The organism is Paenibacillus baimaensis, assembly GCF_025567575.1.
On sequence record NZ_JAOQIO010000025.1, the window covers coordinates 1 to 57671 of the forward strand.

The 57671-nt window shown below is 45.3% G+C and carries 45 protein-coding genes and 8 pseudogenes (1 of these 53 running past the window's edge); 13 read left to right on the plus strand and 40 right to left on the minus strand.

The genetic code is table 11. The annotated features are described in order from the left end of the window. Positions 1-553: 553 nt before the first annotated feature. From OB236_RS10335 to OB236_RS10355, 5 genes and pseudogenes are all read right to left on the minus strand, one after another. Positions 554-1840, minus strand: a complete 1287-nt coding sequence (locus OB236_RS10335; protein WP_262683926.1) for an IS110 family RNA-guided transposase — start codon at positions 1838-1840, stop codon at positions 554-556. Positions 1841-2046: 206 nt separating this feature from the next. Beyond that, the gene (locus tag OB236_RS10340; protein ID WP_262683927.1) at positions 2047-2352 is read right to left on the minus strand and encodes a GyrI-like domain-containing protein; all 306 of its coding nucleotides are present in this window, start codon (positions 2350-2352) and stop codon (positions 2047-2049) included. Between the two features lie 504 nt (positions 2353-2856). Further along, positions 2857-3054, minus strand: a pseudogene (locus tag OB236_RS10345) (transposase); the annotation flags it as partial. Positions 3055-3248: 194 nt separating this feature from the next. Further along, the gene (locus OB236_RS10350) at positions 3249-5012 is read right to left on the minus strand and encodes a cache domain-containing sensor histidine kinase (protein ID WP_262683928.1); all 1764 of its coding nucleotides are present in this window, start codon (positions 5010-5012) and stop codon (positions 3249-3251) included. Continuing rightward, the gene (locus OB236_RS10355) at positions 5009-5737 is read right to left on the minus strand and encodes a response regulator transcription factor (protein WP_262683930.1); all 729 of its coding nucleotides are present in this window, start codon (positions 5735-5737) and stop codon (positions 5009-5011) included. The genes OB236_RS10350 and OB236_RS10355 overlap by 4 nt, the downstream gene beginning before the upstream one ends. A 231-nt stretch (positions 5738-5968) precedes the next feature. On the opposite strand from OB236_RS10355, the gene OB236_RS10360 reads away from it, so the two are divergent. The 4 genes from OB236_RS10360 to OB236_RS10375 are packed head-to-tail and all read left to right on the plus strand — an operon-like array spanning position 5969 to position 10735. Continuing rightward, entirely contained in the window at positions 5969-6877 is a 909-nt protein-coding gene (locus OB236_RS10360; RefSeq protein ID WP_262683931.1) for an ABC transporter permease, read from the plus strand. Beyond that, positions 6871-7737 (plus strand): carbohydrate ABC transporter permease, encoded by an 867-nt coding sequence (locus tag OB236_RS10365; protein WP_262683932.1) that lies wholly within the window; start codon positions 6871-6873, stop codon positions 7735-7737. Before OB236_RS10360 ends, OB236_RS10365 begins: the two co-directional genes overlap by 7 nt. A 31-nt stretch (positions 7738-7768) precedes the next feature. Then, entirely contained in the window at positions 7769-9319 is a 1551-nt protein-coding gene (locus OB236_RS10370) for an extracellular solute-binding protein (RefSeq protein WP_262683933.1), read from the plus strand. A gap of 33 nt (positions 9320-9352) precedes the next feature. Next, a complete protein-coding gene (locus OB236_RS10375) occupies positions 9353-10735 on the plus strand; it encodes an FAD-dependent oxidoreductase (protein ID WP_262683934.1) in 1383 nt (460 codons plus the stop codon). Between the two features lie 187 nt (positions 10736-10922). Here the strand turns inward: OB236_RS10375 and OB236_RS10380 are convergent, their stop codons facing one another. Then, a complete protein-coding gene (locus OB236_RS10380; RefSeq protein WP_262683935.1) occupies positions 10923-11267 on the minus strand; it encodes an IS110 family transposase in 345 nt (114 codons plus the stop codon). 335 nt (positions 11268-11602) lie between these two features. Between OB236_RS10380 and OB236_RS10385 the strand changes: the two genes are divergently transcribed. Together OB236_RS10385 and OB236_RS10390 are read left to right on the plus strand one after the other, a co-directional pair. Continuing rightward, positions 11603-12343, plus strand: a complete 741-nt coding sequence (locus tag OB236_RS10385; protein ID WP_262683936.1) for a thermonuclease family protein — start codon at positions 11603-11605, stop codon at positions 12341-12343. Positions 12344-12373: 30 nt separating this feature from the next. Next, the gene (locus OB236_RS10390) at positions 12374-12886 is read left to right on the plus strand and encodes a Ku protein (protein ID WP_262683937.1); all 513 of its coding nucleotides are present in this window, start codon (positions 12374-12376) and stop codon (positions 12884-12886) included. Positions 12887-13665: 779 nt separating this feature from the next. Here the strand turns inward: OB236_RS10390 and OB236_RS10395 are convergent. The 8 genes and pseudogenes from OB236_RS10395 to OB236_RS10430 form a co-directional block, all read right to left on the minus strand. Continuing rightward, on the minus strand, positions 13666-14031 hold the full coding sequence (locus OB236_RS10395; RefSeq protein ID WP_262683978.1) for a hypothetical protein: 366 nt from the start codon (positions 14029-14031) through the stop codon (positions 13666-13668). 353 nt (positions 14032-14384) lie between these two features. Then, a complete protein-coding gene (locus tag OB236_RS10400) occupies positions 14385-15176 on the minus strand; it encodes a hypothetical protein (protein ID WP_262683938.1) in 792 nt (263 codons plus the stop codon). 349 nt (positions 15177-15525) lie between these two features. After that, the gene (locus OB236_RS10405) at positions 15526-15720 is read right to left on the minus strand and encodes a hypothetical protein (RefSeq protein WP_262683939.1); all 195 of its coding nucleotides are present in this window, start codon (positions 15718-15720) and stop codon (positions 15526-15528) included. 267 nt (positions 15721-15987) lie between these two features. Further along, a pseudogene (locus OB236_RS10410) lies at positions 15988-16216 on the minus strand (transposase); the annotation flags it as partial. A gap of 26 nt (positions 16217-16242) precedes the next feature. Beyond that, complete coding sequence (locus OB236_RS10415; protein WP_262683940.1) at positions 16243-16410, minus strand: DUF3482 domain-containing protein; 168 nt, start codon at positions 16408-16410, stop codon at positions 16243-16245. 362 nt (positions 16411-16772) lie between these two features. Beyond that, entirely contained in the window at positions 16773-17636 is an 864-nt protein-coding gene (gene sigJ, locus OB236_RS10420) for an RNA polymerase sigma factor SigJ (RefSeq protein ID WP_262683941.1), read from the minus strand. Next, on the minus strand, positions 17614-18915 hold the full coding sequence (locus OB236_RS10425; RefSeq protein ID WP_262683942.1) for a phytoene desaturase family protein: 1302 nt from the start codon (positions 18913-18915) through the stop codon (positions 17614-17616). The genes sigJ and OB236_RS10425 overlap by 23 nt, the downstream gene beginning before the upstream one ends. A 394-nt stretch (positions 18916-19309) precedes the next feature. Beyond that, positions 19310-19461 (minus strand): annotated as a pseudogene (locus tag OB236_RS10430) (DDE-type integrase/transposase/recombinase); the annotation flags it as partial. A 9-nt stretch (positions 19462-19470) separates the two neighbouring features. Between OB236_RS10430 and OB236_RS10435 the strand changes: the two are divergent. Next, positions 19471-19810: pseudogene (locus tag OB236_RS10435) on the plus strand (transposase); the annotation flags it as partial. Between the two features lie 105 nt (positions 19811-19915). Here the strand turns inward: OB236_RS10435 and OB236_RS10440 are convergent. From OB236_RS10440 to OB236_RS10455, 4 genes and pseudogenes are all read right to left on the minus strand, one after another. Further along, positions 19916-20446, minus strand: coding sequence for a hypothetical protein (locus OB236_RS10440; protein ID WP_262683943.1), 531 nt, complete (start codon positions 20444-20446; stop codon positions 19916-19918). 262 nt (positions 20447-20708) lie between these two features. After that, positions 20709-21092, minus strand: a pseudogene (rsgA, locus tag OB236_RS10445) (GTPase RsgA); the annotation flags it as partial. 30 nt (positions 21093-21122) lie between these two features. Further along, complete coding sequence (locus OB236_RS10450; protein WP_262683944.1) at positions 21123-23399, minus strand: excinuclease ABC subunit UvrA; 2277 nt, start codon at positions 23397-23399, stop codon at positions 21123-21125. Positions 23400-23667: 268 nt separating this feature from the next. Beyond that, complete coding sequence (locus OB236_RS10455; RefSeq protein WP_262683945.1) at positions 23668-24222, minus strand: dihydrofolate reductase family protein; 555 nt, start codon at positions 24220-24222, stop codon at positions 23668-23670. Positions 24223-24681: 459 nt separating this feature from the next. Here OB236_RS10455 and OB236_RS10460 point away from each other — a divergent pair, with 459 nt between their 5' ends. Next, positions 24682-25587: a helix-turn-helix transcriptional regulator gene (locus OB236_RS10460; protein WP_262683946.1), complete on the plus strand. Its 906-nt coding sequence runs from the start codon at positions 24682-24684 to the stop codon at positions 25585-25587. 88 nt (positions 25588-25675) lie between these two features. On the opposite strand, the pseudogene OB236_RS10465 reads toward OB236_RS10460, so the two are convergent. From OB236_RS10465 to OB236_RS10485, 4 genes and pseudogenes are all read right to left on the minus strand, one after another. Further along, a pseudogene (locus OB236_RS10465) lies at positions 25676-26778 on the minus strand (transposase); the annotation flags it as partial. A 347-nt stretch (positions 26779-27125) separates the two neighbouring features. Beyond that, positions 27126-27335 carry a tyrosine-type recombinase/integrase gene (locus tag OB236_RS39785; protein ID WP_317259331.1) on the minus strand — a complete coding sequence of 70 codons (210 nt, stop codon included), beginning with the start codon at positions 27333-27335 and terminating at the stop codon, positions 27126-27128. Between the two features lie 352 nt (positions 27336-27687). Beyond that, positions 27688-29028 carry a sensor histidine kinase gene (locus OB236_RS10480; protein ID WP_262683949.1) on the minus strand — a complete coding sequence of 447 codons (1341 nt, stop codon included), beginning with the start codon at positions 29026-29028 and terminating at the stop codon, positions 27688-27690. Beyond that, complete coding sequence (locus OB236_RS10485; RefSeq protein WP_262683950.1) at positions 29025-29711, minus strand: response regulator transcription factor; 687 nt, start codon at positions 29709-29711, stop codon at positions 29025-29027. Before OB236_RS10485 ends, OB236_RS10480 begins: the two co-directional genes overlap by 4 nt. A 203-nt stretch (positions 29712-29914) precedes the next feature. On the opposite strand from OB236_RS10485, the gene OB236_RS10490 reads away from it, so the two are divergent. The 5 genes and pseudogenes from OB236_RS10490 (at position 29915) to OB236_RS10510 (ending at position 33559) form a co-directional block, all read left to right on the plus strand. Then, entirely contained in the window at positions 29915-30364 is a 450-nt protein-coding gene (locus tag OB236_RS10490) for a DUF6220 domain-containing protein (protein ID WP_262683951.1), read from the plus strand. Positions 30365-30599: 235 nt separating this feature from the next. Then, positions 30600-31004 carry a DUF6223 family protein gene (locus OB236_RS10495; protein WP_262683952.1) on the plus strand — a complete coding sequence of 135 codons (405 nt, stop codon included), beginning with the start codon at positions 30600-30602 and terminating at the stop codon, positions 31002-31004. 291 nt (positions 31005-31295) lie between these two features. After that, positions 31296-31457: pseudogene (locus tag OB236_RS10500) on the plus strand (IS4 family transposase); the annotation flags it as partial. Between the two features lie 185 nt (positions 31458-31642). Then, on the plus strand, positions 31643-31906 hold the full coding sequence (locus tag OB236_RS10505; RefSeq protein WP_262683953.1) for a site-specific integrase: 264 nt from the start codon (positions 31643-31645) through the stop codon (positions 31904-31906). A 639-nt stretch (positions 31907-32545) separates the two neighbouring features. Continuing rightward, positions 32546-33559 (plus strand): copper amine oxidase N-terminal domain-containing protein, encoded by a 1014-nt coding sequence (locus tag OB236_RS10510; protein ID WP_262683981.1) that lies wholly within the window; start codon positions 32546-32548, stop codon positions 33557-33559. 146 nt (positions 33560-33705) lie between these two features. Here the strand turns inward: OB236_RS10510 and OB236_RS10515 are convergent, their stop codons facing one another. The 18 genes and pseudogenes from OB236_RS10515 to OB236_RS10605 all read right to left on the minus strand — a co-directional run. Then, positions 33706-34176 (minus strand): EutP/PduV family microcompartment system protein, encoded by a 471-nt coding sequence (locus OB236_RS10515; RefSeq protein WP_262683954.1) that lies wholly within the window; start codon positions 34174-34176, stop codon positions 33706-33708. Between the two features lie 498 nt (positions 34177-34674). Continuing rightward, positions 34675-35952: pseudogene (locus OB236_RS10520) on the minus strand (IS110 family RNA-guided transposase). A 357-nt stretch (positions 35953-36309) separates the two neighbouring features. Continuing rightward, a complete protein-coding gene (locus OB236_RS10525) occupies positions 36310-36735 on the minus strand; it encodes a DoxX family protein (RefSeq protein WP_091177081.1) in 426 nt (141 codons plus the stop codon). Continuing rightward, the gene (locus tag OB236_RS10530) at positions 36732-37160 is read right to left on the minus strand and encodes an SRPBCC family protein (protein WP_240419545.1); all 429 of its coding nucleotides are present in this window, start codon (positions 37158-37160) and stop codon (positions 36732-36734) included. Before OB236_RS10530 ends, OB236_RS10525 begins: the two co-directional genes overlap by 4 nt. 62 nt (positions 37161-37222) lie before the next feature. Then, positions 37223-38179: a sigma-70 family RNA polymerase sigma factor gene (locus tag OB236_RS10535; RefSeq protein ID WP_262683955.1), complete on the minus strand. Its 957-nt coding sequence runs from the start codon at positions 38177-38179 to the stop codon at positions 37223-37225. Positions 38180-38818: 639 nt separating this feature from the next. Further along, complete coding sequence (locus tag OB236_RS10545) at positions 38819-39049, minus strand: hypothetical protein (RefSeq protein WP_262683956.1); 231 nt, start codon at positions 39047-39049, stop codon at positions 38819-38821. Between the two features lie 759 nt (positions 39050-39808). Continuing rightward, entirely contained in the window at positions 39809-40717 is a 909-nt protein-coding gene (locus tag OB236_RS10550; RefSeq protein WP_262683957.1) for a sugar phosphate isomerase/epimerase family protein, read from the minus strand. Next, a complete protein-coding gene (locus OB236_RS10555) occupies positions 40707-41555 on the minus strand; it encodes a M55 family metallopeptidase (protein WP_262683958.1) in 849 nt (282 codons plus the stop codon). The genes OB236_RS10550 and OB236_RS10555 overlap by 11 nt, the downstream gene beginning before the upstream one ends. After that, positions 41552-42184 carry a fumarylacetoacetate hydrolase family protein gene (locus OB236_RS10560; protein ID WP_262683959.1) on the minus strand — a complete coding sequence of 211 codons (633 nt, stop codon included), beginning with the start codon at positions 42182-42184 and terminating at the stop codon, positions 41552-41554. Before OB236_RS10560 ends, OB236_RS10555 begins: the two co-directional genes overlap by 4 nt. A gap of 35 nt (positions 42185-42219) precedes the next feature. Beyond that, on the minus strand, positions 42220-43752 hold the full coding sequence (locus tag OB236_RS10565; protein WP_262683960.1) for a glycoside hydrolase family 10 protein: 1533 nt from the start codon (positions 43750-43752) through the stop codon (positions 42220-42222). A gap of 335 nt (positions 43753-44087) precedes the next feature. Further along, positions 44088-45635 carry an extracellular solute-binding protein gene (locus OB236_RS10570; protein ID WP_262683961.1) on the minus strand — a complete coding sequence of 516 codons (1548 nt, stop codon included), beginning with the start codon at positions 45633-45635 and terminating at the stop codon, positions 44088-44090. A gap of 141 nt (positions 45636-45776) precedes the next feature. Continuing rightward, positions 45777-47534 (minus strand): sensor histidine kinase, encoded by a 1758-nt coding sequence (locus tag OB236_RS10575; protein WP_262683962.1) that lies wholly within the window; start codon positions 47532-47534, stop codon positions 45777-45779. A 17-nt stretch (positions 47535-47551) separates the two neighbouring features. Continuing rightward, entirely contained in the window at positions 47552-49132 is a 1581-nt protein-coding gene (locus OB236_RS10580; protein WP_262683963.1) for a response regulator, read from the minus strand. A gap of 6 nt (positions 49133-49138) precedes the next feature. Further along, a complete protein-coding gene (locus OB236_RS10585; RefSeq protein WP_262683964.1) occupies positions 49139-50002 on the minus strand; it encodes a carbohydrate ABC transporter permease in 864 nt (287 codons plus the stop codon). A 12-nt stretch (positions 50003-50014) separates the two neighbouring features. Beyond that, entirely contained in the window at positions 50015-50965 is a 951-nt protein-coding gene (locus tag OB236_RS10590) for an ABC transporter permease (protein WP_262683965.1), read from the minus strand. Between the two features lie 289 nt (positions 50966-51254). After that, entirely contained in the window at positions 51255-54503 is a 3249-nt protein-coding gene (locus OB236_RS10595; protein ID WP_262683966.1) for a right-handed parallel beta-helix repeat-containing protein, read from the minus strand. A gap of 82 nt (positions 54504-54585) precedes the next feature. After that, positions 54586-56124 (minus strand): glycoside hydrolase family 10 protein, encoded by a 1539-nt coding sequence (locus OB236_RS10600; protein WP_262683967.1) that lies wholly within the window; start codon positions 56122-56124, stop codon positions 54586-54588. 530 nt (positions 56125-56654) lie between these two features. Then, on the minus strand, positions 56655-57671 hold the 3' portion of the coding sequence (locus OB236_RS10605; protein ID WP_262683968.1) for an IS110 family RNA-guided transposase. The gene runs 216 nt beyond the window's last position; the window shows 1017 of its 1233 coding nt (coding positions 217-1233); the start codon falls outside the window, past its right edge; the stop codon is at positions 56655-56657.

Here is a 57671-nt window from a genome sequence, read left to right on the forward strand (position 1 = left end):
TAATTCACTCTCAAGTTGAACAATGTTCTTCTCAAATTTTGGTTGGATGACTAGAAATTTCATACGAACCCCCATATATTCCAAATTAACACATTATTAATATTTCAACAGACTTAAGAAAATTCCTTTGTTTATTCAACTAATCTCCCTCTATGGAGAATCGCTTTCCTCTTAAATACGCTTGTTTTCTTAGATTTTGAACGTTTTTCTTCCGCGAAAGACAATCAGCACATGGAACAAAGTTGTAGAAAGTCTAAAATATGGGGTGAGGAAAGCGCAAAAATACACCCACCCAGACCACTCGTTTTAAAAAGTGGAGATTCTGGAAATATATGATCGCACCTTTGGATCTCCACATGGCTCATGGCGGTCAACCCTCCCATGTCTCACAGAGTCTTCGCTCCCACATTCCTTCATTCAACCTGTCCATGAGGTGGAGGTCGGATATGCTGCCCGACAGGATCTTCGTCCGTATGTTAGTTCTGTTCCGACTCGTCCGTGCTTCAATTGTCTGTTCCTTTTAATTTGTTCGACTTCTATGAAAACATTGAATCTAAGCTGCTAATGACACTTCCGTGAATCGGGGGATATCCTGTAACATCTTTTCTTCACAAAACCTATGCCCCTTTTTAAGGACACCAAAGAGAACTCGAATCAGCTTATTGCATAGCGCAATGAGCGACTGCATTTTTTTCAAGGGATTATCTGGCCGTTTGGTGTAGTACTGATGTAATGCCTTGAATGCTCGGTTCTTAGCCACCAGTGGCATTATGACGCGAAATAGCAGTGCTCGTAGCCGCTTACGACCGCGCTTGGTGATCTTTGTCTGTCCCTTGTGTTTACCGGACGTGTTTTCTTTTAAGTTCAAACCCGCTAGCTTTATGATTTGATTAGGATGCCGGTAACGCTCAATGTTGCCAACTTCAGCCAGGAATCCAGCTATGCTGTCCCGACCAATACCTTTAATGGCCATTATTTGCTTTACATGAGGGATTTGCTCTAAGAGCTCATCCAGCTTTTCTTCAAGCTCTTCAAACTTACTTTCAAGCAACTCGTACTGTGTTAACAGCAGCTTAAGTTCGAGCTTTGCTAATTCTGTACCTTCTCGGATGCCAACAGAACGGCTTGCAGCTGCTTTCAAACACCTCATACGTTCCATGCCGAGACCTCGCTTAGCCACCTCTCTAAGATGCTTTAACAAAGCCTCCTCTGACTGAGTAGCCAACTCATGTGGCAACAAACAAAGGCTAAGCATTTGGCGTGCAGACTTGCATTCCCAATCTTTAAACACTGTGAGGAACTCTGGAAAGTACCGATCCAACCAATTATGAACCCGGCCTTGCACCACTCGCAGATCAGTCGACAGATGATCGCGAATTTTCATCGCTTCCCTTAGTTCGGCATATTTGCCGTGGAGAAGATTAGGAATGGCGTATCTCCCATCTTTGACAAGCTGTGCGATGACTTTGGCATCTTTAATGTCGTTCTTGGTCGGTGAATTGTCGTCTAATTCTTTGCTTTTCTTCACGTGTAGCGGATTAACCACGCCACATAATACTTGTTGTTCTCCCAGGTAATACGCGAGGTTCAACCAGTAATGGCCGGTGGGTTCCATGCCAACAATGGCGTCCACGAACCCTTGCTCCGTCGCAATATTCCGGAACCATCTCACAAACAATTCAAAGCCTTCTCGGTTATTCTCAAACGTAATCGGCCTCCCGAGCTCGACTCCGCGGTAGTCTTGGGCCCTTGCCACATGTTTGAATTTTGCGATGTCGACTCCGATAATTAAAGTAGAAGAAGTAATTTGATTAATTCTTTCATTTTGAGTAGAATGCATGTTGTAGTCTCCTTGACTTTGTTTTTGGATCCGACGCTGGCCAGCATCTGGGATCCATATACATCATACCAAGGAGTCTTTTTATTTCTCAAACCTCGTATTTCTTCATAATAGGAATGCTGCCCTTTACTTCAATAAACAAAAAAGGATCTGCCGCCAAGCAAATCCTAAACTATAATTCTGCGTTAGTTGAACAAGTATCTAGCTTATTGCACAGGTAACCAAATTTCCATCTCATATTCAGCAGTTTCTTCTTTTCGGAACATACTAGTTTTTACGATTTCAATTTCAGGCATTCCTACTTTTATTTTATACCCTTCCTTGTCAAATACCTTCCATAGCTCCCCATAGGTATTCGGAATTTCATTAGAAGGACCAATATGTTTGAATACAACATATTTTTGTTTGGGAAAAGTAAGAAAAGTCATTCCTTTTTCAACTGTATCGTAATCAACAGCCTCAATCTCAATTCCACAAGTATAAAAGTAATGGTTACTTCTTGGGGGAGGCAAACTCCTACAACTTTATCTGCATTGTTTTCAGAAATAAACTTATACGATTTTGCCCATAATCCTGGAATTGGATAATCTATATCATCACTCCATTTTCCTGACGCACTATAACCTACTATATAAGTTGAACTAAAGGGATTCATTTCCAAACCGTCGAATTAAAGATATACAACCTGAAAGTGACGGTGAAACAATGGAAAAGACACCAGCATGGATTGAAATAGAAGTCTTGATGAAAAAAGAGAAGGATCGGCTATGTTCGAGCGGTACCAAGCCATGTTTTCACCGTTTTTTCGCTGACATGTTGATTTAATTTTTATATGGATAACCAAGTCTATCAGCACGTGTTGAGATAGTGTCTTGTCAAGTGGTGTAAAAGGGGAAAACGCCAAAGTATAGAAAAGATATGAAAAAACAACATAGTATTCCACTGTGGCAAAGGCTATATTCGCTTGGGCATTGGCGCATATAGCCTTTGGTTGTCAGGGGTCTATCTGGTGTTAAAATGTCAAACCCAAGTATATGGCGAGTTCCGTCATTGTTTACTGCTATTGCCACAACAAATGCCATGTTATGAGCTCGGCCGCCCTCACGTACCTTGGGAAATGTCGCGTCCAACCAAATGTACGGATACTCTCCGATTAGTGGACGGTTACGAAAAGCTTCAACGTCTTCATCAAGTTCATTACAGAGACGTGACACTGCACAATGCAAATTCATTCTTCCTTTGTGTTAGGATATCGTCAACCATTAGGGAGATCAACCGAAACACATTTCACTTGAGTAATTCCGTTTAACCCTGCGACTTGAGTCCCGCTCCGATTCCATATTGTGTTCTAACCAGAATATCGACTATAGGCCGCTGTAGTTATTCCTTTAAATAATGTGAACTGGTTTCATACAGGAATTGTCAGTGTGATCGAAGTTCCTTCCCCGACCGCAGATTCGATGATCACTTCGGACCGATCGCCGTAATGCAGCTTCAGACGCTCCATCACATTTGCCAGGCCGATTCCGGACATTCTGCCGGAAGGCTTCGCGGTATCGGTTTCGTCTACCACGGTCATTTTGCCCATAATCGCAGCGATTTTCTCCGCAGTTATTCCATCTCCGTTATCGGCCACTGTAATTCTAAGACCGTTCAAGCGGCGCTCCGTCCGTACGGTAATGAGCCCTTCTCCCCTGCGCGCCAAGCCGTGAAAGATCGAATTTTCCACCAAGGGCTGCAGTATCATTTTGGGAACCAGATGCGCCTCATGCGCTTCGGGTACCTCATCCTCAAAAACAATGCCCGAGCCGTACCGCATCTGCTGTATTTGCATATACGCCTTCAATGTGCCTAGCTCATGCTGCAGCGGGACAAAATCGTTCTTACGGTCGATGCTGTAGCTCAGGATAAGTATGAGCGAGCGGACGGTTTCCTCGATTTGCTCCCCTTTGTTCTGTCTGGACAGGCTGGAGATGCACGTTAAGGTGTTATATAGAAAATGCGGCCGAATTTGGTTCAGCAGAAACCGAAGTTCGATGTCCTTCTTCTTCTGCTCGGTTTTTTCAATATCCTCTACAAGGAGCTGGATTCGCTTCAGCATCGTCTGAAAGCTGTATGCCAGATGGCCGATCTCATCGTTCCGTACAGCCAAGTCGGAATTGGAAGTCAGCCGTCCGTCCTTGATCCGGTCCATCTGCTTTGCCAGCTTGCGAATCGGCAGTGTCACGTGACGGCTGATGACGAGTACGCAGGCAAAGAGAAGAAAGTACCACAGCAGGCCAAGCTTCAGAATACGCGAGGTAAGTCCCTGCACACTCTGCTGAAAAATTTCCTCTTTCGTCAAAGAAACGAAATACCAGCCAAGCCGGTTGCGGTTACTCTTCGTCGCCATGATCGTACCTTTCGGACTCTGTACATCATGGATTCCGTTTGGCATCTCAATCAGGTGCTGCAGCAGCTCTGATGAGGGCGGCTGATCGGGGGCGAAGGGCGGGGAGTCGACGGTCAACAGCATGTCCCCGTCATAAGCAACCACGTCGTTGTACGTATTGAACAGCACATAGCTTTGATTCTGGTCGTACAGGAAGCGGCCCAGCTCCTGGGTCAGCTGAAGCTTGTTAATCTCCGCCGCAATCGTCAACTTGTCGTTGCCCAGCGCATCCTTCATGGATAAGACGAACGAAATCGTTTGCCCCGTGGAGAGCGGCGAATAGTAGGGGCGGCTCCAGGAAATGACGCCTGGATTTTCTCGCGCAATTTTGAACAGCTGCATAATTTCCGGATGTCCGACGACGTCAAACAGTACGGGACTGCTGGAATAAATACGGCCATCCTGAGTGGACACGAAAATATGATTGATGAGGCCCTGGTTATTCTGCATGTAATTACGCAGCGCCTCTTCAATCTCGGGTGCATCCGAGGGCTTGGAGAAGACGGGATGCTGCGAAACGCTGAGCAGAATATTGCGGATATTTTGCAGGTACAGGTCCAAATATTGACCGGTTCGCTCGATATATAAGTTTTGGTCGTTCGATTTTTGCGCGATCAGCGCGTCCTTGGAACTGCTCGTTACCGTGTACAGCAGTCCGAAGAGCACCAGCACGGTAGGGATCGTCAGCAGAAACATCAACTTGGCAAAAATGCCGAAGCGAATTTGCGGTATAAGGTTCATGAGCTGCGGAACTCCCTTGGCGATTTACCGAAATGCTTGCAAAATATTTCCGTGAAGTAGCGGTAGTTAGGAATTCCGATCCGCTCGGAGACCTCATAAACTTTTAGCGTGCTGTTTTTGAGCAGCTCCGCCGCCTGCTCCAGCTTGATCCGTTTGACGTAGTCCTGAAAATATTCCCCGGTTTCCCTTCGAAACAGCGCGCCAAAGTAATTGACGCTGAGGCCCGACTGAGCAGCGGCGTCAGTCAAGTTGATTGTTTCTGTCATATGCTGCGCAACATATTCAATGGCCAAGCTGACCTCCAGACGGTAAGTTTTTTCCGGCTTGGTAGACTGGGTGGCGGGGGGAGCGATGGATTTGCGCGCCTTGTGCAGAGCATCCAACAGCTCCTGGTCGCGGTACACTCCCTTGACCAAATAATCCGTAGCGCCGAGCAGCAGCGCCTCACGGACGTAGTCGAATTCTCTATGGCAGGTCAGTAAAATAACCGGAAGCGCCAGATTGCGCTCCTGCAGCGTTCTCATTAAGCTGATGCCGTCCATGACCGGCATCATAATATCGGTGATCAGGATGTCGGGAGCGCTGCTTTCGATCAGCTCAAGTGCCTCCAGACCATGTCTTGCCTCGCCAGCAAGTCGGTATCCGTGCTCTGCCCACGGAAAGAATCGCATGCTCTCGCGAATCGGTATTTCATCGTCGACGATCAGTACTTTCGGATCAGCCATGTTGATCCTCCCCTCGCAATCAGGTTGCTTACTTTCAGTATAACAGGATTATCTGTTGCCCGAATATCCGAAAATCAGCGATATTGTCAGGAAATCAACGATCTATGACGACAGGCGCGGAGATCATTGATTATCTGACAATATCGTCGTCTCACTGTATATTCAGCTTGTGACGGTTGCGTATAAAATACGAAATAACGGCACACAAAAAAATGCTTGGGGGGAACCTGAATGACGAAAGAATTGCGCGGGGTGTGGAGGTATCGCACATTGTATTTGATGCTTCTGCCGGGACTCGTATATTATGCGATTTACCGCTACGGGCCGATGTGGGGCTCGGTCATCGCTTTTAAAGATTTCAACATTATGGACGGAATCTGGGAAAGCCCGTGGGCCGATCCGTGGTATAAGCACTTTGCTTATTTTTACAACTCGCCTTATTTCGAGCAAATTTTGATCAATACTTTTCTGATCAGCGTTTACAAGATCATCTGGGGCGTGCCGCCGGGGATTATACTGGCACTGCTGCTTTATGAGGTGCGAAACGCCCGATTCAAAAAGTGGATTCAGACAATCAGTTACCTACCCCATTTTTTATCATGGGTCATTATTTATGGCATCGTCTTCGCCTTCCTGTCGGAAACGAGCGGAATTGTCAGTAGGTGGATCAAGGAATATATCGGCCATTCGATCCCGTTCCTGCAATCGACGGACTGGTTCCGTACGATTCTGGTCAGCTCGGAGGTATGGCAAACCGCCGGCTGGAGCGCGATCATTTACCTCGCTGCACTCACAGGAGTCGATCCGACGCTGTATGAGGCGGCGCGCTGCGACGGTGCAGGACGGCTTCGCATGCTGTGGCACATTTCACTGCCAGGAATCCGCAATGTTATCGTCCTGCTACTGATTCTGAAGCTGGGACATATTCTCGACGCCGGATTTGACCAAATTTATATCATGTACAATGTGCATGTATACGCAGTGGCCGACATTATCGACACTTGGGTGTTCCGGGTCGGCTTGGAGCAGCTTAATTTTAGCTTAGGTGCCGCTGTTGGGTTGTTTAAATCGCTCATCGGTCTTGCGCTTGTCATTTCCGCCAACCGGATCGCCAGAAAGTGGGGTGAAGGCGTATGGTAATGTCCACGAAAGAGAAGGTGTTTCTGTGGTTTAACTATTTGCTGTTGTCGTTGTTTGCACTGAGTATCGTCTTCCCGCTGCTGTACGTGGTCTCGGTTTCCGTAACTCCTTACAGCGAGCTGGTCAAGCATGGCGGGTTCGTCGTCATTCCGAGTGAGGTGACATTCGACGCTTACCGGATCTTTTTATCCGATTCGCTTATTCCAAGCGCTTACAAGGTGACGGTTTTCATTACGGTGGTCGGTACAGCGGTTAATCTGGTGCTGACCTCATTCATGGCGTATCCGCTCAGTAAAAAGTTCCTGCCGGGGCGCAACATGCTGTTGTTCCTTGTCGTCTTCACCTTTTTGTTCAACGGAGGCATCATTCCGACTTACTTGATCGTGAAAAGCACCGGACTCATTAACTCGCTCTGGTCGATGATTATTCCGCTTGCCGTAACTTCGTATAATTTGTTAATTATGAAAACCTTTTTTGAAAATTTACCTGAAAGCTTGTACGAGGCAGCGCGAATAGACGGGGCGGGCGAGCTACGGATTTTCGTCCAGCTGGTGCTTCCACTATCGATGCCGATTATGGCGACGATCGGATTATTTTATGCCGTTAACCATTGGAATGAGTTTTTCCAGGCGATCATGTACATCAACGATAACTCGAAAAAACCGCTGCAGGTTGTGCTAAGAGGGATATTATCCAGCGCGATGAATCCCGACCAGCAGGCGGCGCTTGAGCAGACACTGCCGAGCGAGTCGCTGCAGATGGCGGCCGTCATCCTGACGGCGCTGCCGATCCTCGTCGTTTACCCTTTCGTCCAAAAATATTTTACACAAGGCGCTCTTCTTGGATCTGTTAAGGGTTAACATAATTCATATATGAAAAGGTGGTAGTCGTATGAAAAAGGGTATGGTCAGATCGCTTTCCATTTTGACATTAGTATCGGTTGCAATAACCGGATGTTCCTCCGGCGCTCCAGCCGCAAACAAGGCTGCGGAGCCTGCGAAGAAAGCAGACGCACCGGCTGCGGGAGCTGCCGCTCCTGCTTCCAAAGGACCGGTGAAGGTAAGCGTGTTCGTATCCGGCTCCGGGGTTCCGACACCGGATAAGGATCCAATCCTGCAAGAGCTGAATAAGGTTCTGAATATGGATTTGGAATTTAACGTTGCAACCAGCGATTATACACAGCAGCTCAATGTCAAGGTCGCCGGCGGCACACCGCCCGATATTTTCGAAGTAGCCAAAATCCAGCTGGAGGAGCTGTCCAAGCAAGGGCTGTTACTCGATCTGGCTCCATATATCGACAAAATGCCTAATGTGAAGAAGACGTTCACCGCAGAAGATTTGACGAAGGGTAAAGTGAACGGCAAGCAGTATTCCCTGCTCAAACGTGGTCTTCAGCAGCAGAACGCGCTTTGGGTGCGCAAGGACTGGCTCGACAAGCTGGGCCTGAAGGAGCCTAAGACGCTCGACGAACTCAAGGAGATGCTGGTGGCATTTACGGAGAAGGATCCGGACGGCAACGGCAAGAAGGATACCTTCGGTCTTACCGGTACGGGCGATTTCACGTCACTTAATGCGTTCAGCCCTATCTTTGCCGCATTTGGAGTGCCCGTTCCCGGCAACTTCACGATCGATAACGGCAAGGTGAATTATTCGACGACCGATCCCCGGACAACAGAGGCGATTAAATATATTGTCGAGCTGATTAAACTAGGCGTTGTTGATCCCGAGCTGATGGCCAATAAAGGGCTGAAAGACCAGCAAAAAGCATTCCAAGGCCAGGCTGGCGCCATTTACCGTGCATGGGGAGAGCTTGCGAAGGACAACTATGTGGCCGACTACAAAAAGATCAATCCGAACGCGGATTGGCAGCCGGTTGGCGCTTTGACCGGACCGGGCGGTACATTTAGCGGATTTTATGACCAAGGCAACGTATTTGGACGCATCGCTCTTCCGAAGAGCTTGGAGAAGAAGCCTGAAGTACTGAACAAAGTATTGGAGTATCTGGACTATATTACTGAGCCGGGTAAAGGCCAAACCTTGGTTAACTACGGGATAGAGGGCAAGCATTACGAAATGGTGAACGGCCAAATGAAGCTGCTGCCGGCAATTTCAGAAACCGCTTATGCGTTCCAGGTGCAGCTAACCGGACGTACGGAGGGTCCGTATTTGAAAACGAAATTCCCGAATCAGGCGAAATATATCGATTTTGCATACAATCTGCCTGTGCTGAAGACTTACAACGGCTTGATTCCGAATCCGCCCGGTGTTGTCGTAGATGACAAGAACCGTTTTGAGCAGGAAGAGGTCATCAAGTTTATGTATGGAAAGCGTCCGATTGCCGAGTACGTTCAGTTCGTGGACACGATGAACAAGACGTATCAGCTGCCGCTTTACCTGCAAGAAGCCGACAAAGCGCTTAAGGCCTTGGGTTATTTGAAGTAATCATCGTTCACTGATATGAAGGAGGGGACTTACATGCTCATCTTGGAAAAAGCAAGGGAAATTCCGGTATTCCACGAGGCGGATGTGTGCGTGCTCGGAGGCAGCTGTACAGGGGTGTTCGCCGCTGTACGGGCGGCCCGGCTCGGCGCCAAGGTAGTCATCATCGAGAAGCAAAATGCGTTCGGTGGTGTTGCAACGTCGGGTCTTGTTAACGTTTGGCATACGATCTACGATACGGTGTTCCAACGCCAAATTATCGCAGGCATGACGACCGAGACGATCGAGCGTTTGCACCGCAGAGATGCGGTCGACGAGGAGCAGCGCAGCCATTCAGTCGGCTACGTGCTGAACACGGAGGAGCTGAAGATCGAGCTGGATGAGCTAATCTTGGAGGCTGGAGTGAAGACGTATCTGCACACGATGTTCGTTGCACCTCATGTGGTGGACGAGGAACTGAAAGGTGTCATTGTCGAGAACAAGTCAGGGCGCGGCGCTATTATGGCGAAATATTTCATCGATGCGACGGGTGATGGCGACTTATGTGCAAGGCTGGGTGTCGAGCACCGATTGTCCTCCTACTTCCAGCCGTCGACGATGTGCGCGAAGATTGGCGGATGGGGATCGCACGGTGATATCCAGAACGCGGTTACAGGCTCGGATCAGCTGAAGGGAATCGATCTGCAAAAGGCGCGGCTTCAGTTTAAGGATGAATTCCAGCTACCTGAGGGCTTTGGCTGGGGACGTCATGTGCCAGGCAGCAGAGATGTATATATGTATGCCGGCACACGCGTCTACCATAAAAACAGTGCTGATGGCGAAGATCTGACCTACAGTGAGATTGAAGGACGTCGGCAGGTGCGTTCGATCATGGACTTGGTCCGCAAGTACGGGCCGGACAACAACCTGTCATTGGTATCGCTGCCCTCGTATATCGGAACGCGGGAAACGCGCCACATCAACTGCGCCTACCGTCTGACGGGTGAGGATGTGCTGTATGGGCGCCGGTTCGACGATGCGATCGCCAACGGTAGCTATCGTGTCGATGTGCATCACCAGGAGAAGCCGGGTCTTACGTTCAAGTATTTGGACGGTGAGCAGGTGTACATTCGTCCGGGTTATCCGCATGAAGTCAGCCGCTGGAGAGAGCCAATGGAGAAGGATCCGACGTTCTACCAAATTCCGTACCGCAGCTTGCTACCGGAAGGACCGTACAGAAATGTGATCGTAGCAGGCAGAATGCTGGATGCCGATGAGGAAGCGTTCGGCGGCGTGCGCGTCATGGTTAACATGAACCAAACCGGCGAAGCCGCCGGAGTGGCCGCTTATCTGGCACTTTCGCAAAGCAAGAACTTCCACGAGCTGGATACCGCAGAAATCCGCTCCACGCTGGTACAGGGCGGCTCGCTCATTATTTGATGCACAGACCAATCGTATAGGCAAACTTGACCTGATTCAAATCTTTGAATTTTCGTACCTTATTTCTCAATCGTTGTGATTATTTACTCCCTATAAAGAAAAAAGTCCCGATGAAGTCTATGCTCATCGGGACTCAGCGGTTCCACACATTTTTTACTGGTTCCACAGTTTTTTAACCGGTTCCAGACTACAATTCAGCTAGATGCTTAGCATCTTCCGCGTCCATTTTTACTTTTCTCAGCTTTGATTTTCTTGCTCGCTGGGGGATCAAAGGATTCAAAATAATGATCTTATACGCTTGCTTTTGAAGAGCAGCTACAAGCCCTAAATGATAATGTCCTGTCGATTCCAATACAATAGCTGGCCTTCTCTCCGTTAAGGACTCTACTTCCTCAAGCCTTGAAATGAGGCTCTGAATACCATCAAAGGTATGCAAGAAACGAAACGACTTTCCCAAGGATTTGTTGCGTTCAAGGAAAATAAAGCCTTCACTTTCTCCTTTTGATACATCAATACCAACAACAGGATTCATAATGCCCTCCTCAAATAAATATGACCGATACCCACTAACCATTGCACTGTCATAGCTTCGCGTGTTATACGAGATCAATGTCTCAACCAGCCCAATCATGGTTTGTGCAATAGCAGGTGAACAGTTTGTGTAACGGGCTATGAGCCCACCTATTTTATCGTTCTCACAGGCTAATGCTAATTTTAACGCAAAAAATGAGGTTAGCCAGATTTAGCTGGTTAACCTCATAATACGAAGTATTTACAGACTCTAATATTCTTCAGATTATCCCGCTGAGGAAATTTAGTCGTTACATATAATCTTCACCTGCAACAAATAAAGAAACCATGAATTCTGTGGCTACTACAACATCACCCTCTGCAACAGTTGCGTCTGCACCTGTAACCATTCAACCGGCATCGCCACTGTCCATGGCCCCCTCAACAGACAAAAAGCTGGTCGATGCGCATGTGACAAGAGTCATTGATGGTGACACATTTGAGGTCAGTATCAATGGTAAGAAAGAGACGGTTCGAATGATTCTGGTCGATACACCCGAGACTAAAAAACCGAATACACCTATTCAACCTTTCGGTGAAGAAGCATCGGCCTTCACTAAAGCAACCCTTGAAGGAAAAGATGTAAAACTTGAACGTGATGTTTCAGAGCGGGATAAGTATAAACGGCTACTTTATTATGTTTATCTGGGTGACAAAATGTTTAATGAGATTCTTCTCGAAAAAGGGCTTGCCCGTGTGGCCACATTCCCCCCTGACGTGAAATATGTAGATCAATTCAGAGCCATTCAAAAAATAGCTCAGGAAGCTAAACTGGGTATCTGGAGCCTTGAAAACTATGCTACTGATAAAGGTTTCGATGATAGCAAATCTAAGAAAGATGCTGCTGATAAGCCCAAAGAATTTGAGACCCACAAGCCTACTTCAGCAGTAGAACCTAAAGAAACTCCTGCTGCTAGCAGTGTTCATTACAACAACTGCACGGAAGTAAAAAAAGCAGGCAAAGCCCCTCTTCACCGCGGTGATCCAGGGTATAGCAGCAAGCTCGACAGAGACAATGACGGAATTGCTTGTGAGTAGCTATCAAATTCTGCTGGAAGGTTGTGTAATATGAATGTACTTAAAGGTCAGAAAGTCGATGTTAAAAATGCTTACTATTTGTTTCTTAAGGCGTTAGAAGCATCTAAAAGATTGGCAATTGCAAAATTGACCCTTCGTTCAAATACTAAATTGTGTGTATTAAAGCCGATTAATGGTAATTGTTTGCAGTTGGCAACGATGCATTACATTAATGAAATACGACCATCTGAAAATGTTCCAAACCTGTCTACCAATATTTCAGTTGATCCAACTCAATTAAAATTAGCCTTACAGATCGTAAAAAATATGACGGGTAGTTCAGACTTAGCCTCTTATACCAATCCTGAGCAAGAGCGACTATCAGCTACCATACAGTCAAAGATTGCCGGCCAACTTATCGTTTCAAATCCAGTTCAAGAAACACATGTTGTGGTTGATCTTCTAGAAGCACTTCAGGAAAGTATAAAATTAAATAAAGGCAAGGGAAAGATTTCATCAAGCAAGGAAGGCAAACGAAGTGCACGTAAAGAAAAGTTAGGATAGGTTCAATATACTACCATAACAAATAGCCAAATGCCAACATTAAAAAGTATCTCTTGGCTATAGCGTTCAGCTCAAAGACTATCAAATTTTTGTGTAAATTCTTTTACTCCCATACTTTCAATTAAAAATTTACATTATCGTTCGACAGTGTAAAACCGGCTAACAGACAATAGCGGGTTTATACATAAGTTAGAAGCTATATTATCCTGAGTAAGCTCATCTCCACCTGCCACTAAATCATTACTTGTTAATACAGAAAGAAGTACTTCTAAAGGATCAATGCTTGTCCATTGACTTGCACCATATGGAGGCTCCTTGGTATGGTCGAGAAGAGCATACAGCACGCTTAGCGCCTATGATGGGGTTGGTAACTTATCTGTCTATATCCATCGAGATTACCGCGGCCGCGGGGATGGCAAGGAGCTCCTACAGTAATTAGAAACCATAGCACATAGCTTCTACAGACTTGTTCTGTTTACTTTTCTATTCAATGCTCTCGGGAAGTGGGAACACCTAAGAACCAAAGAATCCTAGATGAAATCATGTGGATGTGAAGATTATGGAGAAGCTGCTCTAAGATTAATGATCATCAGAAGTGTCTAACTGATACTACCTTATATTTGAGATCCGCATCGTTCATTGACAACCGATTGCGCTATCCTGCCCTTTCGTTGAGTGGCTTTACAACTCCAAGGTCATATTTTAAAAAAGGGCTTCAGTTAGTTTTTGTTCTGTAAGGTGAACTAAGGTTACTCCTAACGCTTCGTTTACATAATGAGTTATTTAGCGGAAAGGTCATCAATCGCTTGAACAGCTAGTTCCAACGCTTTAATTCTTCTTTCTAAAAGCGTTCTTTGGGGACTATTAGCCTTTGACTTAACGTAACTGTTTTCAATTGATGGAAATAAACCAGTAATAACATTGCGAGCTTCTGCTAAATCTTCCTGTGTGTAATGATGGGGTTTTTGATTCCAAACGCTTTCTAGCGTGGCTAAGCCGATATAAATAGCTTTGAGTCGTTTCTTTACTAGGGTAGTATTTGTTCCATTTTGAGTCATCTGGGACAAGGCATTCTCGAGTTTACTGATTGTCGATTGTAATGATTTTATCGATTCCAATTTATCTAACTCTGTTATTTGTTTAATTACAATATCGTCTTTGTTCACCGCTACGAATCCTCCTCTAACCCTACTTTTTTCACTCGCAACACTATACCACATATCGGAATAACCTGCCTGTTAGTTTAGCAAGTTACAGGTCAGTCTACTGCTTGTCGGCAATCGGACAATGTTCTTGTCACGAATCGGGAATCGGATCAAGTTCTTGTCATTGACAAATGACAAGAACTTGATCCGATAACTAAAAAAGCCCTCGGTTTACGCGGACTTCATTCGGACAATGTTCTTGTCAACCGAAAGGTGGTGGTGGTGGAGGAGTATACGATTTCATTTTACCAAGTGCATGTTTTGCTGCCCTAGTTATAAACGGACACTTGTATTTAAAGGGCTCTGTGGTTTTCAGGTTTGAAATAGCATTCAATTAGAGTACCATCACCTGGAGCCACACTATAATTAAATGCCATTTGCGGGAAACTGCATTCAACCGTTTGATTTATTTGATGCCAGTTAGGTACTCTGACTTCGCTAACCCCTTTACCTGCTTGCTGTAGCCATTGTTCGAAAAAGTTGAAGCAGAAGTTCACTGTAATTTTGTCAATTATCCAGTACAGCTGATTTATTCGATTTTGCGTTATGGGTTCTGTTTTAGAATGGTGCAAGAACCTACTTTTTAAGTAAGATATTTTTTCACTGATTATCTGAGCAGCAACTCTACCTTCTTCTATGTCGTCACCCCAAGGGAGTGAATAGAATCTCGTTGATTTTAAAATAGTTGTTCTCCAAAATACATATGCGTATGCGTAAGGGCAAATTGGTGGGAATTCTTTACCTTCAGCTTTCAACAACCCTTGTAGAGCGCTGATGCAGTAGCGATGCTCTTTTAGCATCTTCTTTCTTATATGACGTTCAACAGCTTTAAAAACCGCTTTATTTCGATGGTTCAGTTCTTCTAGTATTTGTTTTGGATCACCCTGCTCTTCATTCGGTTTAGTTGTTTTTCTCCATGAGTGCGAAAATGAAAATACTGTAGGTTGACCTTCAACAGTCAGAAGACTAATTGACGTGTGCTGAGGCAAGAAAAGCCATTGTGACTGCGTATTTGACTTCGTAGAGTGCGATAGCCATGCCGTTACAGTTGGATCCTGAATATCATCAATCGGTTCAATCCACACATTCTTCCATTCCGGACTGAAACAGCTTGTTAATAGATATCCTCAAATGCAAGTGAAAGGATTACTCAGTCCCTTATCACTAATGAGAAAAGGAATGCGTCCACCACATTTCGGACAACAATCGAGAAGTATAGTTTCGTGAAATGGACATCTTTTAATTAATACAAATTGATGAAACCAACTGTGGTACCCATGGGATAAACAATCGTGACACCAATGTAGGTGCTCTGGGAACCATGTATTCCATCGTTCACGAAAATAATTCAGCGGCTCAAATAGGGTAACAACTGATGATTGTTTGCAATCCCCAACTAAATCGGATTCAAACACCTTATTTAGCAAGGCTGCGTTAAATCCGCTTAACTGTATTAACCTCCCTCCTGCTATCTCCGATATTGGGATTTTTAATTCTTTTAACGTCATCATTTCCAAAAAAACGTAGTATATCATTTCTTTCAAGGCGATTTGCAAAAGCCAACTTTTCAAAAATGGACCAAGGCGTTTCATACGCCTTGATCCATTCCTTCCTCCAAACAAAGTTCATACTCAGCCTCCTTGTGCCACTGCCATGTATATTTCAGATTCGACATAGCCAGAGGAACGAATTGCTTCTCGCCATTGGTTTTTGTTTATCCAATCGCCTTGGTCACCGTGTACTCCATTTTTCTTCAGCGCATTTTCGACCGTAAAGGCAAAATATTCCATCGGAATTTCAAAATCGGTTGATAACCCGTACTCCTTTCTAACATCTGTAAAAATCTGATACAGATTCTTGGCTTCCTTTGCAAGCCGTTCCCCTCGGTGGAATGCATCAGGAAAGATTTACTTGAACGTTATGTTCATGCATCGTTTTAGGAGAGCTGTAGGCTTCGCCGCTGTGAGCCATTCCAACTAAAATTCCAGCTAATTGGACACACAGTTTCATAATGGACCTCGTTGATCGCCACTAAACTCATCGTCATCATGAAGATAAAACGTCGGAGGCGTGAACGCCCGCGTTTGCTAAACTTCATCTGCCCGGTCCATTTGCCTGAACTTGCTATAGTTCTCCGTTTAGTGTAACAGGTTATTTCTTCTTATATTCTATAGCTGTCCCTATTCCGACTCCTATCGCAATACCGACCCCAATTCCTAAACTCAGGTTATCAAACAACAGACCGAAAGCTGCTCCCACTGTAAGTCCTAAAGCAATTCCACTTCCCAATGCTTTCTTTGGTCTTTTACCATTATCCATGCCCATCCCCCCTCCATCGATACACTCGACTGGTGTGTACATGTTCTTCTAATACGGAATTGCAAGCTTGTCAAAGTCGTAATTCGTCAGCGACTTGACCATTTCGACGTACCCCTTGTGTTCTGACGATCACTATATTATTGGTGCTTAAAGGTTCAATCTATTTTAATCGCGACTTGTTAGGCAGTCTCATCCAACGTAATTTAGCCTTATATGAAATTCGTGTTCCTCAGACCCGAGATTTGCCGCCGACTTTCTTCAGATTCGACCTCGGGGGCGACACCCTTGTCTTAAGCGAATGGCTACTACTGCCTTCACCATTCGGAACTTGTAACCTCCATAGTTTAGTATAATTGCCCATTCTATAGATGTCTTAGTTTATCTGGATTTGCTACGGAATAAATCGTCTGGATCTGATTATTTTTAAAAGCAAATGAATATACATATTGAATACCTTCACTAAAGTTAATGTGAATCCCCGGCAGCCCATTCACGGATAGGAAAATGTAACTGAATTTTCCCTCGTACATTTTCAGCAGGTTCTGATGTAATTTGATGACTTGATCGATGCCGATAATAGGAATCTGCGCCGCTCTGACTTTGCCTCCCCCATCCGAATAGAACACCACGTTTTCACTTATCAGTTCAAGCAGCTTATTTGTATTTCCTTGCATGAGTGAGTTTACGAAATCCTTGACTTTCTCTTCCGCAACCGAGATCGACGGGGTCGGATCCGGTTCGAAGTGGATGCTTTTCTGGGCGCGATGGAAGATTTGACGGCAATTCGCACTGTTTTTTCCGATCATTTCGGCAATTTCGTCATATGAATAGTGAAAAATCTCGCGGAGAAGAAATACGGCTCTTTCCACCGCGTTAAGCTGTTGAAGGAGCAGAAGATAAGCCGTGGAAATAGATTCTCGTTGCAAATAAGCATCGGAGGGATCGGATTCCAGGACCCCTTGTTCAATCAGGGGCTCCGGTAACCAGGGTCCAACGTACATTTCCCGTTTTTTGGCTGATGAACGTAAAAGGTCAAGACACCGATTCGTTACGATTTTGTATAGATACGCTCTTTCATTTTGAATCGCATTAGCATTGGGCAATTGATCATAGCTCAGAAAGGCTTCTTGTACAATGTCTTCCGCATCCATGACACTTCCCAACATTCGATAAGCTAACGAAAAAAGAGGGGTTTTATAGGCTTTATACAATGTCTCTAAGCTCACGAAAGTATCCTCTCTCCTTACTCTCTTGCGAGAGTATATGTTGTACGGCTCTTTTGGCGCTTGCTGTCGCAGCATCGACCAATAATTCACCATGTGTTACCCATTCTCCTGCCACATATAAACCCGTAATTTCCGGGACAGCGGGCCCTGGGTTCTCTTGACGTTTCGTATGCATAAAATCATAGCTAACCGTAATCTTCGGAAGGTATTGACTGACAATCAATTCATCCTTCCAACCCGGTTGAACCAAATCTAGGGTTTTTTCCAGCACTTGTAATTCCTTATCTGATTCCTCCCCATTTCCTTGATACTTAATAACGGATATGACTTGAGCCCCATCTTCACTTAGATAAGCCGCACGCGACTGGTTGGAGAGAAAGACCGTTTGATCAATTCCATAAACAAATTGTTGTTTCGGTTTTGGCAGACGTCGCAAAGCTACATCTAAACAAGCAGCCGTGATTTCAATCGCTTGTTCTTTCCAAATGTGAAGAGCGGTTGCTTCAGCACGGGGAACCAGTTGGCAAGTGATCGCAGGCGGAGATGTGACGATAATATTTTTCGCCTGTATTTTCGTTCCGTCTTCACAAACGACCTGTTGCACTATTCCGTTGTGATGATCAATAGAAACAACCTTGCTCTTCTTTAAAAATGTTACCCCATGGTCCGTTGCTTTTTTCTCTAATTCATCGACCGTTGCGCCCCAGCCTCGATCCAGATACAACACACCTTTAAGCGAATTTTGAAGTTGTTTTAATACAGGACCAGCAGCTTGTAAATCAGGTGCTACCACATAACTTGCCGTACGCAGTAAAGAGTAGAATAAATTCCGCACCATGAGATCATATAAATTTCCTTCGACCCATTCACGGAGACAGATTTGATCATATCGGTGGGTATCCAGTTTTCCTAATTTCGTGAGCCAGGAGGCAAGCTCCATTTTACCCTTCCAAGTTAAGAGAGGAGTGGTGAACAGGGATTTAAATCCCATAGGCATAGTAAGTAATTTCCCTTTCCATATTCCATACCCATTGATCGAAGGTTGATTTCCTTGCAAACTCAGTCCCAATTCACGGAACGTTGCAAGAGCATCTCCATGATATAAGGCATGCCCGCCTAAATTAAAGTAAGCTCCCTTTTTCTTATTGGAAATGGCTCGACCTCCTAAGCGATCCTGTTTTTCAATCACAATCGTTTGTTTTCCCGCTTTTGCTGCATAGATTGCAGCCGTTAACCCTGCTATTCCTCCACCCACAACTGCTACTTCATATTTTAGCATCGGAATCATCCCTTTCGATTTTGTACCCGTATGACGGGGAAGGGAGGCGGAATGTGACACAATTAAAAAAGAAATTGTTGAAGAAGCGAAAAACAATACCACCCAAATTTGGAATAAAAGAAAATAATCCTTGCTATTCAAGGCTTCTCGGGTATGTGAGTATGGTGCGATCAAAAGAACTTGAACCTAAGAGATAGCGCCAATCTAGGCGCACGTAATAAAAATCCTGTCTTTTATTCGATTTATTCCGGGCGGGGATTTAAAGCGGTTGTGTTGCAAAAATATAAAAACTACGTGTGCCCACGCTATATTGGTTTGACTATGTTGCCAATCCAAATAGTACATGAATCAGTTCAACTGTTGAAAGGACAGACGAATGATGAGTACATTCGGTCTATCCTTTTCTGATCATATGCATGGCCTTGATTCCCATTAATGTCTGATCAGCAGTCCGGAACGATTTGAAACCATGCATGGGACTGGTAATTTCTTTATAAACCGGTGATCTTGCTCTACCATCTTGTTGAGGTACTTGGTTTGTCTGATAAAGGCTGGTTTAAGCTTCTCCAATCTATCCCTGGTATAGGAGAAAAAATTTCTGCAACGATTGTCTCCGAAATCGGTGAGATCGATCGGTTTAATCACCCAAAAAGCTAGTTGCATTCGCTGGAGTAGACCCTAGCGTATATGCGTCTGATAAAAAGAAAACGACAGATGAAATAATCCCACGCAATAAAAGATTAAGAGAATTTTACGATAAGAAACGACACGAAGGCAAACCCTTTAGAGTAGCCGTCATCGCTTGTTTTAACAAACTTTTACATTGTATTATGCGCTACTAAAAAGCAAAACAGATTTCCAAGATGCGGATCTAAAGCTACAACCAACTAAATAAACAATAAATTTCCAAATAAAAATTGGGGAAGTTTATTCGTTTAACGTAATCCTTTTTCGCTTATCATTGATACTCTATGTTCCGTCTCTTGCTTGGCCATCGTCACTACACTGCCATAAATCGTATCAAACCTAACAGGGCATAGCCGAATAAAACCGTGCCAGCACCAATACCTGTAATCGCGCTGTTCGCCACTTGGAGCTTGGGGGATACAAATACGGCAACAATCGAGACGGCAACCATAAGCGCTGCCAGAATCCATAAGCTGGGATCATCAAAAACGTATTTCATGCTAATAAAATGAATGCCGACAATAAAAGCGATCCAGGGGGCGATATAAGCTTTGCGCTTCGATCTGATCAGCACAAAAGCACCAGCGCCAGCCAAAACAAATTCTGCATAAAACGAAATCAAATAATCTCGGAAGGCGGATGCCTCCATCAAAACGGATGGCGCCTCCCAGTTCGTCACGCTTAAATAGACACCCATTAAGCATACTAAAAGCGCAATACCGGATGCTATGCCAATATATAATCGCCAGCTGGGCCTGGGACTTTCTTGTGCCCAGCCGAACCAAATAAAACTAAACATGCCAAATACGGATGCATACATGGCGTAATCCCTAACGTATTCCATTAACCGACCTCCGTTTCGTTAGTTAGTAGTGAAATCCTCTTCTATACATCAAAAAACCGAGCTGATTGCTAAGTTGGCCTGTTTGTTTTATTGATTTATAGTTATCCGTTTGCTCAATCGGCCAATTTCAAAAAAATGTTTTTACAGTAATACAAACACATTCCAAACACTGTGGTCAAATCAATACTGGAGGAGGTCGACTAGCGATCGTTTTTACTGTTTACCGAGTTTCTGCAGAACTACATCCTGTTGTATATCCTCTTTAATTGCACTTCTTCCTGTAATGAAAAAAACAATATGCCACCTTACTGGTGTTGCATAAAATCTGTCGCCGCTCATCTTTCGTCAGCGGAAGTGAGAGGCGACAGGATGATCCGATAAAGACAAAGGTCTTTCCAAGTGCCATATACCCCTTGATAGCAAGGAAGCCATCTTCGGATAACCCTGGTGTTGTAAGCACATCTACGCCTATGGTAACTATGGATACTTCATCGAATCTTGATTGGAGAACATCACACAAATCCGATTTCGTAAGAACAACAATCAGTGTTGCTTCACTGTCCCATTCAATCGACAAATACCGCTCAAGTCTACGCAAATTAAAATCGTTATTGAGTGCCATACAGATAAAGACGGTATCGATGTTTCGGAATAGGGTCTGTTACAACGTACCCCGTCAGGAAGACGCTCCTTGACCGGTTTCTGCCTTGCGCAAATACGCCCCTGTTATGGAATGCTCGGCAGCAGCAAGCTGGACTGGAGTGCCTTCGAATACAATTCGGCCACCCCGGTGGCCACCCTCGGGACCTATGTCAATAATCCAATCCGCGCTCTTAATCACATCCAGGTTGTGCTCGATGACCACCACCGAGTTGCCCCCGTCGACCAAGCGGTTCATAATGTCCATCAGACGAGAGATATCGGACATATGCAGTCCGGTTGTCGGCTCGTCCATTACATAAAGACTGCTTTCCTTGTGAAGTTCCTCGGCCAGTTTGATGCGTTGGCATTCCCCGCCCGACAAGGTGCTCAGAGGCTGCCCCAGCGTTACGTATCCGAGTCCCACATCCTCAAGCGTCTGCATTTGACGGAGCAGTTCCTTCCCGCTGAAGAACGCCGAAGCTTCCCGGACCGTCATAGCGAGGACGTCGCTGATGGATTTTCCGTTCAGTTTATACTGCAGCACTTCATCGCTGAACCGCTTGCCCGCGCATATTTCACATGTCATCCTTATTGGCTCGAGAAAGGCCAAATCCGTGTAGATCATCCCGAGACCCTGACAGTTGGAACAGGCTCCCTTGGAGTTGAAGCTGAACAATGATGGGCTCACCTTGTTGACGGCTGCGAACAGCCGCCGGATCTCATCCATCATCCCCGTATAAGTGGCCGTATTGGAGCGGATGGATGTGCCCACGGCCGACTGGTCGATGACAATTGCTTCCGGATGCGACTGCAGGAATGCTCCGTTAATCAACGTACTTTTACCTGAGCCGGCTACTCCCGTTACCACGGTCAGCACACCGACGGGTATATCGACGGTCACATCCTTCAGATTGTGCAGTCTAGCGCCGGCTACGGTCATCCAACCCTTGGGCACCCTAGTTGAAGTTTTCAAGGGCAGACTTTGCTTCAAGTACCGTCCTGTCAAGGTATCTGCTCGGAGCAAGCCCGCAAAGTCGCCTTCGTAGACGATTTCTCCGCCGTGGGTTCCCGCATGAGGTCCGACATCGATGATGTAATCGGCGATCTCCATGACTTCGCGGTCATGTTCGACGACAAGTACGGTATTCCCTTTGTCTCGGAGCTGGCATAGCATGCCGTTCAGACGATGGACATCCCGCGGATGCAGTCCGACGCTCGGTTCATCGAAAATGTAGATCATGTCGGTAAGACTGCTGCTCAGATGCCGGATCATCTTGATGCGCTGCGACTCCCCGCCCGACAAGGTTGCGGTTTGACGGTTCAGACTCAGATACTCCAGCCCAATAGAGACCAGATGGTTCAACCGGATCAGAATCCCACCAATCATCGGACCGGCAACGGGATCCCGAATGGCTTCAATCATACGTATTAGCTCGCCAATCTCCATCGCTGCGCATTGGGCAATGTTGTATCCGTTAATCCTGCAGCTCAAGGCCACTTGATTAAGCCGGCTTCCCCCGCAAAGGCTACACTCGCTATAGGATAGAAAGCAGTCAATGGTTTCGCGTTTGGCATCTGACATCTCACTGCTGTCCCGTTTTAAATACAGGCGGGTGAGCTTGGGCAGCAGACCTTCATAATCCGATTCAATATCGCCGCCTTTGGTGCGGTATACGATCTTGCTTTCTTTGCCGTGGAGGAGGGTATCCCATTCTGCCGGCGTATAGTCGGCGAGCCGCTTGTCGTTGTCGAACAAGCCGGAATGAGTATACGTATTCAAGTACCAACTTCCTACTTTAAATACGGGGAACAGGATTGCGCCTTCATTCAGCGATTTGGACCTGTCAAGCAGCTTGTCCACATCGAACTGCACCACCTGTCCGACTCCGGAGCATTCCAGGCACATGCCGGCCGGGTCGTTAAATGAGAAAACATGCGAATTGCCGGCAAAAGGTTTACCGATTCTGGAGAACAGCAGCCGGAGCATCGCATAAATATCCGTGATCGTACCGACCGTCGAACGGGAGTTGCCACCGAGCCTTTTCTGATCGATCACTACCGCTGTAGACAAGTTCTCGATGAGATCGGTATCCGGCTGACTAAACCGGGGCAGCCGATTGCGGATGAATGCGGAAAACGTCTCGTTAAGCTGCCGCTGAGCTTCGGCGCTGATGGTGTCGAAGACCAGAGAAGATTTGCCCGAGCCCGAGACACCGGTGAAGATCGTGATTTTTCTCTTCGGGATGCGGACATTCACGTTTTTCAGATTATTCTCGCGTGCTCCTTTAATTACGATATCATAGACGTTCATAGACTCCACCTCCGATTTCTATTTTCTAAGTTTTCACAATATAACTGAAGAATCATGACAAGAGGTGTTATGATTAGACGAATGTTCTCCGTGCAGATAAGTTTGTTCGGCACCTGGAAGGCTAACGATACAGCGAGATTCGCCAGAGCAACCGGGACGAAAACAAAGTTTTAAACTGAACCCAATAAATGAAAAAGCGGCGGTCGAAGACCAGAAAATAAAGTCGTAGACTTGCCGCTGTTTTTTATCATTGGAATGTGAAATATAATTAGTTTCCATCCAAATGATAAATTAGTTGTACGACACCTGAGGAGAACGTTCTTGTATTAACCATTGTTAAATTCAACCTCTGTTTGATATCCACAAACAGCGGTTTCCCTTCTCCCAAAACCACAGGGTGAACAGATAATCTAAATTCATCTACAAGTCCTAAATTGATAAAAGTTGTAATAATACTTGCTCCACCATATAGCCAGATGTCTTTACCAGGCTTATTCTTTAATTCATTTACTTCTTCAAGAATACGATCATTTATGAATATTGCTTTATTATCAGTACCCTTTTGCGTCCTGGAAAACACATATTTCTCTTTACTATGAACCAATTCCCAAAATTCTTTTTCAGAATCCGTATGTTCAATTTCCGGAGTAAATTGTCCCCATAAATCATAGCTTTTTCTTCCATATAAAATGGTATCAATTTGATTTAAAAAATTATTAAACCCCAGCTCAGAGTCCATAATGCACCAATCGACTTCACCATTTTTCCCTTCAATAAATCCATCTAAAGTAACCGCTAAATCTAAAATTATTCTTCGTTTCATGATTTGTTACTCCTTTCGTTAATCTACCGCCCATTATAGACCTCAAATACGTCACCATATGTCATATTAATAAAAGAGAGGATATCTTTTTAACAATACTATCCGTCAGAGCAATTCCCTAAAAGCAATACAAGCATTTCTTCTGCGTGGGTTCTCATCGAATCTGCCCAACCTTATTTTATACGGGAAATCGTCCGATTGTTTGAGCACCTCATCATACGTAAGCCTGCCCATGATCAGCTCGCCGATGTTATCGAAAAACTTCTCATACCACTGTCCTCGTCATCGCCTTCGACTCCAACAGCCAGTCCACCGACACGTCTGAACGGGCAATGTAACCATCCAGACTCACCGCAATTTACAATACTACTTTCGAGTTTTCCATTTCTTGATCGCTCCCTTCTATCCTGTATGTTACAATAGAATTACGACAAAACTTGACGTAATTAGGAGGATGCCATGAACGAGCGGAGATTAATCATGATGCGGATCATCGACTCCCGAAAGAAGTTTACGGCCCGCGAGCTGGCAGAACGCTTTAACGTTTCGGTTCGGACCATCCAGCGCGACCTGGATTACCTGCAGCAAATCGGTTTTCCACTGTACAGCGAACAAGGGGCCCATGGCGGATACCGCGCGTTGGAGAACCGCATCCTGCCGCCGTTGCAGTTAACCCGGAGCGAGGCGCTCGGCTTGTTTCTGTTGCTTGAAATACTGGAAAAGGTGCCCGATTTCCCGTTTGACGCGATTCGCTCCCACCTAGCCGTTCAGTATTACGGAAGCTTGCCTTCCGATGTGCAGACGAACATCGATCAGATGCGCAGCCACATCTCCTTCCGGATGATTCAGCTATATGAACCTGCACCCTGGACGACGGAAATTTTGGAGGCGGCGATCACCAAGCAGGAAATCCGGATCGCCTATAGGTCCGCCAAAAGGGAAAAGGAGCACAAATTGTACCCCTTCGGCATATATTTCGAAAACGACTATTGGTACATGCCTGCTCGTAACGAGGACAAGGTCCTCCTCTTTCGGGTGGATCGGATTCAAAACGTGGAGAGAACTGGCACGGTTGATCTCGAAGTCCCGTCCCTCGCCGAGTGGATGCAGACTCCCGATAATCGTGAGACAGCCGAAGTGTTACTTCGGTTTTCCTCTTTTGGTGCGCGCCTCGCCAAGGACGACCCAATTTTCTATACGGTTACGGACGGTCATTGGAGCGGCCCGGTTCCGCTGGAAGAGTTACCGTTTACGGCCCGGAAACTGATCCGATTCGGCCCCGATGTACAGGTCCTATCCCCACCCCCACTGAGAGATATGGTGCTCCAGCTTCTGCGAGACAGCATGGATCAGTACAAGGAATAGGTAAAAGATGCTGTCCTAAAAGTAACTATTGTTGATGATCGGGACAGATCCATTGGTTGGAAAAGGTAAATATGGGATGAAAAAGGAGCTAAGCGGCTTGTACCTGCTTAGCTCCTTTGTTTTTGGTGTCTACTGCTGCTTTCTTGAGCAGATTATGGGCGAGGGAAAGCCACCCGACTTCGAGACTTACTTTTAGTAAGCATCGAAGCAGAAATCTTTTGAAACCACGGTTATTCTTCATATCACCAAACACAGGCTCTGGCTCGATCATACGCCGAACCGCAAGGGCGTAACCATCTTCGCTCCGGAGCTTTTCACGGGCTTGGTTTTTCAAACGCAAGTAGTTCAGACTGACTTTAACTTCTCGATTACCTTCAGCTTTCGTACACCTGGGTTTCAGGGGACATCCTTCACAGCTTATGCTTCGGTAATGGCGATGCTCGATTTCGAATCCACTTTCGGTTTTCTCCTTGCTCGCTCTTCGAAAAATGAGGGTCTGCCCCGCAGCGCATGTCCATATGTCTTGTTCAGTGTTATACGTCCAGTTATCGATTTTACTATTATCCTTTTGCCATGCTTTACTTTTCTCACGGTGGTAGGTGCTGTATTTGACGATGGCTTCGATTTCGTTTCGCTCTAAATAGTCGTAGTTTTCCTCGCCATGGTATCCTGCATCACCGATAACGTTAGCTGGCAGCTTACCAAGAGCAGACTTTACTTTTTCCAAATGAGGAATAAGACAGCGCGTATCGGTAGGTCGCTGGTGTACACTGTAGCCGAGGATGAATTGATTTTCGGTGACCATCTGCACATTGTAACCTGACTTCAGCTGACCGTTTCGCATGTGATCTTCTTTCATACGCATAAACGTAGCCTCTTTGTCGGTCTTGCTATAGCTGTTTCGGTTACCTAAAATTCCTTGGTGAGTTTCATATCTTTGAAGACGAGGGAGTAAGTCTTTGCGGAGCGCACGCACAACTTTTTTCAGCGACTTGTCCTTTGGTTGTGCTAGCAGTCGTTCTTCTGTTTGACGGCAGTCTCTAATTTTTCACTTGTCATTTCTGACACCTCGCCCCGTTCGCTCAGGTCTTGGCTGGCGTGTGACCGTTCTTCTTGATTCTCGGCTTCTTCAATGGTGGCAAACAGTGTCTGTACTTTCTCCTGGAGTTTGGCCTTGTGCTTCACGACAGCGTTACTTTTAGAACAAAACCTTTCCCTCCCGCGCCTTCGCTTGGGCTTCGTCCTCAACCTTAATACATAGAATACTGTAAAGTCACTCATTATGACGAGTAAAGATAAGGTTAAAATGTTGGCGCGACCTATAGCCATCAAGCTAAGAAATTAATACGCCCCCAAAACGAAAAAAGCTATTCTTTTTGTAAATAAAGGATGGCTTTTTTTCGTTTTGGGGGTATTCGAATTTTGATGGGCATGAGGTAGGGTTCCGCCAACATTTTAACGGATATACGCTAAGCCCTGAATTTCTTCCGGCTTGGCATTTTTTCTTACTCTGTCACCAAGTGCCAACCCTACTACTCTTATTCGTAACTCCTAGAATAACCGGCGATACAATTCTCTGCGCCGCTCACCTCGTAGCTGGCATAAATTTGAGTGGTGGATGCTTTTTCGTGTCCAAGCATCCCCTGGATAAAGTCCAAGGGAGCACCATTATCTAATAACTGGCATGCATAGGTATGGCGAAATTTGTGTAAATCCTTTTGGTTGTGGTTCTGAATTAAATACTTCAAGTCGGGGTTTCACTGTATCTAAACTAAACTAAACTGTATTTTGCCCGAGCGCCACTGTTACAAAAATGGTCCCCAAAAGCTCCAATATGCTTTTCCTCAAATTTAAAAACAACATAGTTGCCTGCCGGAATCGTTAGAACGACCAACCCTTCAGTATGGTCGGAAAGATACATTGAGAGTCGTAAAGATTCCTGTAAAGCGTTGTTTGTCAGCGAATGTCATCCTATCCGCCGAATGACTACAATCGATATGGATATACATTTACAACAACTTCACCGCGGGTAGCCAACGTTTTTAATAAGTATCGGATCGTTGGGTGACAGAGCGCCTCGTCGATTAGATTCACAATTTGCTAGGCACAAGGCAGATACACGGTAAACTGGGTCCCTTGACCAACCTCACTTTGTGCCGTAATGAAGCCTTGATGAGCCTCGACAAATTCTTTTGCAATTGCAAGTCCCAGACCCATGCCACCCGTATGACGGGAACGTGATTCTTCAACGCGATAAAAACGGTCGAACAGGAAGGGGAGTTGCTCCGCCGCGATACCGATTCCGGTGTCCGCAATTGAGACGCACGCAAAACGCAACTCATCATGGGAACTATCCGTAATTCGGATCGAAATCCTTCCACCGGACGAGGTATACCGCATGGCATTGGCCAACAAATTATAGAATACTTGCGTAATCCTGTTAGGATCGACGAACGCATTCAATTTTTGTGCCGGATACGAGCGAACAATATCGATATGTCGTTCTTCTGCTTCCGGCTTTAACATATCGATGATCCGATCCAAAAGGGGAACAAGATCGGTCGGGGATCGGTCCAACTGCAATTTGCCTGCTTCGGCCAGCGTTAACTGGTGGAGATCGTCGACAAGCTTGGACAAACGGATTACTTCATCCTGCACTGGCAATAAGGTTTCCGGAGGAATGTCCCGTCCTCCCTCTTGTATCATTTCCATATGAAATTGAATAATGGAAAGCGGCGTCCTTAACTCATGCGCCACATCGGCAGTCAAATTTTTTCGTACCTCTTCTGCGCGAAACAACTGTTGAGCCATATGATTGAGCGCTTCGGTTACTTTCCCAAATTCATCTCTTGTTGTCACGGGAATTTGAATGTGAAGCTCTCCAACTGCAATTTTTTGTATGGCGTGGATGAGACGTTTCAGGGGCTGCGTTAATTTCTTGGTTAACCATAAGCCAAGAAGCAGTGCCATAATCCCGGTTAAGGCCGGTACCCTTAAACCTTGGGTTAGCATGGAGTCCAGAACATGCTTCTTTAATAGATAATCTTCGGTCGATTCCCACCTATCGACATAGATCGTTCCGACCGTCGTTCCGTTTACCATGACTGTATTCAGTTTCCCTTGCTGTATCAACGACCCAGGATCGCCTGACCCTCTAAAAAACAAGATGCTGCCATCAAGAGACAATAGAGCAATCTCGCGTTGATCCGGATTTCGCTGCTCCAATCCGTCTGAAATCTTCATTTCCTCAATGCCTTCCCATGAATTTTTATGCTCCTTATAGTAGATTTCAAACAATACTGTCGTTTTTTCTTTGAAGTAATCTTCAAAACGGTTCTTTAAGTATCCTTGGGTTGCCCCGTAGTAGCCCACCGTGACAAAAAGAACCAGAACCGCCATCGCGCCAAACAATTTATCCCCGATGCATCCCCGAACGTTCATAACTTTTCACCGAATCGATAACCGAATCCGAACACGGTTTGAATATATTTCGGGATCGCCGGATCGTTCTCGATCTTTTTCCGCAAGTTGCTGATGTGGGAATCGATCGTACGCTCGTAGTTGATGAAATCTTCTTCCATGACCGATTTCATCAGTTGAAGCCGACTGAATACAATACCGGGTTTGGCGGCCAAAGTAATCAGTAATTTGAATTCTGTAGGAGTAAGAACAATTTCCGCGCCATCCTTCATGACATGGCATTTCGATTCGATAATCGTCAAGTCTCCCCTTAGCATCGTCTGAAGTTCTTCGGATTTACCCTGAATGCGGCGTAATACGGAACGTATTCTCGCCGCTAACTCCCTCAAACTGCAAGGCTTTGTCATGTAATCGTCGGCTCCGATTTCCAAACCGATAATTTTATCCATTTCCTCTGTTTTTGCCGTCAACATAATGATTCCATAAGTCCCCATGTTCCGAAGTTCGCGGCAAACTTCAATTCCGCTCATTCCCGGAAGCATCCAGTCTAAAACAACCAAAGCCGGACACTCCGCTTTGGCTACAGTCAGCGCATCCTTGCCCGTCGTGGCGCTCACAATCCGAAACCCTTCATTTTGTAAATATGAAGCCATCGCCTCAAGCATTTTCACTTCATCGTCAACCAGAAGTACAGTTGTTTCCATCTAAATCCCGCTTCTTTCTGCTGTTTTTACTCGTATTATAGCTTTATTTTTAAGTGAAAAATATAATCTCCATGAAAAAAGGATATGTTCTCCACAAGTCCTTAACATTGTCTTGATAAACTATGTTTAAGAATGGAAGGAACGACGGTTACATAATTAGAAAATTCAACCCATTCATTATCAAACGAAAGAGAGCTGAAAAGATGAATAATCAAAGAATAAACCGTAGTGGTGCGGGAGTTGGAGATCTTACTAAGGGTCTAGGGGCCGATTCTCCTCTCGTCCTCAGAGCACGAATCGTCTTTAAACTGCTGGCATGGATATTTGCAGTTTTCATTTTGATCCAAGTGTTTATCTCCGGCCTCGCATTGTTTTGGAATTCAGACCAATGGGCAAGTCATACGGGGTTTTCCAGATTCTTAATTTTCCCCCCGATCCTGATGTTCGTCACTTCTTTCATCGCCCGAATGCCGGTCTCCATTCGTCTGTATAGTGCAGGTTTGATTGGAATGCTCATCCTGATCGTTGTCAGCACCAAATTATCGTCGGAAATGGGATATTTATCGGCACTTCACCCGGTAATCGCTCTGATGTTGTTTTGGGGAACGATGTCCATCGCACGGAAGACCGATGCCCTCATTAAAGCAAAATAGCAAGAATCTACGGAGCAAGGCATTTGAATTGAATTTTGATCACAATCTTCAACATGGATGGAGAGGAAAAGATACCACCCTAATCTATCCGATTATCTATTGGCCTTTCTATTCCTTATCGCGTCTGGAGTATCGCTGCATCTGGTTGCGCATGATTATGAGAATAGAACTCATTGATTTCGAATCATTGTAATTAATTCAGTTTGCAAAAACAACAAAGAGGAGTAATTAACAAATGAAAATGAAGCTAGTTTCATTCGTAATACTTTGTACACTTCTACTTGTGCCAACTATTGCCTCTGCTGAAGTGACCAACGGTAGTATCGGATTCGGATTAACCCCTGGGCGACTCGGGGCCATCGTGGCTGCAGTGGTGGGGCTTATCAGCATGGTCATCGGTGGGCTGTCTCTGGCCCGCTCCGCCGGTCGTATCGGCATCGGCAACGGGCGAGCTGGGGCCATCGTGGCCGCGGTGGTGGGGCTGATTGGCATAGTCCTCGCTGGGCTGCATCTGGCCAACTCCAACGGTGGTTTCGGCACCGGCAACGGGCGAGCCGGGGCCATCGTGGCCATAATGGTGGGGCTGACCGGCATGGTCCTCGCTGGGCTAACTCTGGCCCGCTCCAGCCGCACCGGCTGACCCGGCCCGTAGATTACGACTATTTGGACTTTACGACCGCTGAAACAACAGGAAATTGAATGACCAGAGGTCGAGTTATTCCACCCGGACTATTGAGCTTAGGGTAAGAAAAAACGCTAAACCGGTCACATCCGAAGGCTTAGCGTATATTTTCGTTAAAATGTTGGCGGGACCCTGGCGGGACCCCATGCCCATCAAGCTAAGATGAATCTATACCCCAAACTGGAAAAATAAGCTATCCTTTCTATATCAAGCATAATTCCATAGAAAGGATGGTTTGCCATGAATTCTATTCCACTTTCTATCAGCGAAGAAATGCATTTACTAGCCCAACAGCTTCACCATCATTTTTCTCCTACCCAACTTGAGGAGCTCGCTAGAAAAGCTGGCTTCGTCCAACGAAAAAGCAAATATACCGCGCAAGATTTGGTTTCCTTATGTGTCTTTTTAAATGATACCGACAGAAAAAGAATTAAAAAGATACTATGAAGTGGTTTGGAAGTACCAGAATTTTCAGGACATGATGATTGTGAAAACCCTCATGTACACTTACATTACTGCCAGTTTAGGATCAATAAAAGAAAAGGCAGCAAAGACCGCATAGTTCCATTTCCCCAGACCTTTAAGAGCTACTGGCCATGCACGTAGATTTGATGAAAAAGAAGCAAGCGACCTACTTGTTTGAGTCTTCATGGAAGAAGAAATACACGGACAAGGGAATCCTCAAGATTATGACCAAATATTCAGAAGAGGCCAATATATCTCAAAACCTGTCTCCACACAAACTACGCCATTTTCTACTTACCTGGCTAAAAAAGCAGGGCATCGATGACGCGCTGATCCAACCATACTCTGGCCATGATCCAAGAGGACCATCCGATTTATCCCAGTTTATCCGGTAATAAATCTCTGGATGGGCGAATGCATACAATGGAGCTGCCTGCTCAGGGCTGCTGTACGCCTGGAATTTATTAATTAGTTGCACAAAATTATCTAAGTGTTTATCCGCAGAAAAACCAAATCTGTCCCATAGTTATTCCATTATTCTTACCAGGTTTATTTATTTCTTCTTTAGCGATCTTTCTTGATTCCTTCAATTCCATTATGGGGTAAAGCCAACATTTTGACCGTTTTATACACTTAGAGCATTAGCCGACATGCAGTTTCGCCGCCGCTCCTACAATGGCTTGAAAAAAGTCTCCATACCAAAATGTCGGACGATTCGCTCCCGCGAACAAGCCCTGCTTCGAGGTCGCCACATGCAGAAAATATTGCAATATTGACTGAGTATATAAAAAAATAGATGTTGTGAAATATGTATTCAGTTTATATAAATCTGATAGAATATGAACGTTTTGAAGATTTTATATTAAGTTTAGGTTACAGTTTATCTAACACTCTCCCAAGGGTGCTTTTTATTTTGCTAACAATCCATTACTTTTAGACCACTACCCTGATAATTTTCCTGATTCTATATACCTATATATTATATAATGGTAAGATTATGGGAAAATATAGGGATGGTGTTGTAGTTGAAAAAAATGAGTATTATAATAATATTTTTTTTGCTGCTGGTAACGTTTAACACATTGAACGTTTTTGCAGAAGATGTTGAATTAAATTATCAGTTATTCATCAACGGAGAGAGCTTTGAATCTGAACTAATAGTAGATAATAACGCTGTATATGCTCCACTTTGGGGAATCATGAGTAAACTGGGTGTGTCGATGGATCAGGACGAGTACAATAAAACATTTCGTATTAACCTACCTGATAAAGTTTTAACATTCATTTCTGACAGTAATATTGTTTATCAAATGGATATAACAGCAAGTAATTATAATAAATATAAATTCGGAGTTAATTCTACTCGGATGGAAGTGCCTTTTATAACTAAAAACGATGTAGTTTATACACCTTTAGTTTTTTTAAGTCAATATTTAGATGCTATCGTACTTTGGAATGATCAAACCATTAATGTAAGTGCCAATGATTATGACATTGGAGATAAATGGACAAAATTAGGGTATGAACTTGGCTATTCTGACCTAAGTTACTTTTGGGGGCGTGTGATTGGAAGTGAAGTCGATAAGATAAGAGATAAATTAGAAGAAGAAGCAAATGCAGAAAATTATTGGATTGAACATTCAACACTTTATCTAAATAAAAGTGATCATTCTTGGGGGAGTTCTCATGATCAATTAGAGGAAGTTATCATAATTGCTTATGATGGACTTTCAGTTACCTTGAGTAATAGCAAGGGACAGTTTACCGAAACATTCGCCGACTTTACTAAACTTAGATTAGCATTCTTTACCGAAGATCCACTTTCAAATCCTGGATGGTCAAACACAATTAAGCAACAAATTAGAAACAGGGAAATATCAATTGGCATGAATGAGGATATGGTCTGGTATTCTTGGGGAACTCCATATGAAAAGAAATCTTATTCTTCAAATTATGGATCTACTGTACAATGGATTTATAAAAAAAGTACATATTCGTTCTCATTTGTTTACTTTAAGAATGGTAAAGTAACATCTATTCAAAATTAATGATTTTTCTTCAGTATTGTCTTTTTACCGCGTAACCGAAGTTGATTTTCATGGTAGCACAATGCGGCTGCCGATCTATGCCAGCAGCCGCATCTTAGTTGTTTATGGGTAGTATGTAACTAAGAGATTGTCTAACTAAGGAATGTTCAAGTTGCTTTTAATCTAATCAGCTTGTCATTGTAAAGTTTTAACTTAGCCTCGAAACTCCCTCTATTTTGTTCAAAATCCCGTGTCCATTTATACATCATCTTCAACATTATAATGTCTGGTGTATAATGACACTTTTCAATGCCAAGTTTTTGCTTAAGAAACCGAGTTAGAATTCTTATTTTACGCTTCCACAAAGGAGTATCAAGGAATATGATTGTATCTGCCATTTGATATAAACATTGATATGATTCTCTATCTGTTCCTTCAAATATCCATTTTCCTTTTTTATCAATTTCCATAATAACATTGACTTGTTCGTCTGCTGTACGTTTATATCTCCCCGTTGCATTTTGATGATGAACGATGGAGTCCAGTTCATACCAAGGGACATTAATTCTGTTTGATAAGCGTTTTGCCAATGTCGTCTTACCACTAGCTACAATTCCAATAATGAGCACCTTTTTCATATCTATTGACTCCATACGTTGCGTTATTTGACATACATATTTCTTCGTCATAGGTGTTGGGATTCCTTTTAATTTAGGTTACAGAATACTCCCTCTATGGAGAAACGCTTAGCTCTTAAATACTCTCGTTTTCTCAGGTTTTGACCATCAATACTTTTAAGCATATAACATTTCTATGGAATTAAGTTGTGAAAGAAGAAATTTATGGGTCTGCTGAAGTGCAAAAAACTCTCCACCTTAACCATTCGATGTAAAAAGTGGCTGGTATGGTCATGTATGGTTGCACCTATGGATCTCCACATGAGCTCATGGCGGTCAACCCTCCCACATCTCGCAGAGTCTTCGCTCCCACATTCCTTCATTCAACCTGTCCATGAGGTGGAGGTCAGATCTGCTGCCCGACAGGATCTTCGTCCGTAAGGATAGTGCCTTTCCGACTCATCCGTGCTTCTTGTTATCTTTTCCTTTGCTTAGATCATCAACACGGAGTTTCGTTATTTAAGCTGCTTGCGGTAACTCTGCAAATCGAGGCATATCCTGCATCATCTTTTCTTCACTGAATTCGTATCCTTTTGTTAATATGCCGACAAAGACTCGTATATGCTTATTACACGAGAGATTGCATCTTCTTGAGAGGATTCACCTGTCGTTTGGTGTAATACTCATGCAAGGCCCGGAAGGCTGCGTTTTTTGCGACTAACGGCATCATCACTCGAAAGAGCAAAGCACGAAGGCGTTTACGGCCTCGCTTCGTTATCTTTGTCTGTCCAATGTGTGTACCCGATGAGTTTGTTTTTAAGTTCAACCCAGCGAGCTTCGTGATCTGCTTCGGATGGCGGTACTGACCCATGTCGCCTACCTCAGCTAGAAAACCTGCAATGGTGTCCCTACCGATCCCTTTTATGGCCAACAATTGTTGCACATGTGGGATCTGCATGAGCAGTTCATCCCACTTCGTCCCCAGTTCTTCGAGCTTGTTTTGAAGCCATTCGTACTGGGTCAGCAGCAGCTTCAGCTCCATTTTAGCTAACTCTGTACCTTGCCTTATGCCTATTGAACAGCTTGCTGCCTCCTTCAGATTCTTTACTCGACCCGAGCCAAGCCCACGCTTAGCGACCTCCCTCAGGTGCCACAGCAGGGTTTCATCCGGCACATCAACAAGTTCATGTGGCAGTAGATAAAGGCTTAGCATTTGGATGGCGGACTTGCACTCCCAGTCCTTAAATACCGTAAGAAACTCTGGAAAATACCGATCTAGCCAATTATGAACACGTGCTTGCACAACGCAAAGGTCAGTCGTCAGGTGCTCGCGAATTTTCATCGCTTCCCGCAGTTCGGCATAAACGCCCTGTGGAAGGCTCGGTACGGCGTATCTCCCGTCTTTGACCAGCTGTGCGATGACTTTGGCATCTTTAACGTCATTCTTCGTTGGAGAATTGTCATCCAGTACTTTGCTTTTCTTTACGTGCAGTGGATTCACCACTCCGTATTTCACTTGCTTTTCTCTTAGGAAATGAGCAAGGTTAAGCCAGTAGTGACCCGTTGGTTCCATACCAACAATGACGTCCTTGAAACCTTGAGCGGTTAAAATCTTCTGAAACCAGCTCACGAACAATTCAAAGCCTTCTCGATTGTTCTCAAACGTAATGGTTTTCCCGAGTTCGACTCCGCGGAAGTCTTGCGCACGGGCCACATGTTTGAATTTTGCGATGTCGACTCCGATAATTAAAGTAGAAGAAGTGATTTGCTAATTCTTTCATTTTGAGTAGAATGCATGTTGTAGTCTCCTTGGTTTTGTATTTGGATCCGATCGTTGGCCAGCATTTGGGACCCATAAACATCATACCAAGGAGTCTTTTTATATTTCAAACTCTGTATTCCTTCATAATAGGAATGCTGCCCGCTACTTTAAATAGCCAAAAGAGGAGGTGCCCGAAGCAATCTCCTCCACTATTGTATCCGTTAACTTAATGGGGCTGCAATCCTATAGTATCTACTCTCATTGTGAAATTCAAAGCCTGTTAACACAGCAAAGCCAACCGATCGAAAAAGGCGGCAGCCTCCTGATGAGGCTAATCCCGTAGCGACGCAACAAAAAAGCCGCCGTTTTTTTCCTCGGCGGCAGTATATATGTTATTCGCGTTCTCGGAGAAGATTGCGCAATCTTCGATCGATTAGCCACAGCGCCCCCCAAGCCAGTATGGCGACATAGACGGGAAACAGCAGATGAGACCACAACGGATTATCCAACCTGAGATGTGCAGCCACCGCGCCTCCTAAGTAACCCGTGAGCAGTAGCGCCCCCAGGAACCGAGTTCGCGGAATGGCATACAGCACGGTGCAGAGCAATACTAATACGCCCAACGTTGCAAGGTGGTGCTCCGCGAATCCGAGCGTGACCGTGCCTTCTACCACTTGTACGGGCTTGGCGAATTTCCCGATCCCATCGAACAGCATGAACAGAATAACAATCCCGCTCATGGCACGCGCTGTCCATAGCCTCGCATTAGAGATTTCTTTTACTGGCGGTGTCCCCGTTTTCATATTCGTCTCGATCATCGGGATTCCTCCGTATATTTCTTGAAATTATCCAAAATCGCCTGCCATCCCGACTGCTGCATTTCAATGGAATGCGTGCTTTCCGCGTCAAATATTTCAATCACCTTGGTTTCGTTTCCTTGATTCAGGAAGGAGATCTCAACCGTTCTCCCGTCTTCCATTGTGTATGAAATCTGCTCATGCAGCTTCACGACGTCGTATGTTCCAAAGAAGTCAAACCCCATGCTGCCGTCTTTTGCTTCCATTCGGGTAAGGAATTTGCCTCCAACCCGCAGATCATTCTCCGCCTTCGGTGCGTGCCACGACTCCGAAGCTTGATTCCACTTCGTGATGTGTTCCGGCTCGGACCAGTACCTCCATACCTTCTCTACTGGCGCTTGAATGACGACTTGTACGGTAACTTTCGTCGATTGATTCGTTTCCATTGTAATAACATCCTCTCTTGTTCTTAGTTTTCACTTCTATAGACGAAACCAACCGACGAAATTCATCGGTCCAATCGATCCGGAAGTCCGAAACGGGCAAATAAGTCTCGATTGATGAAATTTTGGACGTGGAATACTTTGTTGTCTTTCACTTCTAAGAGGTGAATCCCCCAAGGGACCAAGCCGTCCTCTTCCCTGCTCCACATATACTGCGCTAACGCAGGAAAACCGCCATTCGCCGTAACCGGCACAAACCGGGAACCCTCGCAATGCCAACGCGTAAGCGTGAAGAACTTGAACAAATCGTCCTTGCCGCGCACCCACATAGGGAAAGGCGGCATAGACATCCGACCTTCTTCATGAAACAAGGCAACCAGGGCATTGATATCGAATTGCTCGAAGGCTTCCACATAACGCGACAACAATTCCTGATCAGGTGCCTCTTCGCTCCTATTGAATTCATCGGAACGGAGTTGTTCCCGCTCCAACGTATCTCTGGCTCTCTGCAGAGCGCTGTTTACCGCTGCCGACGACATGCCTAACGTCTCTGCGATCTGCTTAGAAGGCCACTCGAATACATCCTTCAGAATCATCACCGCACGTTGACGGGGAGGCAAGAGCTGTAAAAGTGTAATAAAACAGATATGCAGCGTATCTTTACGGATGAAAATATCTTCCGGATTATTCGAAAATTCAGGGGCTGGCCAAATCCAAGATGAGTCAGGCAGCGTCTCGCGAGGTTCGACAATGGATTCCGCTGGGCCGGAGAAGTCTACGGGGCGAATGCGGCGCTTCGTTTGTCTTAGCTTGTCCAGGCATATATTTGAAGCGATCCGATAGACCCACGTTTTAAACGAGGATTCCTGTCGGAAGGAGCTCCAGCTTTGCCAGACGCGGATGAAGGTTTCCTGCACGGCATCGTCTGCGTCATCGATAGACCCTAGCATCCTATAACAGAACGAGGTTAACCCCGGCTTCAACTCGTCAAATAACTGAAGTTCTGGTGCGGTTACTTTCATTGCGGTGTCCACCCTTCATGGAACGAATTCTTCAATACTATAATACCTATAGAAGAATTCGTTTGTATATAAAAAAAGAGTAGCGCGACCAGATGGTGGGCAACTCTTTCTTCATCAGGTATGGTTTACATCACCGTATAGATCTGGAAGGTCACGCCGTCGCCGAATCCAGGGCAGAAGGATTCCTCCTTTAACGGCATATTGACATGGTCGTCTTGCTGCAGAGCATCGAAGATTCGATTTGACTTCTCAATCACGTTCTACGTAATGCAGATCGTCACCCGTTTCCCGGTTTCGATCGGCGAACCCCAGGGCGCAACCGAGAACATCAAAGTGTCAAATATGTTGTGACTTTACTCTTTAAAACTATAGGAACAAAGAAAATGGCTCGATATGATATGCTGACTGTATTCCAAATTCCATAACGCTAAGAGATAACAATGAAATTAATTTTTCCAAATCCTGCATTGACACTATCCCGTTAGTTGAGCGAAGGCAGCCGATCCACTTTAACCGGCTGCCTTCTCCTATTGATTATAATTATAATTCTCGTATCTATAACAATTATGACTGTCGTCGATATACACAAGGGCTACTTCCCCGATGCAATATCCCCGATAATTTGGAAAATCTGATATATCATAAATGAGGCGAAAACAAGTACCGAGATAGTTCCATATATTCTTTGCGAATTTTGATACCATTTTGGAAATTGTTCGATTTTTTAGGTGCCCAGAAACCTTGAACACTATCACCATGTTTAATTACATCGTTAAAGGCATCCCTTTCGTCTATAATATTCGATTGCGTTCGTTTCAAGGTAAGGTGAATCGTCTCGTCATTGAATGGATTGTAGGAAGGACTGTTCATCTTAGACCCCCTTCCATTTATTATCCATATTATAACATTTAATTTAAGCAACAGGTGGATTTGTTAAACTATGCTGCCAGTTACTTCAATGAAAAAAAGTGGAGCTGTTGTCACGGCATTCCACTCCACACTATCTTCTCTGAGGGAGCTGAGAGATTACCGACAACATAAGTTTACATAATATTAATCATGTCATTCCATCGGGAATGTAATAAAGTTCTTGTCATTTATCGGAAATGTAATAAGGTTCTTGACATCGACCGATGACAGGAACCTTATTACATAACTAAAAAAAGCCGCAATTTAAGCGACATTTAATGTAACAATGATATTGACTTCCGACAATTCGCACTCCATGTAGCCATGACAGACGCAGTAAATTGTGTCAATGGATTGTCGGCAGTCCGCAAGCTTTGTTCGACCCTATACTGCATCTGCTTCAAAATTTGCAGAGAACCCATGTTTACCGTGGTATACTCGGATATGGCCGAAAGCGGCAATAGCTTGTATCGTTGAAATGATAGTAATTCCCGAAGGTAAACCTAAAATAACACGTATCAACTGCGGAAAGGATATAACTTTATGTCCGGAATCGGCAGGTAAATGTTCCTGTCACTTAACACTTGTAGAACAACTCCATTCCCATATCAATAAAGCAAACCCATCGGCTAATTGAAAACCAACGGGTTTGCTTTACTAATCATTCTTTAAGACTAAAACAAAATGAATCGAGTAGAAATGTCCAAGGAAGCTGCATCCTTAAACAAGACGCCACGCTTCCTCCAGCCGCCCAAGATTATCCTGAATTGTATATTCCGATGTTTCTCCCGGAAACGGAACCATTTCCAAAACCAGCGCGCCCCGTTCCTCTTTGTTCAAATAACCGACCGATAACAATTCCTGCAGTATACCCGCCAGCTCTGGCGTGTCAATCTCGCCCCCCTTATAGCCCATCGGAGGATGATAATCACCATACCATATATGCTTGGTATCCTTCAGTATGCAATTACCTAAATGAACACGTTTCAAGTATGGACTCACAGTACGAATAGCATGAGCAAACGATTCACCCATCAACGGAACATGGGCCATATCTAATTCAATGGAAAGATTGTGCGCTCCGGACTGACGGAGGGATTGTACGAATTCGGCGCATTCTTCACTGGGTCCAAGCAAAAATTTCTTGTCGATCTCACGATCAAACGGCTCCAATAAGGCAGTTATCGAATAACGTGCCAAATGTTCACAAAACCAGCGGGTAAACTCGGCAAAACGAATCTTTGCCCCTTCTCTGTCATCGGGGAAGTCCAACCCCGAAGCGAATACGAAGCCGGTGGCACCAATAGCGGCGGCCATCTCTATTTGGTCGCGCACGATAAGGCGCGATATTTCCTGCTCATGTGGAGCTGGAGAAGCCAAAGCGATTTTGCGAAGCGGATATAAGTGCAGTGCATAAACAATTTCCTTGCGGGTACGGGCGACCTGCCTAATCAGCTGCCTCCTGCGTTCCTCGCCAAACGGGATGCAGCAGTCGAAGGTTTCGATATCCTCCCTTTCATTCAAGCCCAGCAATGTGTTGACATGCGCGTCCGCGTCCGTCATACACTCGGGATAGATCATATGGTGTACCAGACCGATTCGGGCATAATCTTTAATATTATCTTTCATTCTGCACCTCCATTTTTTGGACCTTCAGCTTTTTATCCCAATACTCAGCCCATGCTTCCAATACGCTGGAACCACTAAGGCTGATTATTCCAGCGGCAATCATATCCTCAGCAAACATTTGCTCATACAAAGTTCGATATGCACCTGACCGCAGATCAATTTCCATGACGATATTTTGTCCAAAATGGAACGGCTGCGGCGCTTTAGCTGCTGCTGCCACTTTTCTCCCTGCTTCTCTGATACGGGCAGTGGTGAGCTTAAGCGGGTAGCATTCAGCTCCCCATTCACAAATCGATTGTTTGACGGATACTCCCAGGCATTCGGGCACAAGCTCCAAAGCTTCCGCAACCCCTGCCGAGTCGCCGGTGAGCAGCAGCAGCGGTATCCCAAGCTCGCCGGCAATCGTCGTCTCAACCCCGATCTCACCTACCGAACGTCCGTTAATGCGAATGTCTCCGATATCCGGCTCGTACGTATGGTGCAGCAGCCCATTCGGCGTACCTGCTTTGGAATGGAACCCCAGCATAACCATCCCGGTGAACGATTCATTCAGTCCTCCTGCCCAATCAGGACGATAAGGCGGTTTTCCGCAAATAACGGATACATTATCAGGCAGCTCGTCAGGCAAAATATTTCTGCCGAAAAAATGCTCATCGTAGATCACAATTTCGTCGGCGCCACCCTCGTTCAATCCCTCCAATAGAGCCAAGAGGTCCGCCATCATCATTCGCTGTCCATAAGCGAATCCCGGTGCTCCCGGAGTCACTTCCTCATAGGAAGTGACTCCGCTGAGTCCCTCCATATCGGACCGAACCATAAACACCTTCCGCCCCTTCATGGCTTCAAAACCTCCTGTTTTAACGTGTGACGGATCGACCCCAGCTCCGGGCTTGACAGTTCAATGAAATCCCCGCTTTTGCATGCCGTCGGGTGGGCCGGCGTACCCGTCAGAATCAGATCGCCTTCCTTAAGCCGCATAATTGTAGAAATATAGGCGATTAACCAATAGATGGAAAAGGTCATTTCACTCGTATGTCCGTTTTGTATCTGCCTGCCGTTTACGCTCATTCGGATCGTGACGTCTTGGATAGAATCAACCTTAACGAATGGGCCTATCGGTGTCGTGTTGAGGAACATTTTATGCTGACCCAATTCCAATTTATCCACAGCTGTAATATCATTGACGATTGCACAGCCGCTAATATAAGATAGCGCCTCATCCTGAGAAATCTGGTACCCCTCTTGGCCAATCAGCACACCCATCTCAACCTCACAGTAAATTTCGCTAATCCGTTCGCTTAACACGATTTCTGTTGCGGTAGTGATACTGTCCGCATTTTTCAGAAAAAGCATCGGCTCCTCCGGCTGTAAATCAAGGCCTTTTTCGATTCGCAGCGATCGGTAATGGGGGCCAACTCCTATTATTCTTTTAATGGCGGGAAGCAGCTTTGGGTCGATGATGTCCAACGTTAATCCTCCTTCACGTAATGTCCTTCTTTCCTTTAAGAGCGGTAGAGAGCGATCTCGGTGCCTACAAAAGTTGCTTTTTTATATGGATCGTTATTGGCTAAGCGGATCTGGTTATCTCCTTGCTTTATCAGCTCCAGAGGAAGCTCATAATAACGAAGCCGTTCCTGCGGCGGCAAGCATTCCAGTGAAAAAGGAGTGAATAGCTCACCGGTCATCAGCTTTTCCTGTAGTATGACTCCGTTAAATTGTGCGGTGAGCGGCAATCGGGCTGTATCCGTATCCGTCTCAAGGCGTAGTACGGCATGGCTGAACTTCCCTTCCTGTACAAGATGTACCTTGAACGATACCTCCTGATCGGCTGGAAATGTGCCGAAGTTTGTACCTATCAGATAATGCTGCGGTAATTGCTCTAAATATTTAATGTCACAAATCGTATTCAAGGTACTGAACTGCGGCTCCTTACCCGGGTACTCTTTGCGTCTCGGCTCATGAAAGCCATGATCCCGGGTATAGCCATAATTGAAAAAGCTGATCCCATCCACGCCTCTTTTCCAATATTGGAGAGCTGCTGTTTCATAAATTTCTTTGGTCGTCTTGCGGTTAATATTGTTCGAGTAACCCAAAGCGCTGCGTGAGCTTCCGGTGTTGGTGACAAAATGAAGTTCTCCGTAAATTAGAGCATTTTTTATTCGGCTCTTATATTCTTCAATGCCGATTTCAAGCGTTGTCTTGAAATAGGAGGAAATGTTGACCATATCCACCAAGCCTTCACGATCCCATGCCTCTGTATCCAATCCGACCTTGAGGCCCTCTGCAATCCGGTGCGGCACACGAACGCTCAAGCTTAAATGCTTCCCTCTGCTCTCTCCGATATCATTCAGCATACTTCGGATTCGGCGAATAAATTCGTTCATGACAAGCGTACCTTCCGCGATTTGGTTATCGGGGAAATATCTTGGAGACCGCATTAAGTCAAGCTCCATGCCATCGATATCGTAATTTTCTGCCAGCTCCTTCAATAAGCTGAAGTAATAATCTCGCACTTCAGGTACGAGGTAATTGAAGGCGGAACCCGTCGGTTCGAGCAAATATTCAGGGTGGCTGCGCCAGAAGCTTCCATGGGTTTGAGCATGCTTAAGCTTCACATAATGATGGTCATTCATCCGGTACGCAATAAAGAAGTCGACCCCGATTTCTCTTGCCGTCTGTAAAGAAAGGGCTACGGGATCTTTATGCTGTAGCATGTAACGGCGTGTCCGGAAGTAAGCTTTATCATTGTAGCTCCAGTTAGCTTCGGGCAGCGGCTCTTTTTCATACGGCGCTTCATCCTGCCATCTCCGGTCAATTTCCGAATACCACAGGTTGGTGCGCCATGATTGCGGGCAGCACATCAGCGCATCTACCTGCGTACCTTCAAGCTCCTTTACATAACCGATGACCTGCTCGTCTGTCACGTTCTCATCATAAGTCTGGTAAGGGGTTTGGGTCGTAAATAAACTCAGCAATTCGTGATTGTACAGGCATTTGTATCGTTTTCCTTTGAAAACTTGTTGGTTCTCAGGCATGTCAGTTCCTCCGAATCAATGTTAAGTTTTTTAATAGCTGTAAAGCGTGATTTCCATGCATTGAACACTTGGATTGGATGGAATCCGGTTTCGACAAAACGAGCCGGCTTCCTGAACATACATTCCTCCATTTCTAGACTGTCATTCAACTTCTGGCCATTCATTATGTCCCAGCAGGTTACATGCCTTATAGTAGCTGTTTCATTCAGGTCTGATAACAAGGAAAATTTAATTTTTCACCTTGATTATTTACGCATGGAGTTACATAAGGAAAATATCGCAAAAAAACCTCCCCTTATATAAAATTAAAGGGAGGAGCTCATAAGTTTAAATGGTTACTTGCGTTTGTAATAAAAGCTGGGCTCAGACTTATCCTTTTGCAGCGAATTGACTTCCTCAATCGCTTTATCGCCACCGCCATTTCTCCATTTGACTACCATCTCATCGAATGTTTTGTTCACGTCACCCTTGGAATCAAGAAGCATTTTCGTATATCCCTCATCCAGGATCTGGCGTAGTACGGTAGACTTCTCCAGCAGTGTCGGAATGGCAATATTTGAACGGAGGTAATCATAATTAATATTTTTTTCATAAGTATCCAGCTTGCCAAGCAAATATTCAGCAGCTTCTTTGGGAATAAACTTGGTGTATTTCTCTGGATCGGAGAAGAGCCATTCCGGTTGGAGCATTTCAAGCCCGACTGTTGTATTATATTGAGGATCCTTCTTGTCTTCTGGGAACGGAACCTTCACACCGTTTTGGATGCTATAGGTTTTGCCTTCAACTCCATATTGGATATAATCAAATCCACGGGTAAGCTGGTATTCCAAATAACCTAGTGCTGCCTCCGGATTTTTGGATTTGCTCGATATTTGGTTCGTTCTGGAGATTGGGATCGCCGGTGTTGCAACCTTCCATACATTTCCTCCATGAGTAATTGGATCGATGATTTCCGCCTTCATGTTTGGAAGAACAACGACTTGTCTATAATTCCCAAGAGTCGTAACGATCACTCCAACCTTACCCGATTTAAATTTGTCCAATCCTGACGTTTTACCAACCAACAAATCCTGATCCAGCAGGCCCTTTAGACGAAGATCGCGAAGAAAGCTCATGGCTTCCTTGGCTTCCGGTTGAATCAATCCGTATTGAAGCTTGTTGGCATCGCCTGGTGTTGGGGACCATCCTGGATTTATACCAAATAACGGAAAAAAGGCGTACAATCCTGAGGCTTGGATGTCAGTTAAAGTAAGGGGAATGGTATCATTCTGCCCATTACCGTCAGGGTCCTTATCTCTAAATGCAGTCAGTACGACCACCAGCTCATCCAAGGTTTTCGGTACTTTCAAGCCCAGTTTGTCCAACCAATCCTTGCGAATGACGATGCCATTCCCGCCGCGGTCTCTCAACACGGGCACTCCATAAATCTTGCCATCCTTCGGGCTTTTCATGAAATTCCATGTTTTTTCACTAAAAGCTTCCTTAAGCTTGGGAAACTTGGGAAGCAGCTCATCCAACGCCAGAAAGACGCCTTGATCGATTAACGTATTATGCTCCGGATCTCCAGGAGAATTGGTAACGATAATATCCGATAAATCTCCGCCAGCAAGTTTAACGCTCAGCTTAGTTTTGTACTCAGCGCTCGGAACGGTTTCATAGGTCAAATCGACATTGGCATCCTTCTCTATGATCTTCTCCAGCTCTGAATCGGGATGATACGTTTGTCCCGGAGACAGGTACTTAAATATCGATATTTTCGCAGGCGGTTTCACCGTTCCTTCCTGGGTACCTGCAAGCTTTTTTTCCTCTGTACTCGTACATGCGGCAAGTGACGCGGCTGTCAATACCATTACCGTGGTTGCGATTACATGTTTTCTTTTCAACAATAGAACCTCCCTTTTCATTCTGCTTCCTACAACTATAGGGTAGCTCCTATGCATTTTTTTAAAAACAAGGTTTATTAAAGGTTTTACCTTGTTATTTACAGGGAGACTTTTTTATCCCTTCAACACAAGTTTTCATAGCTAATTAGCGGCTTGGCTGATGGTTCCACTTAATTCAATAAGCGGATGCTGAAGAACCACTTTACACCCACCTGTGGCCCGATTTTCCAGTGTAATCCCGTAGCTGTCCCCGAACCTCAGCTTCAGCCTTCGATCTGTATTCGATAGTCCGACACCTGAATAGTTCGAATCTCCATGCCTTAGCTCTGATTCCATATTTGCTGCTGAACCCACGCTGAGTCCAGGCCCGTTATCCTCAATGCTGCAAATAATCCGATCCTTCGATTGGATCACCGTGATCATAATTTTCCCGGTTCCCTCCACCATTGTTTTCATTGCATGTTTAATCGCATTCTCAACAATAGGTTGAATCGTCAGCTTCATGAAGGGCTGGCATAAAATATCCGGGTCTATCTGATAATAGACCGAGAAGGCATGGGAGTTGCGCTGCAATTCGAGTGACAAATAATTTTTGACATACTCCAGCTCTCTTTCCATCGTCGTCAACTCCTCATCCGTATGAATACTGAACCTCAACAGGTTGGACAAGGTAGCTATCATCTCGACAATTTCAGGAGCCTCCGCTTTTTCCGCCTTCCACTTGATCGTATCCATCGTGTTATATAGAAAATGTGGATTCAACTGGTGAATTAATGCACGTATTTCAAGTTTTCGCTTCTCTTCCTCATACATCTTAGTCTTTTGAATCAGCTCAAACATGCCTTTGATCATCGAATTGTAGCCACGGACCAACTGCCCGATTTCATCCGTTCTCGGTAAATATTGCTCACAATAGAGGAGCTCGCCCGAATAAATCTTCCGCATAAATCGGACTAGCGTGCGAATGGGTATGGTCACCGAGCGTACAATCAATAGAAGCAGAATACTCATGATGATAATCCCGGATGAAACCAGCAGCCAGGTAAAGCGTTTTATTTTTTCAACCGGTCCTGTCACTTCATCAATGGGGATAAGGGCTGCCAAGCGCCAATTGTTAATATCCAGCGGTCTGGAAACCTCATAAAAGTCAGTCTCATTTTTACGAATCATTTTCAGAGGGTTGTCGGTGCCGGGTAGGCCCATGTTCAAATCATGATAAATTTCTGTAATAGCCGATTCGGGGTTATTGCTTCGGGTTGCAAGAACTCGCCCATTTTCTTCAACCAAATAATAGCTGATTCTTTCCACATTCTCTGGAATAATGAACTGGTTGTCCAGTAAAAACCGCGGTACCCGTAAAGTTAAGACACCAATGGGCTGCAGCGACGGATAATCACGAATCGCACGTACATAAAGGAGCTCTAATGGAAGCTCATCTTTAACGGAGCGAACATGCCATGCCCCCTGTCCTTCCATCAATAAAGCAAGCTGGAACCAATCCTCATTTCCCTTCACATTTCCTGCATAAATCGGATATAGTTCTGGATCCTTGGGGTAAATTGCGATATCCAATTCACCCTGCAATTCTTCAAGGATGGGGTTCATTTGCCTGATAAAATCGTACTCGTCTAAAGAGGATTGGGGCGGGGGCTGATGTAAGAGCGCTTTCAATCTCTGCGACTCCAATACTTTGTCGGATTGCTGCTTCGTCCGCGAAAATAAGGATTCCAACCGGATGGCATTATGGTGAAGATTATCAAGCAGAAATGCCTGGGTCATGGTCTGAATTTGCTGATTGGATTGGTTAAAGGATAAATAGCCGAGTATGATAGTTGGAATGGCAACAATCGACAGCAGCAGCATACTGATCTTGGTATACAAATTCGGATGAAAATTCAAAGTGTCCCCTCCACTTTTTATTTGCCATAACGAAACTCTTTAGGCGACATCCCTGTTCTTTTCTTAAAAACCTTCCCAAAATGCTGCAAATCCTGATAACTGATTTCTTCGGCTATTTCGTATATTTTAAGGCTTGATTCCCGCAAAAGCGATTTGGCCTTATTCATTTTGATCTCAATAATATGGTCGGAGAACGCTTGTCCCGTTACTTTCTTGAAAATATGGCTAAGCCAAACAGGATGAATTCTAAGCTTCTCCGCTACAAATTGCAGCGAGAGGTCGCTTTCACGTTCGGTCGCGATAATCGTTTTGGCTTGTTCGATCACAGCATTGTTATTAATCGATAATTGTAAGGATATTTGGCCAGATAACAGGATGAAATAATCAACCAACTCCCTCTTGATTGAGGACGTAGTCAGATCCTTCTCCAGGTTCTCCCAGATCGCCAGTGGAATTTGTTCCATGCCTACTCTTGTTTTCCCTTTAAGCGCCGATTGTATTTCCATGATCCAATCCAGTGAGCTCTGGGCCAATTGCTTACGATGCAGCATATTGGTATTGCGGACCATATCATCTACCTTGTCATTAACCGCATGGATAATACCGTCCTTATCCCCATTTATTAACGCTTCCAAACAACTGCTGTTCGAATCATACTTTTCGCCATCGCTGCGCAGGTCAGCAATGTCCCCGTAATGCAAAGCAGGCCTACGGTCTGCTGAAGCCCACCGTAGTGCCTGAATAGCCTGCTCATATCCATCCGATAGTGACTGGAATGCACTCATGACGCCGCTCACTCCGCATATTAATTGCAATTTCTGATAGAGACTTACATTATCGCGAATCGCATCAATCAGTTCATCCATATCCGGATAGGCCGATATGACAATCCAACGGTTGTATACATTTTTCAATAAATAGGACGGTTGAAAATGCTGCAGGGTCTCGCCTGCCACATTACCTATCGAGAATAATTGCAGCTCTACATCCTTATCGCTTAAGGTTGATTCGTCATGCAGGCCAAAAGCGGCAACCCGGTAAGGTGAAGTGGTTAACCATATCATCTGCCAAAGCTGTAAGCGGTGATAGATATGCTCCTGCAAATGAGTCTTTTTCGTACAAAAGCTTAACATATATTGATCCATCAATACTTTGGTGCCCATCCGGGCGTGCTCCGCCCGATGCTGATTTTCGAATTTTTGGTGGTCTTCGTCGCCAATAAGCTTCACAATGCTGGCGATCTTTTGCACAAATTCCGTTTTTTCAAACGGTTTAAGTACATAATCCATTGCACCAAGCCGCAAACTGCGCTGTGCATAGGCAAACTCGTTAAAGCTGCTGATAACCATAACCTTCGGATCATATTCGGGAATCTGCTTTACTTCCTCTAAAAGCTCCAGCCCTGACATCCGTGGCAGTACAATATCCGTAATAATAATATGGGGATGGAGAACACGGATCATTTCCATGGCATCCTCAGCGTTCCCAACCGTATACACTTGACAAAAGGCCGGAAGCATCAGAGAAAGGGAAGCTTTGATTCCCTCAAGAACCTCGGTCTCGTCTTCAATAATCATCATTCTAATTATAGATTGCATACACCTCTACCCCTTTACGGCTCCCATAACAATACCTTTCACAAAATATTTTTGCAGAAACGGATACACCAACAATATAGGAACCGTAGCAAATACAATCGCAGCTGATTGAATATTAGCCGGTTCAATTCGTATATTTGTAGTATCGGCACTAGCCAAATCGGAGAAATTCTGGTCAAAAACAATCGTTTTCAGCAGCACCTGAAGGGGCCACTTACTTGAGTCAGACATATAAAAGACGCCTTTGAAAAACTCGTTCCAGTGCCCAACTCCGTAAAATAACCCAATTGTCGCTATAACCGGTGTAGACAACGGAATGACAATTTTCACGATCAGAGACAGCTCGTTGCATCCATCGATCTTGGCTGATTCTTCTATTTCTTTGGGTAAATCCATAAAAAAATTCCGCATCAAAATTAAATAAAAGGCATTGACAGCCCCAGGCAGCATCATAGCCCATAAGCTGTTAAGAAGACCCAAATTTTTGATGTTTAAATAGCCCGGTACGATACCGGCATGAAACGTCATAACCAATACAAGAAATACCATAAACATATTCAATCCCGGGAGATCCCTTTTGGACAATGCATAAGCCCCCGATATCGTAAAAAGCAGGTTGATCAACGTGCCTGCAACCGTAATGATAACGGTAATGCCAAAAGCACGAATCAATGTCGGGGTGGAAAATACATATTTGTACGCTTGCAGGGTCAATTCCTTGGGATACAACATCAGACTGGTATGATACACCGCGTCGGGTCCGCTGAAGGACACAGAAAATACGTGCCATACCGGTAATATTGTAATTATACAAGATAGCAAAAGAATGGTACATATGAATATATCGGCAGCATTGTAACGCTTGTTCATCCGTTCAGCTCCTTACCAAATTGATCTTTGTCCCATTTTTCTCAAAAGTGTGTTTGTACTTAAAATGAGGATAAATCCAATAACTCCTTTAAATAATCCCACCGCTGTAGCCAAGCTGAATTGCCCTCTTTCCAAGCCCATTCGATACACATAAGTATTTATGATGTCACCTACCTCGTAAACCGTTGGATTGATCATGACATAAATTTGCTCGAAGCCCGCATCCAGAATATGGCTCAAATTAATAATGAACATCAGTGTAATAGTTGACATGATGCCTGGCAGCGTTACGTGCAGCAGCTGATGGAACCGATTGGCGCCATCGACCGTTGCCGAATCATAAAGGTCCGGATTCACACCCGCCAAAGCAGCTAAATAAATAATAGCGCCCCATCCGAATTCTTTCAGAATGCTGGTAAGGACAATGATCGTCCGGAAATAATGCGTATCAATCAGGAAGTTGATCGGCTCCATGCCGAACGTTTTAATCAATGCATTAATCACACCGGAAGGCGTCAAAAAGGTGACAACAATTCCACCGAATACGACCCATGAAAGGAAGTGTGGGAAGTAAGTAATCGTCTGCACTGCCCTTTTAAAAAAAACTATTCTAACCTCATTGAGCATTAAAGCGAACACGATAGGTGCCGGGAATCCGAAAATTAATTTGTACATGCTGATCAGCAGTGTATTCGCCAAAAGGCTTGCAAAATCCGGATTTTGGAAGAGCTGATCAAAATGCTTCATACCCACCCAGGGGCTGTCGGAAATACCGAGAAAAGGCGAAAAATCTTTAAAGGCAATCGATAAGCCGTAATAAGGTACAACATGGAACATGATAAAATAAATCAAGGTTGGCAAGAGCAGTATATATAGCCATATGTGTTTTTTTAATACTGCAATGAAGGCTCTCGGCTTCCGCTTGGCCACGCGAAGGGGGTGCACGGACTGAACAGGTTGCATTGCCACTATCTCCTCTCTGTATGTTTATAGTTGTTAACGATTTAATAATAAGTGAATTTCTATGGAGTAAACAGGTGAATTGCTACAAGTTTGAGGTGGTTTATTAAAGGAGCTGCACCTTTCCTTTAAGTCGGAAAAGAAGAGCCACCAGATAGGAGAAAATCTGATGGCTCCGATGACTAAGGCTATGATTCTGTACACTTTTGTACGGAATTTGTATCTGTTAAAGAAAACACGTCTCCCATTATTTGGTGGTTGATCCGTGACGGAAATTAAGGAAAGCTAAGAATCAATAGCCCGGGTTGTTATCGTACTTTAGTATGGCATCGACTGAGATTTCGAAGGGGTTCCCCTTCAGTTTGTCATGTTTGTCATGTTCCTTTTTCATTCGCCGGTGTATTCCACCTTTATCGAAATAGGAGTAGTTGAAGGTTGGAAAATCATCGCGCAGCCCGATATTGACGAGATCTATCAGATTCTCATTGTAGCCCGGAAGCCAGTTTACATTCTCGTAGTACCCTTTGCCGGAATCATTATAGCGGAATTCCATGGCGAGTGCATTACCCTGTACATTGGTAATTTTTATATTTTTAAATACTTGACCGAATGTATTGTAGTCGAAAAACATGCCGTTGGGGCCCAAATCCAGATTGGACGGATGGGAGTAAATATCATTGATCACAATTTGATCGTAATAATTCGTGTTATAGGCGTCCGTGTATTGCTTGCTCGTTCCCGCCTGGTGAATCGCTCCCGTGTCCCCGCTATCCTGGTTCGTCTTGTACACTTTCACGTATTTGACGATATTGTTCCTCGTATACCCGTTGCTGCTCTTATTGGAAGAACTCGTGTCCTGACCTGTCGGCCCGCGAAAACTTATGGCAAACCTCGGTCCGTTGAAAATTTCGCTGTAAGAAATTTCGTTGAAGCCGGCATTGTATATATTGATGCCCGAGCTGTCGGTCGCCAGCTGTCCCACATCGTGAATCTTGTTGTTCGTCAGGATGTTGTATTTGAGAACATCACCCGTTCCCGTTTCAGCCCGAAGCAGGATGCCGCTTATACCCATCTGTTCGATCCAGCAGCCGACTACCCTATTGTATTGGTTGTAATTGTGCATATATATGCCGAACAAGCCGGCGTTCTTAAGATGGGAATTCCTGATCACAATATTCTCCGTATTGCTCATGTTCATCATGCCTTTACGCGTTTCCGGATTTTGATACCACGCATTTATTTGTTTGGTGAAATCCGTTCCCTCGAAGGTCAACCCTTCGAACGCAATATTTTGAACCTTGTCGTTAGCACTGCTTCCTGCCAGCGAGATTAGCGTTTGCACTTTCGGCGCTACAATCGTCTGATCGTCCGGGTCTCCGTTCATCGGCCAGTAGTAAAGCATCCCTGCATCGCGATCCAGATAAAATTCTCCGGGCTGATCCAGCAGTTGGTATATGCCTTCCACATAATAACGGGCTTCGGGTCCGATCACTGTGCCGTCCCCATTGCTGATACTGATCGTTCTGGAATTCGCATCGATAGCGGTAATGGGACTGGTCCACATCCCCCAATTACGATATCCCCACGGCCAGACTACCAGATCTGAGTCACTTATATCCCAATTCGATGTATCAAGATCACCGCTCTTATAGGTTATGCTGCTGACGGTTCCAGACTCGGAAGTCAAATAGGGAGCATTTGAATTTAGAAAGCTGTTATTTGTGACATAGTTGGGAGTACGCGCTTTCCTCGCTCTTTGGCCGTTCTCATACAAGGTTTCAAAGCTCCATCCCTGACCGACATTCGCTTTCCAGATCGAGCCTTGATCCGGCATCCATTCTTTTATTTTCCTGCCTCCTACCAGCCGTGCACTGCCCAATTCGTCGTCGTTTTTATAAATAATATAATAATTGTTGGTTCCGGAATCCGCCGCGTCAAAGGCAATCGTATCGTCCACGTAATAATTCCCTTGTTTCAAATGAACGACAATGTCACCGGTCATATTGCCGTTAATCGTTCTTATATAGTCTTTGGCGCCTTGTATGGAGGCAAATGGCTGTTCTTCAGTGCCTGGATTCTCATCATCTCCGTTGGGAGCGACATAAAGATTCGACTGAATCTGGGTTGTCGTTCTTTCGTAATACGGCGTACGCGTCGGAATCGGTGACGGCGTGGTGACGATCGGCACCTCAGGTGTGGTTTCGCTGCCAGCAGCCGCTCCATATATGCTGACATTGTCTACATAAGCAATGACGGGACTCGGACTGGCGCCCCCGACAAACCAGATCCGGCCGATATTAGAGGCCACGGCTCTGCGGAAGGGAAGATTGTCGCCAATTAACTGGCCGTTCAGGTACAGGTCAGCCGTTTTAAGCGACACATCGGCTTCAATCCGGAAATCGTTCCAATGTGTGCCGTCAAACCCGCTTGGCGTCAGCACCGTCGTCGTCGTTGTGCCCCCTGTGGTGACAAACCAGCGGATCTCGTTTTTCAATATACCCATCGAGGTGACCAGGCCGGAAGTGGAAGTGGAATCGTCCAATAGGTAGAACTGGAAGGAGCCCGTATTGTTCGTGGCGGGGTCGATTCGAATCGATGCCTCCGCGATCATTTGATGCAGCTGGGTACCGAACTTCTTGAACGTGCCTATCGTTCCGGGGTCGTTATCGACGATTCGCATCATCTTTCCGGTATCGCCTTTCCCATAAACCCCCACCGTCACGGATGAGCCTGCCGGCAAGACGGAAGGCGTTAGGGCATCCCATGCAATCCCGCTTCCTGTCGTAAGCGAATCGAAATTTTCGGAAAATAATACAGGCATCTCTCCCTTTATCCTGACATTGTCTACATAAGCAATGACGGGACTCGGACTGGCGCCCCCGACAAACCAGATCCGGCCGATATTAGAGGCCGTGGCTCTGCGGAAGGGAAGATCGTCGCCAATCAATTGGCCGTTCAGGTATAGATCGGCTGTTTTGAGCGACACATCGGCTTCGATCCGGAAATCGTTCCACTGCGTACCGTCAAATCCGTTTGGCGTTAACACCGTCGTCGTCGTTGTACCTCCAGAGGTGACAAACCAGCGGATCTCGTTTTTCAAGATGCCCATCGAGGTGACCAGGCCGGAAGTGGAAAGGGAATCGTCTAACAGATAGAACTGAAAAGAGCCCGCGTTGTTCGTAGTAGGGTCGATTCGAATCGAAGCCTCCGCGATCATCTTATGCAGCTGGGTGCCGAATTTCTTGAACGTGCCTATCGTTCCGGCGTCGTTATCGACAATTCGCATCATCTTACCGGTACCGCCCTCCCCGTAGACCTCAGCCGTCACGGACGAGCCCTCCGGCAGAACGGAAGGGGTTAAGGCATCCCACGCTACACCGCTTCCCGTTTCGAGCGAATCGAAATTGTCCTGCCATACCGTCTGATAATATACATTCGCGGACGGACTCGCATTGGTGATAGCCGGCTCGCCAATCAGAAACATGTTCATCAACATCACATAACAAGTAACAGCCCACAGCCTTTTTGCTAACCGTTGCATCCCTATCTCTCCCTTTAGCTTCGATTCCCGGCATCGCCGGTTGTAAATTTAAATCAAGAAGAATCTGCTGCACAACCCTTAGTCAGCAGGTGTAAAGAGCAATTTCCGCACTGACAAATGTGATCCTTTTATACGGATCGGGATACGTTACATTGAATAGACGAACTCCATGAGCCCCGGCTTTAGCAAGATGAAGTGGCAGCTCGAAATAACGGACTTTTTCCGGTGTGGGCAGACCTTCGATGGAGAAGGGAGGAAACAGTTCGCCGGAGCCGACTATTTCCTTCAGCGGAATGCCGTCGAACTCTGCCTCGACAGGCACACGAAGCGTCTCACGGAACGTCTCTACTCTAAGTACCGCGCGCTTCAATTGTGTGAAAATGCCTTCTGTTTCGAGCCGGACCGTAAAAGCCGCTTCGTCGTTGGCAGGAAATGTGCCGTAGCCGGTGCCTATATAATAATGCTGCTGTTGTCGTCCCAAGTATTCTCTGTCACAAATGGTTCGCAGCAATTGAAATGGCGGCTCCTTGCCAGGAAACTCTTTGCGCCGCGCCTCGTGGAACGAATGGTCCCGGGTGTAGTTGAAATTGAAAAAGCTCAGCCCGTCCACGCCTCTGTTCCAATAATTCAATGCGGCTGTCTCATATATTTCCCGGGTCGTTTTGCGGCTGATATTGTTCACATACCCGAGAACGCTGCGGGACTCACCCGTATGGACAACGAAATGAAGCTCGCCGTATATGCGGGCATGCTCAATACGGCTTTTGAACTCTTCGATGCCGATTTCAAGCGTAGTCTTGAACGATGAGGATATATTAATCATATCCACCAGCTGCTCGCGGTCCCATGCTTCTACATCCAAACCGGCCTTTAGGCCGGCTGAGAGCCGCTCCGGTACGCGTACGCATAATTGCAAATACTTGCCACGGTTATCTCCGATCTCATTCAGCATTAGACGGACTTGTCTGATGAATTCGTTCATAACCGGGATACCTTCAGCAACCCGATTGTCCGGAAAAAAGCGTGGGTGCCGCTGAAAGTCGAGCTCCAACCCATCAATGTCGTAGTTCTCTGCCAGCTCGCGAAGCAATCCGAAATAATAGTCGCGCACCTCATTGATCATATAATTGAACGGGGTTCCGCTTCCTTCCGGCTCGATCCAGTATTGGGGATGGTTGCGCCAGAAGCTTCCATGCGTCGGTAATTGCTTATCATACAAATAATGATTATCGTTCATCCGGTAGGAGATGAAGAAATCAATACCGATCTCCCTTGCCGCCTGCAGGGTCAAGCCGACGGGATCCTTCTTTTGCAGCATATAACGGCGAGCGCGGTAATAAGCCTTCTGATTATATTTCCAATCGTCCTCGGGCAGCGGTTCATGCTCGAACGGCGCTTCCTCCTGCCATCTCCGATCAATTTGAGATTCCCATAGAATCGTTCTCCATGCTAATGGACAGCACATCAGGACATCGACTTGCGTACCCTCCAACTCTTTGACATACCCGGTAACCTGGTTGTCTCTGACATTCTCCCGATAAGTTTGGTAAGGCGACTGCGACGTAAATAAACTCAGTAACTCATGATTAAACAAGCAATTGTAGTTTTTTTTCCTATGCATGAACAGGTCTCCTTCCTCTCAGTGCTTTGCGCCTCAAATTCCTCCTAGTGCGATTCATCAACGGATGATGGCATGCGCTAGTAATTGAGTATCGGCCAGCAATTACAAGGTTATCGCCTTAAGCCCTATATAACTACAGGGAAAACTAAATGTTTTGTCTTGTTTTTTACAGGTAGATGATATCGACAATGTCCAGGCAGAGGGAAAATAAGCAGTTTCCCTCGGTTTTAATGGTTTATCTAACGTATACTCACTCATTCGCAGGATTTCATCACCTTGAAAATAACGACCGCTTAGAAAACAAGGTTCTATGGATAAAAACCTTTAATTTTAAGCATGCGGGAACAGAGAAGCCGTAAATTCATTCCCCTAAATTTCACTCTACTGCACGCATATTCCACGAATACCTGGAAGTTTACCATCCCATGGCTCTACGGGTCTAAGCCCTAACATTCCATCGTCATACTTATCCAAGGTGTGGAGACCGATTGCGTTTAGCGGACGGGTCAAAGCCCTTCTCGGGCAGGAACTCAGTTCTCCGTGCTTTCTTTGTAAAATCCTGCTTTTCCCAGCAGTTTAAATACAGATCTCTGCTTCTTCATATGCTTAACTTTAACGTTGTACTTATGTAACTCTCGAAATACAGGATTCACACCAATGAGCTGTATGGTAGCGAGAAACAAATATTTACGTAAGGTAGAATCTCCTCGGTTGGATATGACGATCTGTCCCTTTCGTTTTCCCGACGTACTTTCAGCTAGATTAAGACCGGCTTTTCGTAGTAACTGACGTCCATGCGCATATTGTCTAAGATCACCCGCACCAGCTAATATCGCTGCAACGAAGATGGGGCCAAGCCCCTTTATGGAGCGAAGCTGACTTGCCATCGGAATCTCACTAAGTATTTCTAGGATTTTCTTCTGCATTTCCCCTAACATTTCCACGATGCGCTCATACTCTTCGATTAATCGATTTAAATCCTGCTTTGCCTCAGATAACGCTGTGATATCACCCACACTCCGCTTGGCTTGAGAAATAAGCTCAGCAGCTTTCTGCGTGCCTGTAGAACCGCCTGCTCTGTGCATATGCTTTCTCCAAGTCGTAATCATCTCGGTTATAGATCGTGAGGCGAGATCCTGTGGTAATGGTAACTCTTTCAATGTGGCCATTGAACGTTTGCAAGTCCAGTCTTTAAACACCGATGTATACTCTGGGAAGCGAATATCTAACCAACGAATAATTCGATTCTGCAACCGGACACTGTAGGCGACCCAGAATTCCCGATCGCTCATCAGTGTGCGTAGTCTTTGGAACTCTTGGGTTTGTCGCGTATATTCATAATAATAACCACGGCTTACAATATCCGCGATGATAAGCGCATCCTTCGGATCACTCTTGGAAGGACTATTATCGCGGTTCTCCTTGTTTCTTTTGGTGGTGGCTGGATTCACTAGGACAACGTTCGATCCTTTGTTTGTAAGCCAATTCGCCAGGTTCCACCAATAATGTCCTGTAGGCTCCATGCCGATGATAAAACTATTCAAACG

Bases quoted from the DNA above. Each gene is read 5' to 3' on its own strand.
- OB236_RS10335 (WP_262683926.1), bottom strand. From the start codon at position 1,840: ATGCATTCTACTCAAAATGAAAGAATTAATCAAATTACTTCTTCTACT.
- OB236_RS10350 (WP_262683928.1), bottom strand. From the start codon at position 5,012: ATGAACCTTATACCGCAAATTCGCTTCGGCATTTTTGCCAAGTTGATG.
- OB236_RS10355 (WP_262683930.1), bottom strand. From the start codon at position 5,737: ATGGCTGATCCGAAAGTACTGATCGTCGACGATGAAATACCGATTCGC.
- OB236_RS10360 (WP_262683931.1), top strand. From the start codon at position 5,969: ATGACGAAAGAATTGCGCGGGGTGTGGAGGTATCGCACATTGTATTTG.
- OB236_RS10365 (WP_262683932.1), top strand. From the start codon at position 6,871: ATGGTAATGTCCACGAAAGAGAAGGTGTTTCTGTGGTTTAACTATTTG.
- OB236_RS10370 (WP_262683933.1), top strand. From the start codon at position 7,769: ATGAAAAAGGGTATGGTCAGATCGCTTTCCATTTTGACATTAGTATCG.
- OB236_RS10375 (WP_262683934.1), top strand. From the start codon at position 9,353: ATGCTCATCTTGGAAAAAGCAAGGGAAATTCCGGTATTCCACGAGGCG.
- OB236_RS10380 (WP_262683935.1), bottom strand. From the start codon at position 11,267: ATGAATCCTGTTGTTGGTATTGATGTATCAAAAGGAGAAAGTGAAGGC.
- OB236_RS10390 (WP_262683937.1), top strand. From the start codon at position 12,374: ATGAATGTACTTAAAGGTCAGAAAGTCGATGTTAAAAATGCTTACTAT.
- OB236_RS10405 (WP_262683939.1), bottom strand. From the start codon at position 15,720: ATGAACTTTGTTTGGAGGAAGGAATGGATCAAGGCGTATGAAACGCCT.
- OB236_RS10415 (WP_262683940.1), bottom strand. From the start codon at position 16,410: ATGGATAATGGTAAAAGACCAAAGAAAGCATTGGGAAGTGGAATTGCT.
- OB236_RS10425 (WP_262683942.1), bottom strand. From the start codon at position 18,915: ATGCTAAAATATGAAGTAGCAGTTGTGGGTGGAGGAATAGCAGGGTTA.
- OB236_RS10440 (WP_262683943.1), bottom strand. From the start codon at position 20,446: ATGGAATACGTTAGGGATTACGCCATGTATGCATCCGTATTTGGCATG.
- OB236_RS10450 (WP_262683944.1), bottom strand. From the start codon at position 23,399: ATGAACGTCTATGATATCGTAATTAAAGGAGCACGCGAGAATAATCTG.
- OB236_RS10455 (WP_262683945.1), bottom strand. From the start codon at position 24,222: ATGAAACGAAGAATAATTTTAGATTTAGCGGTTACTTTAGATGGATTT.
- OB236_RS10460 (WP_262683946.1), top strand. From the start codon at position 24,682: ATGAACGAGCGGAGATTAATCATGATGCGGATCATCGACTCCCGAAAG.
- OB236_RS10480 (WP_262683949.1), bottom strand. From the start codon at position 29,028: ATGAACGTTCGGGGATGCATCGGGGATAAATTGTTTGGCGCGATGGCG.
- OB236_RS10485 (WP_262683950.1), bottom strand. From the start codon at position 29,711: ATGGAAACAACTGTACTTCTGGTTGACGATGAAGTGAAAATGCTTGAG.
- OB236_RS10490 (WP_262683951.1), top strand. From the start codon at position 29,915: ATGAATAATCAAAGAATAAACCGTAGTGGTGCGGGAGTTGGAGATCTT.
- OB236_RS10495 (WP_262683952.1), top strand. From the start codon at position 30,600: ATGAAAATGAAGCTAGTTTCATTCGTAATACTTTGTACACTTCTACTT.
- OB236_RS10505 (WP_262683953.1), top strand. From the start codon at position 31,643: ATGCACGTAGATTTGATGAAAAAGAAGCAAGCGACCTACTTGTTTGAG.
- OB236_RS10510 (WP_262683981.1), top strand. From the start codon at position 32,546: ATGAGTATTATAATAATATTTTTTTTGCTGCTGGTAACGTTTAACACA.
- OB236_RS10515 (WP_262683954.1), bottom strand. From the start codon at position 34,176: ATGAAAAAGGTGCTCATTATTGGAATTGTAGCTAGTGGTAAGACGACA.
- OB236_RS10525 (WP_091177081.1), bottom strand. From the start codon at position 36,735: ATGATCGAGACGAATATGAAAACGGGGACACCGCCAGTAAAAGAAATC.
- OB236_RS10530 (WP_240419545.1), bottom strand. From the start codon at position 37,160: ATGGAAACGAATCAATCGACGAAAGTTACCGTACAAGTCGTCATTCAA.
- OB236_RS10535 (WP_262683955.1), bottom strand. From the start codon at position 38,179: ATGAAAGTAACCGCACCAGAACTTCAGTTATTTGACGAGTTGAAGCCG.
- OB236_RS10545 (WP_262683956.1), bottom strand. From the start codon at position 39,049: ATGAACAGTCCTTCCTACAATCCATTCAATGACGAGACGATTCACCTT.
- OB236_RS10550 (WP_262683957.1), bottom strand. From the start codon at position 40,717: ATGAAAGATAATATTAAAGATTATGCCCGAATCGGTCTGGTACACCAT.
- OB236_RS10555 (WP_262683958.1), bottom strand. From the start codon at position 41,555: ATGAAGGGGCGGAAGGTGTTTATGGTTCGGTCCGATATGGAGGGACTC.
- OB236_RS10565 (WP_262683960.1), bottom strand. From the start codon at position 43,752: ATGCCTGAGAACCAACAAGTTTTCAAAGGAAAACGATACAAATGCCTG.
- OB236_RS10580 (WP_262683963.1), bottom strand. From the start codon at position 49,132: ATGCAATCTATAATTAGAATGATGATTATTGAAGACGAGACCGAGGTT.
- OB236_RS10585 (WP_262683964.1), bottom strand. From the start codon at position 50,002: ATGAACAAGCGTTACAATGCTGCCGATATATTCATATGTACCATTCTT.
- OB236_RS10590 (WP_262683965.1), bottom strand. From the start codon at position 50,965: ATGCAACCTGTTCAGTCCGTGCACCCCCTTCGCGTGGCCAAGCGGAAG.
- OB236_RS10595 (WP_262683966.1), bottom strand. From the start codon at position 54,503: ATGCAACGGTTAGCAAAAAGGCTGTGGGCTGTTACTTGTTATGTGATG.
- OB236_RS10600 (WP_262683967.1), bottom strand. From the start codon at position 56,124: ATGCATAGGAAAAAAAACTACAATTGCTTGTTTAATCATGAGTTACTG.